General features: G+C 51.1%; 38 protein-coding genes (1 of these 38 running past the window's edge). 7 read left to right on the plus strand and 31 right to left on the minus strand.

From position 1 onward, the window contains the following. From TH30_RS18685 to mntR, 3 genes are all read right to left on the minus strand, one after another. The coding region (locus TH30_RS18685; protein ID WP_309471231.1) for a DUF411 domain-containing protein at positions 1-263 on the minus strand (263 nt) is incomplete at its 3' end. A 169-nt stretch (positions 264-432) separates the two neighbouring features. Continuing rightward, positions 433-1,374, minus strand: a complete 942-nt coding sequence (locus TH30_RS18690) for a WD40/YVTN/BNR-like repeat-containing protein (RefSeq protein ID WP_196871078.1) — start codon at positions 1,372-1,374, stop codon at positions 433-435. A 1,036-nt stretch (positions 1,375-2,410) separates the two neighbouring features. Then, positions 2,411-2,866: a manganese-binding transcriptional regulator MntR gene (mntR, locus tag TH30_RS18705; RefSeq protein WP_062956581.1), complete on the minus strand. Its 456-nt coding sequence runs from the start codon at positions 2,864-2,866 to the stop codon at positions 2,411-2,413. Between the two features lie 179 nt (positions 2,867-3,045). On the opposite strand from mntR, the gene TH30_RS18710 reads away from it, so the two are divergent. Continuing rightward, positions 3,046-4,185 (plus strand): multicopper oxidase domain-containing protein, encoded by a 1,140-nt coding sequence (locus TH30_RS18710; RefSeq protein WP_114099635.1) that lies wholly within the window; start codon positions 3,046-3,048, stop codon positions 4,183-4,185. Beyond that, positions 4,182-5,390: a ZIP family metal transporter gene (locus TH30_RS18715; protein ID WP_062956583.1), complete on the plus strand. Its 1,209-nt coding sequence runs from the start codon at positions 4,182-4,184 to the stop codon at positions 5,388-5,390. The genes TH30_RS18710 and TH30_RS18715 overlap by 4 nt, the downstream gene beginning before the upstream one ends. Positions 5,391-5,619: 229 nt before the next feature. Here the strand turns inward: TH30_RS18715 and TH30_RS22665 are convergent. The 9 genes from TH30_RS22665 to TH30_RS18760 form a co-directional block, all read right to left on the minus strand. Beyond that, a protein-coding gene (locus TH30_RS22665; RefSeq protein WP_369813471.1) for an IS5 family transposase occupies positions 5,620-6,377 on the minus strand; the annotation gives its coding sequence in 2 pieces (ribosomal slippage) (positions 5,620-6,041 and positions 6,041-6,377; 759 coding nt in all). 421 nt (positions 6,378-6,798) lie between these two features. Then, positions 6,799-7,551, minus strand: a complete 753-nt coding sequence (locus tag TH30_RS18725; protein WP_062957280.1) for a ZIP family metal transporter — start codon at positions 7,549-7,551, stop codon at positions 6,799-6,801. A gap of 352 nt (positions 7,552-7,903) precedes the next feature. Continuing rightward, positions 7,904-8,467 carry an SCO family protein gene (locus tag TH30_RS18730; protein WP_231959657.1) on the minus strand — a complete coding sequence of 188 codons (564 nt, stop codon included), beginning with the start codon at positions 8,465-8,467 and terminating at the stop codon, positions 7,904-7,906. A 97-nt stretch (positions 8,468-8,564) separates the two neighbouring features. Further along, positions 8,565-9,083 (minus strand): signal peptidase II, encoded by a 519-nt coding sequence (lspA, locus tag TH30_RS18735; protein WP_158586145.1) that lies wholly within the window; start codon positions 9,081-9,083, stop codon positions 8,565-8,567. A gap of 4 nt (positions 9,084-9,087) precedes the next feature. Then, a complete protein-coding gene (locus TH30_RS18740) occupies positions 9,088-10,437 on the minus strand; it encodes a M23 family metallopeptidase (protein ID WP_062956588.1) in 1,350 nt (449 codons plus the stop codon). Continuing rightward, positions 10,434-10,901 carry a copper chaperone PCu(A)C gene (locus TH30_RS18745; protein WP_062957281.1) on the minus strand — a complete coding sequence of 156 codons (468 nt, stop codon included), beginning with the start codon at positions 10,899-10,901 and terminating at the stop codon, positions 10,434-10,436. Before TH30_RS18745 ends, TH30_RS18740 begins: the two co-directional genes overlap by 4 nt. Before the next feature lie 8 nt (positions 10,902-10,909). Next, entirely contained in the window at positions 10,910-11,512 is a 603-nt protein-coding gene (locus tag TH30_RS18750) for an SCO family protein (RefSeq protein WP_062956589.1), read from the minus strand. Next, positions 11,509-12,156, minus strand: a complete 648-nt coding sequence (locus TH30_RS18755; protein ID WP_062956590.1) for a DsbA family protein — start codon at positions 12,154-12,156, stop codon at positions 11,509-11,511. Before TH30_RS18755 ends, TH30_RS18750 begins: the two co-directional genes overlap by 4 nt. Next, positions 12,153-12,581 (minus strand): disulfide bond formation protein B, encoded by a 429-nt coding sequence (locus TH30_RS18760; RefSeq protein ID WP_062956591.1) that lies wholly within the window; start codon positions 12,579-12,581, stop codon positions 12,153-12,155. Before TH30_RS18760 ends, TH30_RS18755 begins: the two co-directional genes overlap by 4 nt. A 344-nt stretch (positions 12,582-12,925) precedes the next feature. Between TH30_RS18760 and TH30_RS18765 the strand changes: the two genes are divergently transcribed. Continuing rightward, positions 12,926-13,363 (plus strand): MerR family transcriptional regulator, encoded by a 438-nt coding sequence (locus TH30_RS18765; protein WP_425444993.1) that lies wholly within the window; start codon positions 12,926-12,928, stop codon positions 13,361-13,363. Between the two features lie 346 nt (positions 13,364-13,709). Here TH30_RS18765 and TH30_RS18770 read toward each other — a convergent pair whose 3' ends face one another. The 6 genes from TH30_RS18770 to TH30_RS18795 all read right to left on the minus strand — a co-directional run bounded on the left by TH30_RS18770 (position 13,710) and on the right by TH30_RS18795 (position 37,058). Beyond that, a complete protein-coding gene (locus TH30_RS18770; protein ID WP_114099637.1) occupies positions 13,710-16,169 on the minus strand; it encodes a hypothetical protein in 2,460 nt (819 codons plus the stop codon). A gap of 106 nt (positions 16,170-16,275) precedes the next feature. Continuing rightward, positions 16,276-34,494, minus strand: coding sequence for a strawberry notch C-terminal domain-containing protein (locus tag TH30_RS18775; protein WP_114099638.1), 18,219 nt, complete (start codon positions 34,492-34,494; stop codon positions 16,276-16,278). A 103-nt stretch (positions 34,495-34,597) separates the two neighbouring features. Beyond that, positions 34,598-35,203 carry a hypothetical protein gene (locus tag TH30_RS18780; RefSeq protein WP_114099639.1) on the minus strand — a complete coding sequence of 202 codons (606 nt, stop codon included), beginning with the start codon at positions 35,201-35,203 and terminating at the stop codon, positions 34,598-34,600. After that, positions 35,203-35,448, minus strand: a complete 246-nt coding sequence (locus TH30_RS18785; RefSeq protein ID WP_114099640.1) for a DUF2312 domain-containing protein — start codon at positions 35,446-35,448, stop codon at positions 35,203-35,205. The genes TH30_RS18780 and TH30_RS18785 overlap by 1 nt, the downstream gene beginning before the upstream one ends. Then, positions 35,445-36,446, minus strand: coding sequence for a hypothetical protein (locus TH30_RS18790; RefSeq protein WP_114099641.1), 1,002 nt, complete (start codon positions 36,444-36,446; stop codon positions 35,445-35,447). The genes TH30_RS18785 and TH30_RS18790 overlap by 4 nt, the downstream gene beginning before the upstream one ends. A gap of 198 nt (positions 36,447-36,644) precedes the next feature. After that, entirely contained in the window at positions 36,645-37,058 is a 414-nt protein-coding gene (locus TH30_RS18795) for a single stranded DNA-binding domain-containing protein (RefSeq protein ID WP_114099642.1), read from the minus strand. Positions 37,059-37,179: 121 nt separating this feature from the next. On the opposite strand from TH30_RS18795, the gene TH30_RS18800 reads away from it, so the two are divergent. Both TH30_RS18800 and TH30_RS18805 read left to right on the plus strand, forming a co-directional pair. After that, entirely contained in the window at positions 37,180-37,932 is a 753-nt protein-coding gene (locus tag TH30_RS18800) for a hypothetical protein (protein WP_147252056.1), read from the plus strand. Continuing rightward, complete coding sequence (locus TH30_RS18805) at positions 37,913-38,659, plus strand: hypothetical protein (RefSeq protein ID WP_114099644.1); 747 nt, start codon at positions 37,913-37,915, stop codon at positions 38,657-38,659. Before TH30_RS18800 ends, TH30_RS18805 begins: the two co-directional genes overlap by 20 nt. 558 nt (positions 38,660-39,217) lie before the next feature. Here TH30_RS18805 and TH30_RS18815 read toward each other — a convergent pair. The 12 genes from TH30_RS18815 to TH30_RS18870 all read right to left on the minus strand — a co-directional run bounded on the left by TH30_RS18815 (position 39,218) and on the right by TH30_RS18870 (position 54,807). Further along, positions 39,218-39,892, minus strand: a complete 675-nt coding sequence (locus tag TH30_RS18815; protein WP_114099646.1) for a hypothetical protein — start codon at positions 39,890-39,892, stop codon at positions 39,218-39,220. A 100-nt stretch (positions 39,893-39,992) separates the two neighbouring features. Beyond that, entirely contained in the window at positions 39,993-42,323 is a 2,331-nt protein-coding gene (locus TH30_RS18820; RefSeq protein WP_181850404.1) for a type IV secretory system conjugative DNA transfer family protein, read from the minus strand. A 176-nt stretch (positions 42,324-42,499) separates the two neighbouring features. After that, positions 42,500-43,771 (minus strand): ATPase, T2SS/T4P/T4SS family, encoded by a 1,272-nt coding sequence (locus TH30_RS18825; RefSeq protein WP_114099648.1) that lies wholly within the window; start codon positions 43,769-43,771, stop codon positions 42,500-42,502. Further along, positions 43,771-46,140 carry a hypothetical protein gene (locus TH30_RS18830; protein ID WP_114099649.1) on the minus strand — a complete coding sequence of 790 codons (2,370 nt, stop codon included), beginning with the start codon at positions 46,138-46,140 and terminating at the stop codon, positions 43,771-43,773. The genes TH30_RS18825 and TH30_RS18830 overlap by 1 nt, the downstream gene beginning before the upstream one ends. A gap of 55 nt (positions 46,141-46,195) precedes the next feature. Beyond that, positions 46,196-48,016 (minus strand): TrbI/VirB10 family protein, encoded by a 1,821-nt coding sequence (locus TH30_RS18835; RefSeq protein ID WP_114099650.1) that lies wholly within the window; start codon positions 48,014-48,016, stop codon positions 46,196-46,198. Further along, positions 48,017-49,213, minus strand: coding sequence for a TrbG/VirB9 family P-type conjugative transfer protein (locus TH30_RS18840; protein ID WP_114099651.1), 1,197 nt, complete (start codon positions 49,211-49,213; stop codon positions 48,017-48,019). It lies immediately after the preceding gene. After that, complete coding sequence (locus tag TH30_RS18845; RefSeq protein ID WP_114099652.1) at positions 49,210-50,124, minus strand: hypothetical protein; 915 nt, start codon at positions 50,122-50,124, stop codon at positions 49,210-49,212. The genes TH30_RS18840 and TH30_RS18845 overlap by 4 nt, the downstream gene beginning before the upstream one ends. 5 nt (positions 50,125-50,129) lie before the next feature. Next, positions 50,130-50,348: a hypothetical protein gene (locus TH30_RS18850; protein WP_147252058.1), complete on the minus strand. Its 219-nt coding sequence runs from the start codon at positions 50,346-50,348 to the stop codon at positions 50,130-50,132. A gap of 4 nt (positions 50,349-50,352) precedes the next feature. Next, on the minus strand, positions 50,353-51,378 hold the full coding sequence (locus tag TH30_RS18855) for a hypothetical protein (protein WP_114099654.1): 1,026 nt from the start codon (positions 51,376-51,378) through the stop codon (positions 50,353-50,355). 10 nt (positions 51,379-51,388) lie between these two features. Then, positions 51,389-54,004, minus strand: coding sequence for a VirB4 family type IV secretion/conjugal transfer ATPase (locus TH30_RS18860; RefSeq protein WP_114099655.1), 2,616 nt, complete (start codon positions 54,002-54,004; stop codon positions 51,389-51,391). Then, on the minus strand, positions 54,001-54,354 hold the full coding sequence (locus TH30_RS18865) for a hypothetical protein (RefSeq protein WP_147252061.1): 354 nt from the start codon (positions 54,352-54,354) through the stop codon (positions 54,001-54,003). Before TH30_RS18865 ends, TH30_RS18860 begins: the two co-directional genes overlap by 4 nt. A gap of 12 nt (positions 54,355-54,366) precedes the next feature. Next, positions 54,367-54,807, minus strand: a complete 441-nt coding sequence (locus TH30_RS18870) for a hypothetical protein (RefSeq protein WP_147252063.1) — start codon at positions 54,805-54,807, stop codon at positions 54,367-54,369. Between the two features lie 13 nt (positions 54,808-54,820). On the opposite strand from TH30_RS18870, the gene TH30_RS18875 reads away from it, so the two are divergent. Together TH30_RS18875 and TH30_RS18880 are read left to right on the plus strand one after the other, a co-directional pair. Then, the gene (locus tag TH30_RS18875) at positions 54,821-55,579 is read left to right on the plus strand and encodes a hypothetical protein (protein ID WP_114099658.1); all 759 of its coding nucleotides are present in this window, start codon (positions 54,821-54,823) and stop codon (positions 55,577-55,579) included. Beyond that, positions 55,546-55,953: a hypothetical protein gene (locus tag TH30_RS18880; RefSeq protein WP_147252065.1), complete on the plus strand. Its 408-nt coding sequence runs from the start codon at positions 55,546-55,548 to the stop codon at positions 55,951-55,953. Before TH30_RS18875 ends, TH30_RS18880 begins: the two co-directional genes overlap by 34 nt. Here the strand turns inward: TH30_RS18880 and TH30_RS18885 are convergent, their stop codons facing one another. After that, on the minus strand, positions 55,954-57,671 hold the 3' portion of the coding sequence (locus tag TH30_RS18885; protein WP_114099660.1) for a MobA/MobL family protein. The gene runs 229 nt beyond the window's last position; only the last 1,718 of its 1,947 coding nucleotides appear in the window; its start codon lies beyond the right edge, outside the window; it ends in the stop codon at positions 55,954-55,956.

Here is a 57,671-nt window from a genome sequence, read left to right on the forward strand (position 1 = left end):
TCCGGGCGTTCATCAAGCATCCGTTCAATGATTTCAGCGGGAACCAGCCCGCTTACGACATATCCGTCAATCTCGGCCAAATGGCAGCCCAGTCCTTGCTCCGGAACACCGGCGGCAACGGATCGCTTGTCGAAATCGCGATCATCGACACGGGTAACCTGATATCCATTGGTCTCAAGATATTCGCCATAGGCATCACAGCATCCGCAGTTCGGATCCCGATAAATTGTGATTGCTTTGCTTCTCTCACCAGCTACTGTCACGTTCGGTCCCGATAGATTGTGATCGATTTGCTTCTCTCACCAGCTACTGTCACGTTCGTTTGCGCCTCTCCTTTTCCCGGAGCAAACATTGTAAATGCAGCACTTCCGGCAACAGCCAGAATCGCAACACCTGTCACAATCACTAATTTTCTCATCTGTTTCTCCATCATCATATGTTCGCAATGGCGGTCCACGTCCTGCCACCGTCTGGGCTTTGTAAAACCCCGTCGTTATTCACAATTACGAGATCATCAGCGCGTAGCGGATGAACCGCGAGTGCTGTTGCGATAACTTCTGAACGCTTTAACCAGGTGACACCCGCATCCTGCGATTGCCAAATTCCGGATGGCAATCCGGCATAAAGTGTGGCCGGTCGCGATACCGCACTGACCAGCGCACTCACAGGTTCACCCTCAGGTAAGGGTACTTTGGGAGTTGCCTGCTTTCCGGACGCAAGAGCATCCATGGCATCGCCCGGCTGAACATCCTGCCAACGGCAGAAACAATCCGGCACACGCGTTACACCGGTATCGGTTCCGGCATATAGCCAGATCCCACCCATTCCGGTTGCCAGATCGACTGAAGACAGTGCTGTCAGATCTCGCTCGGCATTCGCTAACCATGGCCGGTCCATGACAAACACCCATGACTGACCAGCATCATCGCTCTGCCATAAGCCGTCACCGCGAATGGCGGCATATATGGTATCTGGGTTTGTCGCCGCAGTTGTGATGGCAGTGACTGCCGCTTTTGGCAGTCCTTGCCCACGTACGTCCCAACTTTTCCCGCCATCTACAGACAGAACAATCCTGCCGGTATCCAGACCACCAATAACTCGGCCCGGCCGTTCCGGATGTGTTGCAAGTGTGAGAATGGAACCTGCCGACATCTCCGGCAATGTTATCCAGTTTCGATCCCTATCGCGATACAGAAGCAATGACCCGCGTGCAATAATCAGCGCATTGCTATCAAAAGCAATTGCACTGTTTGAGCTTTCACTAACCGCGGCAAGGGTTGTTGCTGGCAACAGGTAGAGGCCAGCACATGTCACGAGACCGCGAAGCAGCGCACGTCTGGAAACAGAGCCCGCGACTATGGTATTTCTTTTCATATGCAAGTTTCTCAAGGAGTTGGAGCATCAGAACGTAATCCGAATCCCGCTCACAATGATCCTATAAGGTTTGATCTTCAGAGGCCGGGCACCAGTAAAAGCGGGACGCTCAAGGCCGGGGCGGATTGCCGCCTGCTCGTTGAGTGAAGCTGAAGCTATGCTTTGGTGCATGTCGCGACTGCGCCAAGAAATACCGACCAAAGCCGACATTTTGGCACCTGTAGATCGGAAAACATGATTTCCAACCTTGTCTGAAGAAGCTCTCAAGCCCACAATAAAAATTGCGGGCACGAAGCACGTCATGAGAAATCGCGGTGATGCCCCATGACACTGATATCCTCAAACCAAAACGGATTAAGGAGATATCAGTTCAGAGTGTTGGTTCTGGGAGGGAATGGATCGGGAGAGTCTCAAACCAAAACGGGTTAAGGAGATATCAGTTCAGAATGTTGGTTCTGGGAGGGAATGGATCGGGAGAGTTTGAGCGACCAGTGAGGCTGCCTGTCGGCCCGAAATGCTCGACTGAGGCGAGTGCAGGTATTGCAACTTGTACAGGCGAAATTGCGATAGTTGATACCTGAGGGCACGCAATATCGCAGTCCGGCATGATGTCGCCGCTGCCAGAACAATTCTGGCAATTGTCCATTGCCATGTCCGCCATCGGCATCCCGACCTCCATAACAGCAGCATTGACCGTCTGGAAACTTGTCCCGACGGCAAAAGCAGCGATCAAAAGTATGGTCAGAAGCCTGATACAAGCTAGCATACTTATAGTCTTATCCCAAGAATGAATATCTGTCGATAATAAATTCCCGTGAACATTCCTCTGTCAATCAAGAACATGTCTCTGCGCATAGTCCAGATGGGAAAGTCAGTGGGCTGCCCGACCTTCAAGAGGAAATGACCGCACTACATTTATCGACAGATTGCCCGCAAACTACGCTGGCAGATAGAGGAACAACTCATTGTGTCTACTCATCATTGGCAGGTTCGTGGTTCGGAAGCAATAAGTGCCTTCCTTTGTTGTTAAGGCCGTTTATTTCCGATTGGCCAGATAATCCCTAAAAACCAGAAGGGTTTCTTCGCTAGCATAGTGTTCCATACCTTCAGCGTCAATTCGAGCCGTCTCCGCACTAATACCAAGGGCACAAAGAAAACTTTCGACAATCTGATGGCGCTCCCGGCTTTGTCGGGCGAGCTTGCGGCCTTGGGCTGTCAGGAAGATACCACGGTAGGGTCTCTGTTTGATATATCCGTCAGAAGCGAGGCGCTTGAGCATTTTGGCAACGGTAGGTTGCGCAACGCCGAGCCTGCGAACAATATCGACCTGACGAGCTTCTCCGCCATCAGTTATCAGGTCGGCAATCAGTTCGACATAGTCCTCAACCAATTCATTTCGGCGACTATTCCGCGTTTGCCGAAAACTCTCTACTTGTACGTTTTCATCAACAAGGGCACTCGAAGGCGCTTCTTCTGTCTGATCGGTAAGCATGCGATTTCCTTGGTAGTTATCAGCAATAAGGTATAGCTAAAGCTATACCTTATTGCAATACAGCAAACTGTTGTCTGATTTAACAGGAACTGACGTGGTGATCTGTTTTAACATAGCTATTGCTATATTATAGAGTAAGTGCTTTTATTGATTGAAACCCCTGTATTAAGGAAACTCTCATGCGTCGATGGCTACCAGTAGTTCTTAACCGTCGGAGGTTCCTCGGAGCTGGCATCATCGCAACTGCGGGGGCGACCTTGGCTGCTCGGGAGACGCTTGGCCAATCGGACACATCACAGGGCACGAAGAACCATGATGGCGACAGATTGGGTAGCGGAAATATGTCGGAAATGCCGGGCCATGCTACTAACCATGGAACGATGATGACCGTTGGAGATGTCGACGAGGTGCGCAATGGCTTCGACACCTCAAAACTTCTTACCGATTGGGATACAGGAACGATCTCGCAGCTACCTGATGGACGGCGTCTGCGTACTTTCGAAATTGATGCCATCGACAAGGAGATCGAAATTGCTCCCGGTGTCATGTTCCCCGCATGGACATATAATGGCCGGGTACCAGGTCCGGCATTGCGAGCAACTGAAGGCGAGCGACTCAGAGTCATCTTCCGCAACTATGGCTCTCACCCGCACTCGATCCACTTCCACGGGATTCATTCGGCTCGCATGGACGGTGTGCCCGGGGCCGGAGTGGTTGGCCCAGGAGAAGAGTTTATCTATGAATTCGATGCCGAACCGTTCGGCTGCCACCTCTATCACTGCCACGCACTCCCCCTAAAACGGCACATCCATAAGGGGCTTTACGGGCTCTTTATCATTGATCCTGACCCGGGACGACATCCCGAAAATACTGATATCGCCAGATCCAGACTGCTAGGGACAAAGGAGAACAATCAGTGGCAGGAATTCGCAATGGTAATGAATGCCTTCGACACCAACTTTGACGACGAGAACGAGGTCTACGCGGTCAATACTGTTGCACATGCCTACGTGAAGCGACCTATCCCTGTGAGACGCGACAGACCGGTCCGCATTTACCTTGCCAATCTCGTCGAATTCGATCCGATCAACTCGTTTCACCTGCATGCGAACTTCTTCAACTATTTCGATCACGGCACCACACTAACGCCGACACAACTGACGATTGATACCGTCATGCAGTGTCAGGGGCAGCGAGGCATTATCGAGTTCTCGTTCGAGAATCACGAGCCTGGGCTCTACATGTTTCATGCGCACCAGTCCGAGTTCGCCGAACTGGGCTGGATGAGCTTTTTTGATGTTCAGGAGGCCAGAGCATGAGTGACACGGACCCTTTAGCCCCAAACATCGATGCTCGGGATGCTTCACCTCGCAACAAGCTGGCTCTGATCTGGCTGGTCCTGCCACTTGCAGCACTTGCCGCCGCTATTGCATGGCTCGTTACGAGCGATCTTTTAGGCAGTTTTGACAACGGTGTACCACCAGTAGAGAATTTAACCTTCGAGCGGACAATTCTGTCCTCGGACGGCATTGCCACTCGAGTTCGCGCCAGTGGTTCTGATCCGATGATGATTGCTCAGGTACTTGTGGATGATGCGTATTGGCAATTCGAGCAGACTCCTCCGGGACCCTTGAGCCGGGGGCAGAGCGCATGGATTCATGTGCCATATCCCTGGGTTCAGGGAGAAGCGCATGTGATCAAGACAATTACGAATACAGGGGCAACATTCGAGCATGAGATCCCAGTGGCGGTGACGTCGCCAACCCAGAGTAATGGCACGTTGCTCTTCCAAACCCTTCTTGGCGTCTTCGTCGGTATCGTGCCGGTATCTATTGGCCTCCTGTTCTATCCCGCCTTGCGCGGCGTCGGCCAGCCGGGCATGAACTTCCTGCTCGCCATGACTGTTGGCCTGCTTGCTTACCTCATGATCGACGCTGCAGGAGAAGCGTTCGAACTCGCCAGTCAGTCTGCTGCCATCTTCCAAGGGCAGATCATGGTTGTCTTCGCCTCGGCGGCAAGCTTTCTCATACTTATGGCTGTTGGTCGACGACATGGTGCGCCGACGGGTTTGGCTCTCGCCACATTTATTGCTCTCGGGATCGGGTTGCATAATCTGGGAGAAGGTTTGGCTATCGGTGCCGCCTTTGCGGCTGGCTCGGCCGGGCTTGGTACGTTCCTGATCTTGGGTTTTGCCATCCATAACATCACGGAGGGCATTGGAATTGCGGCTCCCATTCTCAAAAAGCGACCGTCGTTAATCACTTTCCCGGCTCTTACCCTTCTTGCAGGAGGACCTGCAATCATTGGTTTGTGGATCGGAAGTCTGGCAGCGGCACCGCAATGGTCGGCCCTCGCCCTGTCCATCGGAGCGGGTGCCATCTTGCAGGTTATCATCGAGGTCGGTTCCTATCTGGCCAGAAGCAACGGACGCGGCAGTGCAGCGCTTTATTCGCCTTCAGTGTTGAGCGGATTGATTTTTGGCGTTGCCTTCATGTACGCAACGGCAATGCTGGTGAAAATCTAAACCTTTCACTGTCGAATACAGCGCCTTCATGCATTCAGACGTGGCTCGAACACATGATAGAGCATTTAAAGGCAGTAGATTGACGATTGCATGCCCGGCAATCACAATCATCTTTGATGACAAGTCGCCGAATGCTTCCATAACGACTGCTATTGCACAGATGACAAAAGTCCCGGCCATTGGCAGACGTAAAAAATATACATGGAAAAAAACTAGGGCTTGTTGAGTATCACCGTCCATTGATAATGGCAGCGACAGCATAGATCATGGCGCAGAAGCTATCATCTGTCTTGTCGCTCCGCATGGCGATGCGTTTGAACTCTTTGAGTTTGCAAAAGAAGTTTTCGATCGGATGCCGCCATTTGTACACTTCAAGGTCGATTTCCACGGGTTCGAGGCGCTGCGGGCGCTGTGATATGCAAATCATGGCACCGCGTTCATTGAGTTCATCTATAATCCAGTTGCAGTCGAACGCCTTGTCGGCCAGCAAGCCGCCGAAGTCGATGCCGTGGATCAGAGGTTCAACGCCAATTGTGTCGTAGCGATTGCCGGGCAGAAGCTCAAAACGAACGAGATTGCCAAGCGCATCGGTGAGCGCCAGGGTTTTCGTCGTCCAGCCCCCTTTAGATTTGCCTACAGCCTGGCTTTGAGTCCCCCTTTTGAGCCTTGACCATGACGATGAACCTTGACGATTGTGGCATCGATCATCGCGTATTCAATGTCCGGTACACCGCTTAAGGCATTGAACATACGATAGAATACATCGCGCTTGACCCATTCGCGAAATCGCTTGAACACCGTGTTCCACTTACCAAAGCATTCTGGTAAATCCCGCCATGGGCTATCCGTGCGCGCAACCCACAAAACCGCTTCCATAAAAAGTCGACAATCACCGCCGGTACGCCCGGGATCAGTCGGCTTGTCCAAGCAATGTGGTTCCATCAACACCCATATTCGATCCGTGATCACAAACCGATCTTCATTCATCAAAACCTCCTCAAAAGGAAGCTTGAATCACATTCGAACCGATTTGTGAATCCCAATACTCAACAAGCCCTACACTGACGGGTGAAGAATCTGTCAGAGCCGCCGCTATTAAAGTAGACAGAATAGGTGGGGCAGTTTCTTGTTCAGGTTACTTGCCCCAAACCGCAATCATCTGCGGAAGATCAGATTATACGTCATTGAAGATCATATCGGTAAACCTGCCTGCCGCATCGACTTGCTCCACAAGTGCCTTGGCAAGGTTTTGCGAGTTTTCGGGCAATTAGCTTTGAACACGGGCGTCATCTTTTTTGGTATATGACAACATTTGTAGTTAGGATGCCGTTTGCTGAAGCGTAAGCTGGGGAATGCTTTTCATTTGACTGTTCCGACAGTCGCTGTGTTAGAGATGAGGCCATTGGCTTCATGGCATTACGCTTCCCAACCCCTCCGATACCAGAACGAACAGGACAAAGCCGCCGATGAAGGCCAAAGGTGAGATGTGGGTATCTTCTCCGCTTCCGTGAGCCTCGGATATCATGTCCTCGATGGCAGCGATCGTGAGAAGGCCTGCCGTGAACGTCAATGCCGCTAGTTTAAGCGCTTCTGATTGGTTCCTGAGCACGAAGTAAGCGAAGACGGTCGCCGAGAGTACAGGAATTGCAAAGGAGGCAGAGATCAACAGGCGTTTGCTGCGGGAAATCCCTTTGTCTTTCATGTTGGCGATCGTCGCGAACCCTTCAGGAACGTCCGCGAGGACTTGTCCTGTCGCAAGAACTATTGCAACCGACGGCGAGACTGCCGACCCTGCTCCGATCAGAAGACCATCACTGAACAGGTCAATGGACACTGCGATATAGATCATCCAGACACTTGTCTGACTGTTGTCTTCCTGCTTGCCTCGTCGCGTGTAGAGAGACTCCACGAACTTCTCGATACCTGTGTAGGCGATACCACCCAATGCAAAAGCAACGGCTATTACCCAGCCTGAAAGGTTATCTAGTGCACGTGGCATGATTTCAACAGCCACTACAGCAATTACAAGGCCAGCGGCCCCATGAAGAGCGTAGTTGAGATGGCGTCCTGTGACTCGAGATACCTCCGCGGCAAGACCACCACTAAAGTTCCCCAAGGCGGGAAATAGCGCTAGACCGAGGACCAGCCAGATACTATCCATCATCCTTCTCCCTTTATTAATTCCTGGGAGCGCCAATTTGAAACCGCAATCTTTCGCTACTCGTTGTTGTTCCGGTCTGACTTGGATGTTAAGGATTGTAACGATAGATAGCGAAACACAACCTTATCCATTTGTCCGGCTCACATCGATTTTCATTGCCAAAGCCAAACTCATACCATCAGCAAATGAGATAAGACAGTTGCTGCCAGATCGCTATCATCTCCGCGAAATCAGACTCTAAATTGGAGTGACTGCCGGAGACATTGATAATGGTTAGGGCGTTGCTATTCTTCTGATCTGGAAACGGTTCTTTCTGGCAAACCGTTCGGGCGTCCATATCACTTCGTCACAGTCACAGTACCTGTCTGATTTTGGGAACGGCTATGTCCCTTGACTCGTGAAAATCGATAACGCCAGCGAAAATTCCATCGGCGTCATAGACGAAAACACCTGCGGTATGATTCATCGTATAGCCGTTTTCTGTTGGAACTCGTTCGTATTTGGCCCGAAAAGCCCTTGCCGCTTTATCGATTTCATCAAGAGGACCGGTATAACCTTTGATGGAGGGATGGAAATTACGAACATATTCGGCCATTGCCTGAACGGTATCTCGTTGAGGATCGACCGTGATGAAAACCGCATGCAACCGCGAGGCATCCTCTCCGAGTTGTTCGAGCCAGCGAGTTATGTCGGATAAGGTCGTCGGGCAAATATCGGGGCAATATGTGAACCCGAAAAACACGAGTGTGGGGCTACCGATCCAATCTTCCGGGCCGACTTTCCTGCCGGAATGGTCTGTCAGTTGAAAATCCATCTCAGAAAAGGGAAGAGGCAAAGCGCTGATGCGTGTTTGACGCTGAGGGGCAGCTGGTCCATCCACCCGCCACCATCCCGTCAGCAAAGTTGCTACGAGCATGCTGACCGCTCCAGCAGCAGTCCAAACCATCTTACGCCTTGAGACAGGCATCGTTTACTCCTCTAATATGGCGTTAAAATGGGTTCTGTTTTCCAGCCTAACTGGAGTTTTTACGTGCAACATCCGTTCTTTTTCCAAGGTCGGGTAAGAGCAAGCACAATGCCCCGATCGTAATGAAAACATCTGCGCTATTGAAAACGGGCCAATGGTATTGACCAACGTAAAGATTAAGAAAGTCTGTCACTGCATCGTCATAGAGACGGTCTATGAGATTCCCTATGGCGCCGCCAATGATCAAAGTGATGCCGATGATCTCGTTCATCCGTTGCGCCCGCCAGAGCCAAATAATCAGGACACCGACGATTCCAATCGCCAGGCCAGATAGAACGATGGGGCCCCAACGACCAAGGTCATCAAGAAGACCGAAACTGACACCTCGGTTGAAGACGAGGACGAGATCGAAGAAGGGCAGGAGAGGAATACGGTGCGGCGGATCCATGATGATCGTCTCTACGGCCCACTTTATCGTCAGATCCACTACCGATAAAAAGGCGGCTCCCGCCAAGGAAAAGACGAATACAGGCAACTGCAACGGATATTTGCGGTTCTTATCCATTGCCTCATCCCTCTTCCAGGATATAGGACTCATCCTGTGCTGTATTTTTCGGAGCTTTGATTTTCAGATCCTGCAACAATCGTTTAGCGGTCCGCCGGAACCGTGCAAGCTCGTCATCTGTCAGTATCTGTCGTGAGGATAGCTCAACGGTCATCGGATTTACCTGCTTACCGTCTTGCATAACCTCGTAGTGCAAGTTAGGACCGCTGACCAGGCCGGTTGCGCCGACATATCCTATGACTTCGCCTTGCCGAACACGGCGCCCCTGCTCAACGTTGTCCTTGTACTTGCTGAGATGAGCGTAAGCTGTGGAGTATCTGTTATCATGCCGGATACTGATATATTTCCCAAAACTTCCTTTGCGTTTCAGCTGGGTAACAATACCATCTCCTGCTGCGAGCACCGGCGTCCCCCGCGGGGCAGCAAAGTCTAGACCTTTGTGCATCCGTGTGTAACCGAGCACAGGATGTTCTCGCTGGCCAAACAGCGATGAAAGTTGTCCACCATCAACCGGGGTCTTTATCAGGTTCGTTTGAACGCTGTTACCTTTAGCATCGAAGAAGCCGGTAAAGCCTTCTCTGGTTTTATATCGGAAGTAGCTCAGTTTACGGTCGGCGAGGGTAACAGAGACGTAACTTAGCTTCCCGGGATGAGCTTGCTCATAATCGCCATCATCAAATCTTTCATAGCCCAGCGCGAAGCGATCACCTTCGCGAATATCGCGTTGAAAATCGACGGCCAGCCCCATAACATCATATAATTGCAACAGAATAGACTGTGGTACTTCTTGTTTGCGTACTGCTTCGTAAAGACTGGTATCCACCACGCCTGAAACAGATATCAATCTGGCGGAATGTTTGATTTGTTGGGTTTGTGCATCAAAACTATTGGAACTGGTGCGCTGGACAAAAATCAGACGATCTGTCTCGGGTAGCAGAGTCAAATTTTCGAGGCGGCGTTCTTTCGCTTTTTCGGAGACTATACTGACAATCAAATCCAGTCTTTGCCCCACCTTTAGCGTACGGAGGTCAATCAATCCCTTCAGCCTGTTTATAGCCGCATATGCTTCGCTAGTGGGAATGCCGGCTTCGGTCAGCACGCCCAGCAGCGTATCCCCGGGGGCCAGAACCAGAGGTATGGTCATTTTGGTCGCCTCTTGCCGGATGGATGTCTGTTCTGGACTTGTATCTTCCCGCTGGGCATGATCAGTATCAAGGAACGCTGCGGCGGATGCCGACACATTCTGTTCTTTGATGTCCGGGTTTCGGGAAAAAGGCCACTCCAAAAGCATTATGATTGCCGTGATCCCCATAACTCCAAAACCGGTTAGACCATATACTTGAGTAGGCATCATTCCTCAGGCCCTGAAGCACCCAGACTGTAGATTGGAACCGACACGTTTACCCGGCCTGCCTTCTCGAAAATCAAGGTCATTGGAAACCGTTCACCTTCTACCAACGCTCTTTGCAACCCAATGAGCATTATATGCAACCCTCCAGGAGCCAGTTTAACAGCATCCTTCGCGGGTATTTCCACCGGACCAGCTGGCGACATTGTGGAAACGTTATCATTGGTCTTTATCTCATGAACTTCCGGCATGCTGGAAATTTCGGTTTCAATGCCGGTCAATACGTCGGCTGATGATCCTTCGTTTCTGATCGTGATATAAGCAGCTGATGGGCGAGATGTACCAATAGAAGCGCGGGCCCAAGGTGCTTCAACAACCAGATCTCCACCCCTAACAGACTCAGCAGTCGCCGGAAATGCAAACAGAAGGAATAACAATGACGAAAGAGTGTTGAATAAAACTCGAGACATAGTGAACCTCATAATCTCTGTTGGACGTCTGCTGCAATTTTTTCCGGAGACGTTCCGTAGCTGTAAGTACGGACAAATACACCTTCTGGCGAAATCAAATATACTGCGGAAGTGTGACCCATGGTGTAGCCATCCGGAGCAGTTTCCTGTGGCAGCTTCTCGAAAAAAGCCTTGAAAGATTTAGCCGTCGCCGTGACTTCAGTCTCGGTCCCGGTTAACCCCACGATGGACGGATGAAAAGCAGAGACGTATTCTGCCATTGTTTCTACCCGGTCTCGTTCAGGATCAATTGAAATAAACAACGGTTGGGTCTTTTGGGCGTCCGGGCCAAGCAGGTCCATCAATTGTGCAAGTTCACCAAGTGTCGTCGGACAGATATCCGGGCAGTTGGTAAACCCGAAAAAAACCAGAAGCCATTTGCCACGATAAGTTTGCTCCGTGACGGCATTTCCCTGGTGATCGGTTAGCGAAAATTCCGGACGAAGTGTGTCCGTGTTTTGCGATAACTCACTCACAAAACGTTGATTGCTACCCTGCGATGTGTACAGCCAGAGAAAGGCTGCCGATGCAACGACGACAGCTCCCCAAAGGGTAAGGCGTACAGTTTTCAATTTTTTTCCACCTCTGCCTTGACCAAATCATTCAGTTGTTGAGCACCGAACTCTGTCAGCGGCTTCCCGTTCACGAAGAATGTTGGCGTCTTGTTCACGCCGACTGCGCTGACATCCATCGCATCCATGTTCATCGTTCCCACAATATCGGGCATTTTCGCATCCGATTTTGCTTTTGGGATATCAAGACCTGTGCCATCCAGAACTGTCCACGCGCTATCCGCAGGTCTTCCATGGGGCGCCCATCGAGGTTGAGTTTCCATGAGGCGTTCAAGAACCGGTTCAAATTTACCCTGCAACCGAGCGGCTTCAAGAATACGAACGGCTTCCTCCGATGTTGGGTGAAACGCCGCATATCGAAGTATCAGGCGCACCTTGTCAGGATACGTCGACATGATTTCCTTGACGACGGGATAAAATGCCCGGCACGCTTCGCAGGCAGGGTCAAAAAATTCGACAATGGTAACTGGCGCGTCATCAGGGCCCAGCATAGGAGCGTGCGGTCGCACAAGTGGCGCGCTGTTTGCGTCCGAAGGTAAAGGGGGCGACAGGTTGTCACTGACAGGTTGATAAAACATCGCGCCGACGGCAAAAGCACCAAGAGCGACGACGGCAGTACCTGCTACAAAGGTTCGGCGGTTCATGTCGAGGCCTTTCTGAATGGAATGGTGAGCAAAAGAATAATTGCGGCAAAGGCAGCGACCGAAAGAAACGGTAACGGCAAAGCTCCGAACAAGGTCTGCTCATTTCCGGTACAGGACGGTCCTCCTCGTGAACAGGGTTGCACCGTCTCAGGTATAATTCCCAAAAACAAAAGACTGTGCCACAGAGCTACAAGGCCTCCAATCACTGCTATCGGCAATGCATAACGGCGAACTGCGTTGTCAGACAGGTAGGCAGCAATACCTAGTATAATGGTGAGGGGAAACATTGCGATGCGCTGGTACCAGCACAGAACACACGGTGTCCGTCCCATGATCTCGCCAAGGAATAGCGCGACAAGAGTAGATACAAGCGCGACTAACCAAGCCATATAGAGAGCGTTTTTTTGTGTTTGCACGGTAGGCATCTGATCATTTGTCCTAGTCGGCAGAATCAGTTTCAACGGAATATCGGCTTTCGCGAACTGCCTGCGTAATAATCTGCAACGCTGACCAAAGGAAAATCCTGGTCGTTACGCCAGCGACGACCAAGTCCGGCCATGCGGTGCCTGTAACAAAGACGCCGCTGGCTGCTAACAAAACGGCAACATTTCCAATAGCGTCGCGGAAACCTTCTGACGCACCCTAGAATTTTGGTTCGTTATCATCGCAGCTGGCAGATATGATTGTCTCAAAACTCTTTGATACATTCCCAATTCTCACGAAAGGTACTATCTCTAGTAGCTATAGGTTCAAGGAGAAAATAAGAATGATGAACTTGCTCACAATCGGCCGCGCGGCTGAAGCCGTCGGTTGCAAGGTGCAAACAATTCGGTATTACGAGCAGATTGGCCTTTTGCCATCTCCATCCCGATCCGGAGGCAATCAACGACTGTATGACGAAGAAGCAATCAGACGGCTTAGTTTCATTCGTCATGCGCGAGAGCTTGGCTTCCCATTGCAAACCATTCGGGATTTGATAAGCCTTGCTGACAATCCCGAATACTCGTGCGAGGCAGCGGATGCGATAGCAAAAAAACAGTTGGAGGATGTTGATCGGCGTCTAAAACGACTTCAGGCGCTTCGACGCGAGCTTGAGCGTATGGTGGAGCAATGCAAAGGAGGGCGGATTGCAAATTGCCGAGTGATAGAGACGCTTGGCGATCATACTCTGTGCGAAGCCAAGAATCATGACATACCTAAAGTTTGACCATGACAATTCCTTGCAAAATCACTCTTTGCGATGTCGCTATTGATTGATACAGGCTGTAAGAAGTTCTGCAGCTATTCCCTTATTGATTGGTGTGATATGACATTCGTTTTCATTAGCGAGGTTAGGTGTCAGTAATAGGAGCGTTTTCCGGTCTAATCGTCAGTGGCACATAATGTGATTTCACGGCGATGATTTCGATCTGGCGGCTATTAATCTGATCTCGTTCGCAGATAAAGTGGCTTTGGCACACGTGATAAAATCACTTTATCTGAACCAGAAATGCGCGATGAGTGCGAGTTTGGCCGCCGATAAGTGCAATCCTCTACAGATAACCGGCAAAGTCTCACCGCTTCGGACCGGATCTGCGTTTCTGGGATTGGTCGACAGGCATTTCAGGCTTGTTGTCGCCACTGAAGAACTCGATACCCTTCGATCGCATGACTTCCTGCAATGCCGTTTTGCCCAAGGCCAGTTCGCGACGCTCTCGCATGTCCTTGGGTGTCGTGCTATTCGACAATGCCGCATGCGCTTCTGTCGTCTTCTTGTGACGCGCTTTGAGTTGTTCAGGTGACAGGTCAGAGAGTGCCTTGCGAGCGGCTTCCTTGATGCGCGGATCAGCGGATTCCTGAACCTTGAAAGGCTCTGTTTTGCCCACTGACGCTGCCATGGCAAGTGCTTCCTTAACGGGGGTTGCTTGCTGTCGGCCGATTGCCGTTGGCGGAGCCGATGTGACACCCGGGGCGAGATCCGGGCTCGAAGTCTTACGCGCTTCTGCTGTTGCTGGAGTTGCCGGTGACACTCCATCCCGGTTTCGATCAAAAGGAACAACATTGGGCGTTTTGGAAACGATTTCCTCTGCTGCTGCACGCATATGACGATCGCCTGCCTGGCGTGCAGCTTGGATGAATTCATTCCGTCGGCCTGCGTGCCAGGTCCCGTCGTTGAGCTGAAAAATTACATCTCCGGATTTTAAAGGATAGACGAAAGCATTCAGATCACGTTTCCCGATCGCATCATCAAGTTCCTTATCGATCATATTGCTGTTCTTCAGAAGCCTGATATCTGCATTGTCAGACTGGCCAGCACGATTGAGCTCCCCGGCAAGACGCTCGGCAGTTGGACTGGCTGGCCCGTTTGATATCCGCTCAAAGGCCTGTATCATGGCAAAAGCACCATTTTCAGTTGCCTCTCCAGCCAGTGGTACCGGGTTTTTAAGGTCCGGATGATGCAGATTGACGTCAAGTTTTCCGGAATCAGAGGATGCAACCGAAATCCTGCCTTCCCCGATTTCCATCGATGCGCGCATTTTGCTATGCATCTGCTGATTGAAATCATCACGCGGCGAAACGGGTGGAACCTGCTGGCGTGTCCCAGGATCGGGCATCTGAAGGATGTTTGAAACGTCCTGGCCCGCGCGGCGCCGTTGCTCGGCTTTCAATGCAGCAAGGCCGCGATTAAGCTCTTTGAGTTCCTTCCGATCCTTGCGAAAGGCGGCATTTCCTCGGCTCTTGCCATGTGCGGTCTCCTTGATGGCACCAGGCGAGCCGCTGCGGATCAGGTTATTGATTGGAGCGCGGTATCGGAAAAGAGAATTCGCAATCGAATATTGTTTTTTGCGTGTTTCATTCAAGACTGACTGCTGTTCGCGGATTGCCAGAGCTAATTCCTGCCCGGTCATATTTTTGATTGCACTGCGCATACGATCAGCATTACCAGGATCGTCTGAAGGCAAAGGCATTCTGAGCCCAGGTTTCGCAGTCCTGTTGGCGGCTCGCTCACCTATTTCACCTGATCTTGCGCGCTTAAGAATGTCTTCAGCAGTCTGGAAGCCTCGAAGATGAAGAAGGTTTTTGCTACGTTCGAAAAAGTCCTTGAACGGTTTCAGGGCACGTTGGGCCAGAGGGTCGGGACGACGCTTTGCGGCATACATACCTGCAAAAGCAATTGCGGCACGCTCAATGGTTTTTTCTCGCTCGAAAGGTTCAGTCCTGATCCTGACTGCGCTCTCCTGGATTTCTCCATCTTCATTTACAAGCGTACCGATTTCGGGATTTTCCCTGTCCGAGACAAGACTTTGCCCTTCAGGAGCTTCTTCCCAGGTTTTCCCTCCGTCTCTTGAAAAGCGTGTTGCCATTCCAAACGTCCGATCAAGAACTTCTCGTTCTTTTTCGGTCAACCCGGATGCAATGCTCGAAAACAGTTCTCGATGCACCGTTTTGTCCTGATCGAACTTGGACGGATTCAGAGAAAGGGAAATTGTCTGAGCCAGAGGATCGGTTTCAGGATCCTGTTCGGTCATGAAGCCTTTCTCTATCCCGGCCAGTTTCATTTTTGGATTAATCTGGCGAACAAGTTCCGCCAGATCTGACCGATAGCCCTCGATGTCACTGGTTTGCGCTTCCAGACGAGCAAACCGCTCAGGTGAGACATGCTTTTCAAGCAAAGCTGTCATTCGATGATCTTCTTGCTCTGAAACCCTGAAATTCCTCAGGGAATGTGTGAACATGCGGAATTTATCCGGTCCGACTTCATTTCGAAGTGCTTCGAGATATTCACTGTTCGGGGCGATCATGCCATCTGGGCCCATTGGGCCTCGCGACGAGAATGAATCATAGGCCGGTAACCACAATGCCTCAATCCCCCTGATCAGGTTGTCTGCGCGTCTGGGATCAAAACGACCGTTGGCCGACAATTCTCTAAGCAAGTCAGCACGATCCGCAACATAATTACGGCGTGCTTCCTGTAATAGCATACGGGATTTGATATGTCCGTTTTCCAGTCGTTGCAAATCTGCGGGCAGCATCCTGTTCCTCGCTTTCACAAACTCATGAGAGACGAACATTATATCACAAGAAAAAGACGGGTGATAATTGTTTCACCCGCCTTTTCTTGCAAATAAGATTTAATGGTTAGATGCCTCGTCCCTTACGCTTGACCGGTTTGGTCGTGCGGTCGGGACGCTGAACAGTTTTCTGTTTCTGGTCCATGCCTTCTGCCAATCGCTGGTCCGCAGTTTTGCGGGCTCTGTTGATGATCTCGGTTTGCAGAAGGTCCATTCCTTTTGACAGCTGGCCCTTCTTTGCAGGATCTGCTGTCAGGCTTTCTGCCTGAGCTGTTTTCAGACTTGCTGATGCAAGGGTATTCAGCGGCAAGCGGGCAAGCTGTTCGCTTAAGCCTTTAGTGTCAGTTCCGGCTACAACAGACGGAACTTTCTCGACATAGGACTTGCGCATCTCATCGCCGACGCCAGAGCCGAGATACCCCGTTTCGATGTTGGCATAACCCTGTCCTGTCGAACGAGCCCTTGCTTCAACCACGCTGAGTTTCACCTGATCGGGAACGGGCAGTTTCTGTTCTATCGCTTTATCGACCATTGCCCCATGTGCTGCCTGAACCAGTTCACGGGCAGAGACTTTCGCACCAAGCGGTGCCGCTGTTTTGAAAATGGTTTCCTCCGAACCCTTGCGTTTCAGGGATAGGGTTTCAACTCCATTTTCTTCATGGCGCTCGACGGCATAATGCTTCTTGAAGACCTGCCCAAACTGACGTGAAGTGAGTTTCCAGGGCATTTCACGAGAATCATCAGCCCATATTTTGCGCCGTTCGCCACGGCGAGCCATGTATGTTGCAGCCGCAACACCGGCACCAATCGTACCAGCGGTCACAGCTCCACTTGCAACCGCTGACAGACCAGCAGTGCCACCGATTGTTGCAACTGCTGCTGTAACTTTCGGACCAAGAGTGTTTTGCATTACGTCAATTGCCGGCTGGGCAATTGATTTTACACCCTGCATCCAGCTGTCCATCGTGCCGGCAACCTGAGCCTTCAGCCCAGGCAGCGTCTGATCGACTACACTTGTTTTCAGTTCAGATAAACCGGGAGCAAAACTGACATCTGGCGGGGTGATATTCCGAACAGCTTCGCCTGCAGATGCCGCAAAATCGCTTATCGTGTGCATGTCTGTGTAGAATTGCGATTTGACATGACTAAAGAATTCATCCGCGGAGGAAGAATTTGCCAGTTTTTCCGGAAATGCAGTGAGCGCAGAATAAAACTGGTCAAATTTTTCCGAAATCAGTTCTTTTGCCAGTGCCGCGGTCGGGCCTGCATTCACAATCATGCTTTCAAAGAATTGTTGCGTGTCAGCAGACAGACTTTGCCACAATTCCTGAGCAGATTCGGTGAAGCTGTTATTCTGAACAATCTCGCGCCACTGACCATCATCCATTCGTTCGAACATGGCTTCGATTTCACCTGCATTATCTGGTGAAATCGGAGCATTCGGAACGGTTTGAACAGCTGCTTCGGCTGCCTGGATCTGGGTGGAAGCAGCGGCAGCACCACCGATGCCGGCAGAAAACAGGGCAGATCGACCAACTTTTCGAACGACATTTGGCCCAAGCTCGGCCTCAGACTCTGCTGTATCGATATATGCAACATTCTGACGCCGAATTTTCTCGTTGAACTGCCGTTCACGCCAATCCGCGTAACGATGCATGCGTTCTTCAGTTACTCCGAAACGCTTTGAAAGTGTCTCGGCCTGGGGAGAATGCTTGTCTACATAATAAAGTCGGTAGTCGGACCGTTCATCGAACCGCGCGCCTTGAAGGCGCGCCATTTGAACTTCGCTTTCACCGATCGGATAAATATAGAGGCGATCTTCTTCCGGAATTTGACGGGCTATGACCTGGAATTCCGAGAGTGTCTGGGCAATTCCGGCTTCCTGATGGCTCCGGTGTTCAAGCCACTTTTCCCGTGCTTCAATCGTCCCGTAATTTTCGAGCAGATACCCGGCTTCAGGATGATCAAGAGTGACATAATATGCGCCGCTCACTGCGTCGAAATGCAATCCGCGTTCGTCAGAACCGACGATTTGTCGTTCGACGAGCTTATCCATATCGCCCGGAACTACAAACAAGGGCCGGGCATTTGCATCAATGATATTGGCAGAACCACGTGTCGCCATCGGGATTGTCGTTTCCTGTCCTGCTAGCTCGATCATGTCAAGAGTGCCACCGTTATTACCAATAAACGCATTATGTTGCAAATATTGTGGAGACTTTGACAGAATAAGTCCAACGTCATCTTGCAACATAATGTCTTTTATATTGGATGCCAGTGGAGACTTTGTAGATGTACGCTCTAACAAGTTGTTTTGCAAGATTTCAGCCTTCTCCGTCTTATAGCGGATGACCCGTGGTTGTTCCATGCGGCGACGGATAGAGGGCTGTGGTCGAACGCCTGCCGGAGATCGCCGCGCAAGGGCCGGACTACCTTGCTCGGATCGCCGCGCGATATAGGGATCGCTCGATCCGATATCTATCGGAGTCAGTTTCTGATGGCGCGCCAAATCCAGAGCAATTGTATTCATGCGCGTCGCAGGAATGGACGAAATGTTCTGCTCATCACTGATTCTGTGATATCCGGCCCGTGTCGCTGCTCTTGTGATTTCCATATCATCAAGGTGCTGAGCCATCATCTGATAGACTGTTTCCATTGGAATCATGTCGGATTTAAGACGACGACCATACATCATGATCGCGTCACCAAGGGCTGGCAGATTTGCCGCCTCTGCGAGTTCTTTGGCCATCTCGACAGTCAGATCAGACGACATTTCCAGGACTTTTGCGCGCCGGGCAACTTCACCAGTGCGCGTCTGTCGGAACACATCCTGCCAGGAACGGAAACCATTGCCCTGAAGAATATTATTCATCCGTTCAAAAAGATTCCGCAAGGGACCGAGACGTTGGCCATCACCTGTTCCAAGTGCCCATTGCGCAAATGCTTCAGCCGCTCTTTCTTCGCCACCGAAGCCACTCATGATCACCCGTTGCTCTTCGGGGGTCAGAAGCGGCACAAGCGAATGATAAAGCTCATGCAATCCGGTTAAGCGTGGATCACCTTTGCTGATATCGGTTGATATCGGCATGGCATCAGTATGACGGAAATAAAGCCCTAGCACCGGTTGCCGATCCGGATTTCCTTCAATGGTACCATCGGCAAAAAGGCGATCCACAAAGCGAAGATCCACATCCGGATTGATTTCTCCTACCAGTTCCGTCAGCTCCTCCTTGATCCTTGCAAGTTGGGGTTCGAATGCTGCATCAAGCTGGTTGAGATAGAATGCCGCATAGTCGGAAATCTGATCAGACATTTCGGGCGCCCAACGCCCGTATAATGACCCGCGCGGCCCTGTTGCGGAGACAAAATCGCGAATGGTGGCATAAACCCATTTCCCGTTGTCGCCTGGATAAAGAACATAACCCGGGGAAATGGGGTGAACTTCATCGGTATAGCGATTAATACGGCCTGCCAGCGTACCATTCAGCAGGCCGATTTCCCGAAGATATGAGGATCGTTTGTCCCCTGTACTTTCCTCGCTATCAAAAGCTCGGGTAATTTCATCAAGAACATGTTTGAGCTCTTCCCGACTTTGCGGTGTAGCCTGATAAGCAAGTTTTAAACCGTCAAAACCGAACCGATTGGGAACGAACTTGCTCTCCGGGGTCGTGGTCATTGAATGGTCAAACCGGTTCATCCCGGTGTTTTGCAAGGAGGATGTTGCAGTTTCAGCCAAATTCGAACTTTTCTGATGTGTAAGCGCTATCGTATTGACGGGAATGACGGATTCCGGATCAAACGCGTGTCCGACTTCATACCCATACTCATCAAGCATGAGTGCACCATCAAATCCAAGTTTGCGCAGCTCACTGAATATGCTTCGGCGCAGGTCGAGAGGATCTCCGCCGATGCCTTGTTCAGCAAGTCGGTTTTCCCACCAGCTGACCACTCGGCCATCGGCAAGGATGTCGCGCAATTGCTCAGGTGTTTCAATTCCATAACTCTCTTTAAGGTTTTCCACCATTTTCAAGAGGTTCGCGCGCCAACCATAACCGTTTAGTTCTGTGCTCGTAAGTTTTGCCATGTTCTTGACACGGACATGAACCTCGATCTGACTGTGACCAGCAGCAACAGGATCGTTGTAATAGGCAATGCCATCAATCATTGGCCGCCCGACAAAAGCTCCCGATGGACTGACTGGGGCATACATTTTCCTGGTGAGATCAAAGCCGCGTCTTGCCGCGGCATCTTTCTCAACAGCAGGGTAGTCCGGTTGCTGACGGGTCGCTGCATGACTTTCTGCCAAATATTCTCCGTCCTGTTGCTTGAGAACAACAAGATCGATGGAGCGATTGCGCAATTGCTCAATCGCACGCTCCAGCATTTTGTTGTTCATTGTGCCAGAGACGCGAACCCGCGACATATCATCAAGGAACTTTCCGAGCTGATTACGAACAGGCTCAAAGTGCCGCGCGACCAGACGGGCATCCCCATCAAACAGTACATATTTGTCACCATTCTGAACGAGGAAGACAGGAGCAGGGTTATTTGTCTTCTGTTCGTCAAAGACCCGCACAAGTGCGGCCAAACCGCCCTCCTTATCATGGGGCGTTTGATCTTCGAGATCCTGTTCCGTTTGTGTTATCTTGCGTGCAGAGACGACGGCGTCTTTGTTCTCCCCACTAATGGCTGTCGAAATGTCGCTGTCGCGCACCACTTCTGTTTGGGGATCAAAGTTCTTCAGGCTGATATTGCCGTCAAGCCCGGCCGCCACAGAGACTTTCAGCCCGCGCAAGGTCATTTGCCTGGCTTGATAATCTATTTCTTCGCGATCAATGGCGATTGATCCGACGTTATGAACTTTCTCGAATTTGCTTGTCAGTTGCGGGTCTGCCTTTGCGATGGTCTCAACATTGGCGCCAAATGTCCGGAAGCCCTCACCATCTTCAACAAAGACAACACGATCCGGGTGACGCTTTGCCAACTCCGCATGCCGATCGATAACTGATTGTGCAGAAATTTCTTCCTGCGCTTCGGTTTCTGCGGCACTGCCGACACGTGCCTGACGCCAGGTGGCTCTGCTAAGGCCCTCGGCAAGCATCAGGCGCTTGTTCAAGGATGCGAGTTTGGCAGTGACCTCCGGAATATCTGCTTCTTTGAAGGAAGTAATGTCCTGATCAGGCTCAAAATTGGTTTTGAGCAATGGCACGTCGTCTGAAAGTTGACGGGCCAGCAATCCGGCAATCACATAGCGATCGCCATCGATCAGGGCAGGAACTTCGCGGTTACGCGCTGCCAAATGGAGATCAGCGTAGCGATCTGCAATCGGCTTCTCCGTCCAGGTACTTGCGCGTTGGCGCGCGCGTTTGGTTTCGCGTTCTTGTCTGAGCTGGGGATCATCGATGTCCTCGATCGAAAGGGTTTCGATCTCGCGCTGGTTGCCAGAGAAGCTCTCAAGTGCAATCTTGCGATTATCATCAAGACGGGCAATGACAACGCGATGTTGCCCAGCCAGCGTCGCGGCGATCTGCTCAACGTCCTGCGCGCTCACTTCGATCTCTGCAATATCGCCGATCTCGACAAGCGGGAGCGTTTCAATCATATCGAAGGCTCGCTTCGCATCCCGGTCAAATATCTGTGCTTTGTCATTCTCGATGAAAATGAGAAGCGCATCGTTACCGGCAAGACGGCGAACTTCTTCTGCTTGCATAAAAATGCTGGCCAGCCGTGCATCGGCCTCTGCGGCTGCTCGTCCTTCTGGACCTGTAAGAAGCAAACGCGGAGCCTCTAGAGCCGCAGCCTGTTGAGCGGCAGCCAAAGCTGGGCCGACCATCGTATCGGTCGCTCGACGGTAGATGCTTTTGCGCTCAATCGCATCCCACGCAACTGAGACGTCCGACGTGTCGGCAAGAAGTGTCCTTTTTGTGCCGTTCGAATTGAACTGCACGAAATCGAGACCTTTGGCCCAGGCCAGTTCAGTTACGGCCGAGATGACGGATTCATCGATATCCCCCCCGGGTAGGTTTGCAAGAGATACAGCAGCCAGTCCCGGTGTTTGTGCCAATTGTGCAAGAAAATCATGCGCTGTTGGGTTGTCGCTGGTGAGGTCGACCCCATTTCCCCGGCGCAAATAGACCGGTACTGCTTCGTCAAACAATCCGTCACTTTGAGCATCAGTACGACGCGTGAAGAGCTCGGGTTTGCTGTTCGCGTAAGCCTTTTCGAGTTCGGGATACTCCTTGTTTGGCACCGACAGCCAATGCACGTCGTTGACGTTATATCCGCGCTCCTGAAGGACGGCGAGATCGAAAGAATCTTTCTGCTCTGCTTTCCAGTCTTTCAGACGCTCGATCTCGGCTTCGCCGCGCTCCTGTTCCCAACGTGCCGTACGTTCGGCATGTTCAGCTTTTTCGCGACGGGCCATTTCGATTGAAGTCTCGAGTTGATCCCAAGCAAGTTCCACGTCACGGGAGTTGAAAATGACCAGTTCTTTCTGGTCATAATCGTAGGGTTCCCAGAGCTTTACACCATCGAATTTGTCAGATAGCCATGCCATCAATGCGTCTTTGAGATCACCGTTATAGTTCCCAGCTGCAACATAGTCTTGACGTCGGATGGCATCCTCAAATGCCGTATAATCCAACTCATTGACCTTCTCTGAGACAAATTCTGCGATGACCTTATCTTCATCTTCACCAGAATCGACCCTATCTCTGACCACCTCAAATTCATGTGCGATGTCGTAATAGGTTGTCGACAAGCCTAGCTTAAGCATGTCTTCATGCGTTTTGAAGAATTCTTCAGTGATCGCCCGAACGTCCGCTGCCCAGGGCTCGACTGTCAGGTCAGCAATCCGGCCAAGATGCGCACGTACAGGTGCTGCGTCTTCCATGCCGATATCGAGAGCAAGATCGCGATCCGGATAGAGATAAAAACAGCCGGACGTCTGCGACATCTCTGCTGCCAAATCGATATCCGGATCTGCGGCGTCGTCGACAACCAACCAATAGATATCGGATTTGGAAAATTCAGGCGAAACACCCTGCTTCAGGTTGTGTTCAATATAGGCATCGCGGTCGATGCTGCGCGCATCACTGTAGCCATCTTCAAGAACCTTGTTGGCATGAGCCCGTTCAGTGCGGCTCATTTGGTCTGGTGATATCAGGTTTTTGAAGTCATAACCTTTGGCCATCTTCAGGGCTGCGGCAGCAGCACCTTGAGCGGTATACATGAAGCGATTGCCTGGCAACAAAGCCTGACCGCTTTCCTTATGCAGGACGACAAAGCGCAATGAATCGCTATCAAACGAGCCTGGACGCAAACCCGGGCGCGGGAAGGGCACAACAGCCAGTCCTGGTGCATCCGGGTGGATGAAGCCGGGATATCGTACGGGACCGCTGGGCGAAAGCAATGGAACGTCGGCCGTTGTCCAACCTGCCGGTGCTGCGCCTCGGCGCATTGCCCAAGTGTCATATTGGTGATGTGCCGGGAAGCTTTTGACTTGATCATCATTGTAAATGGTCAAACCATTATCGCCAGTGCCGGTCGAGTAATAGACATTGTTAAACCGGTGCACAAAGCGACCTGCATCCGCTTCCAGATGAAGTGCGGATAGCAACTGATCCTCGCTGACATAATCGGGCACATCGAGAATACGATGAATGCGACTGCCATCGGGCTGCGGTCCCGGCGCACCGGCATGACGGACAGGGACCAGTCCGCCTTCTTCTTCCTCGCGCAATGCCACAGGCCGCCCGGATGAGAACTGCAAGGAACGGGCGAAGGGGGCTTGTGCCTCACCGCGGAGTTCCCACGGCATGACGAAGCGCCCTTCGCTTGCAAGAGCGCGTGCCTTTTCCTTGCTGACCCGCTTCTCGGTCATTTCCGGAACCGCAGCACCGGTAATTATCCGTGCTTCTGCCAGTTTGTCTGATGCCCGAAGATTGATCTTCTTGTCTTCCATCATGGCGAACAGGTTGGACAGTTGATCGGAAGAAATATTGGCGACCATTGAAGTGCCGCTTGAGACAAAGTCACCGGTCAGTTGGCGAATGTCGCGATCAAGCCAGTATTTTCCGCCACTTGAGCGTGCTCTGTTGGCGCGCAGCTCAATCTGATCCTTACGTTTGATAAGGGCTAGTGCGTTGTCTGTCGTAACCGTCACGCCACCTTCGTCAAGATATCTGCGGACGTGATCCAGTGTTGTCAGAGGGACCTGTGCGTGCGAGAGAACCTGTTTGAGCTCAGTGCCTCTTGGCAAAAGCAGCCCAGGCTGAACACTGCCATCAGCAGTCGTGAAGTAGAGCACCTGAGCATCACGGAATTGATCCGCTGCGGCCAACACGTTACCGGTGGCGATCAGGCGTTCCTCTCGATCAGCTCTGGCCGGGGCGTCGAATGCCTCCGGGATTGCAATGCTTCGAAGCTTGCCATCAACCATGTGGCTGGCTTGAGAGGCTTTCGTCAGCGTGTAGTCTCCCGCCAAGGCCTTTTCACCAGGCAGACACAGCTCATTTAAACGAAGTTCAATTTCCTTGGCCCCGTTCGCAACATAAAGCTGCACGGTCCATGCCGAGGGAGCCACCGGGTTGACAGATTGGCCGCGCTTCTTCAAGCCACCGACAACCCCATACATATCCTTCCCATCGGGCGTGTTGATCAGAACCGTGCTGCCGATATGAAAGTTGTCAATCAGCTTTTCAAAACGCTGGCGATCGCCATTCAGACGTTTCTCCACATTCTGCCTCCGGCGTGGAGATGCTCGATCTACAGAACGCGCAGCGTAACGCGAAAACTGTTCGCCAATGCGTTCTTTAAGGGCCGCGGCATGGGCGCGACCACTCTTCGCGGTTTCTGACAAGGCCGTGTCATCCGGCAACCCCAAAGAACGGTTCGTTTCGGCCAGGACACGGGCGAATGGATATGGTTTGTCATTGTTGCGCACATCCATTTTCTTGATGTGTACAGGGCCCCCAAATGGCGATTCCGCCCGGGTCGATTTGGTCAGTTGCACCTGACCGAGCTCGCGTGCATCGAGATCAAGAACGCGGGCTTCATCACGCAACAGTCCGAGCCGTTCTGCGCGTTCATGTTCAGCCTTGAATTCCGTCTCGAATTCATCAAACAGCTTTTCCTGAAGCTTGATTGGCAACATGATCATCCGACCGGTGACTTTTCGCGCAGCGCCGTCGATCTCCAGACCACGTGCACCTGAGGCAAGTTTCAGGGGGAATCCGAAACGACGATGGATTGCCGGATTGTTCTCCATCACTGTTGCCGCAGCTCGATCACCAATTTCGTTCAGGAAGTCGACACCGCCTGACTGGAGCAGACTTGATTGATTGGCGGTCGTGTTTGCGTTCAATGACCGAAGTTTTTGCTCAAGTCGGGCAGCCTGGCGCTTGGCAGCCGGGATGTTCGTCAACAAATGCAGGTAACGTGGCAGGGTTACCTGACCTGTTCTGTTGACCCGACCTTTCATTTGGACATGTTTGGTGACATCAGGATGCGCCTGGGCAGTGATGTCCAGGCGGGGTCTTTGATCGGCAAATGTCGCGCTTGCATGCAGACTTGTGCCACTTGCAACGCTCTCGTTGCCCAGGACCGCGTCCAGCGATCCATTATTAAAGGCAGTTTCGGTCCGAACGTCTGCAGCTTTTGAGCGTTCGGCCGCAGATCGGCGATAGTAAACAGGGACATCGCCCGAATAATCGATACCTTCAGCGCGCCCGGTGAACTCACCGAACGTATAACCCGCTTTTTCGATGCGCGACTTGATGTGATCGATCGGACTGACTGGCATACCAGTCCAGTCGGCCTTGGCGATCAAATCAACGACAGCGTCATAAAGGGCAATTCCCTTACTGCCAAGCTGTGCGTCTGAAAGATGGATGCGCTCTTTTTCAGAGAAAGGCGTCCCGATCGTGACATCCCGCGAGCGATCAAGATATCGCTTGAGCACATCTCCAAAATTCGCATCTATGGCGTCACCGGGTTGCATCTCATAGGAGGCAGCGAATTCAGAGAGAAATGCCCCCATGGTGTTTGCAAGGGTAATGAATGGCTTCTCGCCGTTCTTAAGACCTTCGATAGCCTTATCCGCAACTGTATCGGCCATCAGCGACAGCTCGGCTTGTTGGGCGATATTATGTAGCAGAGAAGTGAAATTGACCGAATTAATCCCGATTTCACCGGTTGCACCATCTGGCAGAGCACTTTCGCCGGCCGCTTTTATCTGATTGCCGAGATCCCCTGCCAGCAGGTCTTGTTTGTAATTATCAAAGGCAGCAATTGCCTCAAGAATCTCAGCAAAGCGATCGAAACGGGCGTCATCGATATCAACCACTTCAAAATCGTATTTGATGCCGGTCATGGCGCGCTCAAGTCGCATATATTGCCCGGATTCAGACAGCATTGATGAAACCATTTGCTGCATGGGCAACCCATGCTGAGAGATGATGTTGCCAATTTCCTTGGGATCTCGCACCGCATGGCGAAGATCTGTCCGCCCATAGAGATCCATCGTATGGGGGGCCTTGGCCCAGGTGGCCGAACTATCGTAAACACCCTTGGCATCCCACATAAGTTCACGCGCAAACTCTGCCCGATTGGGCGGCCCAGGCTTCTTGAACAATTGATCTTGCCCGCCGCCATTATGACTTTCATCGCGCACCAGAAGGGCATTGCGGCTAAGGCGCTGTAACAGCATTCGACGCAGCGTTTCCTGACCTTGCACTGTCTGGGTCTGAGCCCAGGTCGTCATCACAAAATCATAGTCTTTCCCGAGATGACCCTGGTTCCGAATACGGATGAGTTCAGCGTCATGAACTGCTTTGTTTGGCGTTGAAAGCCTGCGTCCGTCCGGTAGGTCAAGTGCTTTCGCACCGGACAGCCCGTCATTTGTGATAAGCGGGCGCAAGTGTCCATAGCCAATGTCTGTAAGGTCGCGCATGATGGCGGGATAGAGGTTCGGGCGTTCAGTAATAAAAACAGGCGTCAGTCCATTCAAATGGGCATAGACAAGCATTGCAGCTGCAACACGCCCCTTCCCAATCCCCATAAGGTGACCGTTGATGAAGGACGCACCTGTTTCATGCTGGTGAATCGCAAAGGCCGTGGCATCAATCTGTTCTGCCGACAGGGCGTTGTAGAGCTCCTCATGGTTCGCATAACCCAACTTTTCCTGCACAAAATCATCGATATCACCAACGGCGCGGAGCAGTCGCTGCTTCGCCTTGTCAAAGCTGTCCACGAGGTTCGCTGGCATGAGCGTGTCGAGCGGTTTGCCTGCTGATAGGGGATTATATTGAACAAGAGTATCGCTCATGCCGACAGCTCCATCAGAACCTCGTCCAGATCCAGCATTGTTTGGGCGTTGGGTATCTTCGTCTGCGGTGTTGTCGGCAGGTTCCACGTCAGGGGAGCCAGCCAGGCTTGAAATTCCAGAGAGTCCATCAGCTCTTCCGGCTCCGTTTCCGTCAGTTCCGGACGGATTGCTTTTGCGATCATCTCTGTCGCTCCGGGAAGAACCGTTTCGATCGCGACCAGCTTCGCCAGAAGAGCTTTCAGATAAATCGCCCGGGTGACGCTTTTGGTCTCGATCGGCAGAATTACTGTCCCGAACAGAGGAAACTCTGTCGGAGAGAAGCTTTGCCATGCCTGAAAAGGAAGTGCGTCGATCCAGCTTGTTGCTGTCATTTTCGAATGCATTACAAATTTCCTTCAGCTGATCGATGGAGTGGATCACAGGTGGTGTCGTCAAAGTGGGAAGGGGCAAGTTGGACTTGCCTTTGCCATTGACCACAATAATGTCAACAGGCCAGGACGCCCCTTGCTGGCGATAAAGATCACCAGACAGGGTCACATGGTCGACGACATTGAACGTGTCATAGAGCTTCCAGTGGAAGCGTCGCAGGCCTGCCTCATCGTAGGCTTTTGCCCGTTCTTCCGAGTTAAATGCTCGAACAGAGGGCAGGATGAGGACAGCACGGCCATCCGCGGGCAAGCTGGTTAAACCCTGCCATACAATTGCGTGATGGAGCCGGGACGTTGAAACGACCGGATCTCCGGAATAGCGAATGGGCGAAAGCCCGTTATGCGACATGTAGAGGACTTTACCCTGACCCTCAGAAAGCGCCCCAAATGGCGGGTTGGCAACCAGATGATCAATCTCTCTTGGCGGTTTGCCATTGGCCGCATCGAAGTTCCATTTATGCCGAGCCTGCAGGCCCCGAAGGCGGGTTGGATCGATTTCGTTCGCCACCCGATCTTCCGGGCGCTGCCCAATCAGTAAAGCGCCGTTACCTGCTGTCGGGTCATAGACTGTTTCACCGGGTTTTGCGCCGAGCAGGCGATTGACAAGGGCTGCGATCGTCAGCGGCGTTGAATAGGCCTGCAGCTCGACGGAACGTGATGTACGTTTGGCAAAGTTTGGTAATTGGCTCTGCAGGTCTGACATCTTGTCGATCAAATCTGCTGTCGATCCCGCGTGGTTTTCATAAATTTGACGGGCCGTGGCCACCATCGCTTGTTCCGCGATTTCTTCTACGGTTCGGGAAAGCGGGTCGGAAACCCTGATCTCGATACCGAGACACTGGGCTGCCAGATCACGCAATTCACGCGCCGACTTGAAACGATATCCTTCGGCAATTTTTTCTTCGAACGCGTTTTTCAACAGATCAGCATTTTCAGGTGATATCGTGTCCTGGAAAACTGACTTGAAGGCAACAGGCCCGGCAATACGGGCATCTCTGTTCGAACCATTTGAACGCGCCTGGTCCAATCGTTCCTGCCGTCCGGCATCAATTGAGCTGAGAATGTGATTTTCAATTAACTCAAAGCAGGATCGCCGCGTGTCGTGGTTCTCAGGGGCATTTATCCAGCTCTGCGCATCTGCGCGTGTAACATTGAGTTCGGAGACCTTTTCCAGTTCCAGCACACAGCTTTTTGCCGCTTGTTCTGATGCAAATCGGTGACGCAGAGCGTTGCAGGAAAAACCGGTTGGCAGATGTGTAATGTGCCAGCCGGGCTTTGATGACAGGCTCCGCGAGATTGCGAATTTGCCATGAACCAATGCATCATCAAGTTTATTAATGACAAACACGCCAGGGCGGACTTCCGGCCCGGACACAAAAATGTAATCACGTCTGGCAAAGTCCTCTTGAGGTCCGTCCGGGTTCAAGGGCCGCGAACTATCGCGCAATGCAACGACATCTTTCCCTTGCGCATGCGCAATCGCCAGGACCTGAGCTTCAGCAAAAGTCGCAGCCTGAGTGACCTCTATGCCGTGAAGTTTGAGTTTGAAAGCTGAATCTGATGGACTGGTCCAAATCTGATATCCCAAACCAGAGTCATCAGCGATAGATCTCGGGGCCGCCTGGTGCAGTTCTTCAAAGGCCGCATCGCGCGCACGGCTTTCTGCCTCGATGAAGATACTGTTTTCGTAATGGTTCAGAAGTCGCGTTGTATCAATATCGCCGCTATAGAACCCTTTGGCTTCCAGTTCTTCTCTGACAATCGCACGTGCAGTCCCTTCTACATCCTCAGGGTCCGTAGCATGACCAAGAACTTCAAGACGTGCGATTGCTTGATCTTTGTATTCATGGGCAAGTGCTGCGATATAATTCTCATCAATAGAGAAATCCTGTTCATAGCGCGACAGGTACTCGGCTTTAACCTGGCGTGAATAGAACGGATAGAGTTCTTCGGAGCGCGCTGTGATGACGCCATCGTCGGGAAGATCTTCAGGCGCAACCGTCATTTCCGCATCCGGGTCAAAGAACGGTACAGTGTCACCAGTTTTCCAACGTGGTGTTGTCAGAGCCTCATAGGTAATATCGGGTTCCCCGTAATGCTCGCAATAGGCATCGAAGCGGTTTTCATAGTCTGCAACACGATCGAGCAAAGGTTGTGCCTGGCGCAGTGTTGTTGGATGTGACAGCTCAAGATTATCAAGGAAAGCACCGACTTTTGAGCCGAGTTCCTTATGGTAATCGTCATAGAGTTTGTGTGGCGGCAAAGCCTCTCGCTCCGGGTGAGGTTCCGAAAAGCCAAATTTTTCGGCAGCATCAAATACAAGATTGGCATGCCACAGCAGGTCCTTGACATCCTGCAAGCGTGTATATTCCCCCGGTACACCGGGTGCAGGATCATTTGATGGGACAAATGTATGCTCCATCAAGTCCGGCCCTGCGCCCAATTTTTGCAGGGAACGCGACAGATCGTGATAGTTTTGGCCAGTTGAAAACTGGACTTCTGCTTCGTCGTCCAGCAGTCCGCCAAATTGATGCGACGCATCCTGGATCGCGGAACGTTTGTTCAGAATGTCCTCATAGCGCGCCTTAACATAGGCCGGGGTCATCATTGGTTTGCTGAATTGCTCAAGCGACAGTGTATTTCCGTGTGAAACAACAGCAGGTATGCCTCGAAGGGACATGTTCAGATAGGCCATATCGCAGGCTGTGCGATCGATATCCGTCAAGTGGGCGCGGAGATGTTTTTTGGGGTCAATATGCCGATTATTCAGGGCTTCTGCCTTGGCAATTGCCATCACGCCCGCGCCGCAGGCAGGATCGGTCATCGAGACGTAGCTTTTACCGTCAAGCAGATCTGCGCGCTGTTTGTTGGTCAGATCGCCCGTGGTGATCTCACTCATCAGTCTTGCGATGCTGTAGGGCGTGAATTCTTGACCGAGGGCGGAATTTGGCGCGATCTGCATATGGAGATTGCCAAGCACATCGTCGTCAATCTTGTTCGCGGCGTTTGTTACCTCGGCAAGGATCGCTGGATAGGCCTCTCGTATGTCCGCCAGACGGCGTTTCTGGCGGTAACGATCGACGACATCGAGATACTGGTTCTCGTTTTCACGCCAGGCATCTGAATTCTTGGGCATTGAGGCCCCGAGAAATGCGCAGCGCGAGAGAGTGAGGAAATCATCCCATTTCTGAGACATCTGCAATGAAGGATCGGCACTTTCCAGGTGGCCGAGGATGTTTTTTTCATAATGGCGGTGATCAAGCGCTTTGAAGGCCACAGCACCTGCAAATCCGCCCGTGCGCTCATCGCGGATTACGGGCTCTGCCTTTTCCTTGATGCGGTTTGCCAAACGGATTGTATTGCTTGTTTGTCGCGCGATATTGCGCAAGTTTGCGCTTTCTCGTGCGAAATCTTCATGATCAATAAGATCGTGCCAATCTGCTTTCTTCTCGATAAGTTCGGCAAAAGCCATGGCATCCTGGTCTCGACGGAAGAATGGCTTGATCGGAAGGCCGGTTGCCAGATGAATAACCGCCGTTCCCGGCTGCTTCTCGCCCAGATGCCAGTCAGTCCGAACGAGCCCAAAGCTTCCGCGCGCAAACCCTTGCGCAAGGCGCGACGGGCAGGGCGTTTTTTCGGAGAGGATCAGAAGGCGCGGCGTCCACCGATCATCAGGCATTTGAGGATTGAGTTCTTTGAAAAGATCCTCGCCATCAATCGCGCGTACACCGCGCAAGGCATATTGACCCCCAATGTCATGCGCGTCTTCGAGCGCATCCATGGCCGTTTCACCGCGGGCATATCCAAGGAACGTCTCATCACTGATAGGCCCGGGCGCAAAGACTTCCATATCCGAGGGATCATCCTCGCGGAAAATCGCGCGATATCCTTGACCAGACAGGTCTGTCAGCACAATCGCATGGGCAAAATGGGCCAGTTCTGCATCGGCGAGTTGACCCAGATGTTGCTCAAATTCGTCGGCAAGTTCAGTGAAGATCAACTGGTCCTTGACATCATCGTCATTGGCCATGTGCTCCAAAAGCGTTTCGCGTTCACTTTCGTCAAGCTGATGCCATTTCCAATAAGTCGCACTTGCCCAGCTGCGAAGAGCTTCGCGCGAGGGAGTGTAGCTATCTATATTCTCCTCATGCCAGTTCTCCGCAATGTGGCTCTCAAAGGCGTTTTCGCGGATCCGTGACACAAACCAGTTCTTGTCCTGCTCGGTCGGCTCAAACCGGGCATGTTTATCAAGGTCAAACCGCGGGGGTTCTGTGTCGAGCAGATTTGCTGAAAATGCGACAGGACCGGCAAAGCCCGCAAGCTTTTTGACAGGCTGTTGGTGAAGGCGATTACGCTGTTGGCTGCGCATGACGCGCATGTTCTCAGCGGCTTGTCTACCTGCCTGTTGTTGAGTCGTTTGAACAATATCTTCGTAATCTGGAAGATTGTCGTGGGTCAGTTTTGCCCAATCAGCCTGTGGGCGGAGTAAATCGACAAATCGCTTCGCAGCATCCTCTGTTCCCCATACTTGCCCGACTTCAACCCCGGTCGGCAAATGATAAGCCTGATGTCCCGGTTGGCCCGAAAAAGGAGACACAAGCGCGAAGTCTCCACGTAACCAGCTCGGACGACGAGCGGCATTGGTACCCGACGGTGTGATGATCCGGATTGATGACAGTGAATTTGCAGTTCGCCGCCAGCCTGTATCATCATGACTTTCGTTGAGGGGCCACGACACTGAGCGCATACCATAGCGCGCATGGCCGACAGCTGCACGAACTGCATCGTTATAGTTTTTCGTTTCACACAGACGTTCTGCTTGATGGCTTGCAACATCGCAATAGACGTAATATTCGCCTGTTGCTGTGCGCATAATGGCGTAATCCGCTATTTCCTGTTCGTCAAACCCGGCAATGACATGTGCACCGTCAAATCCGTCTTCCAGGCGCTCTCTGATCAGTTCATATTCATTGTCATAGAAGGTCTCCCAATAAAGATCGTGGTTGGCATCATTGACTTCCCACGTCCAGGCATCGTGTTCGACATCTTCTCGAGCGACTTCCTTGAGCTCGTCAACCAGTGCGTCGGCAATCAGGTCATACAGGTCTGCAGATTGTTCGTTATCGAGCCTGACATTATCAGCAATGTCGTTATCGATCCGAAATTCCTGTTCGATACGACGACGTGTTTCATCTGCGAAGGAAGCGCTCTCTGCAAGCTCTAGCAACTCATGGGTGGGTTTGTAAAAATCCTCGGCATGAGTTTCGATCAGACTTTCTTGCGTAAGCTGTGTGCAACGAATTTGATCGGTCCAATCGCAATAAAAGTCCTCCTGCTCTGCCTCTCTTTCAGCGTTCCAGATCGCTTCGCCCATTTCATGCGTTTCAATGGGCTCAAAGTCGTTCTCGGACCCGAATTCCGGGAGGGGACGGAAATCGCCAGCCATATTGGCGGGCAGATATTTGCGCATATGCGGATAGTCATCGAAGACCTCGGCTGGAACCGGGAGTTTCTTTTCGATGGCTGCGCGTATTCGGGCAGCGTGTTCCTGAGAAAGTTTTTCTTTGCAGTTCTGGCTGTAGCGGCGGATCTCGGCGCGTTTCGAAAGTGACGAAACAATTTCTTTAAAAGTGTGTTCCTCCCCATCGAAGACATGCAGCAAGCCGTCTTTAAGGACTGCTGATGCCTGCGGCTTTTTGTTCTCGAAATAAGTAGGTTTGCGGAAAACGACGTAATCATTCGGGTTTTCGACATCGGCGAATACTGAAACCGCACCCTTGATTGAACTCGCCACAGCTTGCTCATAGTTTCGACCAGCCATTTCCTGCAAAGCGATCTGATCATCGATACTCAGATTGATGATCTCATATTGTTGCAGATATTCGTCTTTTGAGAGAGACCAATCCTGTCTTCCTGAGGAAAAGACTGCACCTTGAGCCTTGAGCAAGGCAGCCGCTTCCTGAGTTTTGGGGGCGACCATATTCAAAGCATCCGGGGCAGACAGATCAAGTTTGATCGACCAGTCGGTCAGCGAGCCGGGCTTGCCGTCAATCAGTTCGTTAATCGCGAGACGTGCTTCATCCTGATGGGAAAATGCAGATGCATCGCTCAATCGCGTCAAGTTCAGAAGAGCGATCTGATCAAGGTTGCTGGAGGGCCATTCTTCTTCATGAATGCGCCATCCATGACCGCTCGGAAGCCCGGCCTCAAAGATGGCTACATCGACAAAATTTCCGGTATGCCAAGCGCGTACCGAAGTATTCTCTTCGGCGACATAGCGTTGACTTGATGCATGGGATTCGCCTGATGAAAAGACGGCCTTGCCGTCAATAGTTAGCCAGACTGGTGGCTGCACAAATCGGCTGTGACCGATTTGGTCTCGCAGGTCGAGATATTGCTCGACCTGATCTTGCCCTGTCGTCCCATTGCCGATAACCCGTCTTTCCAGGCGCTTGAATTTGCCAACCTGCGTGCTCGACGCCGAGACTGGTCGTGAAAGCAACAATTGGGATTTATCAAGCGAGATAGGCATTCGACCACCTTGGATATTACTTTGCAAGATTAATGCAGTATATCTGCGTTTGGCGTGGCCGAAAAGGAATTATATTGCAAGAAATTAGATTGTCTAAGCAGTCTCAGGCAAATTTGCGGCTTGCCCAGGGAGGGAAATATTCGAGATATTTCTCCGCAACAAGATCAGGTGCCATGATCTGAATGGGTCTATCGAGTAATCCAAGCTCACGTAAGGTGTCCAGCGATGGCTTTGCTGAAGGGGGCAGGGCGGCTTCCGGATATCGTGCAAATCGATAAAGGTTCAGGTAATGGCCTGCCGTAATAGCCTTTTCCGCATGATCTCTATCAGTGGTGAAATCGTCAGGAAGGCTGTCAAATCGTCGTAGAACCTTGTCGTTTAGTAACTCACGAACACGCTTTAGCTGATCGAGATACCCGGGTTCAAGAACCTGAGTAATTGGTACGGTAACCCCTTTGAAGACATATTGCCAGGCGGCTTGCAAGAGCAGATAGCGGATGACACGGGGATCATTTGAGTTTGAAAAATGATTAAAGATGCTCACGGCATGAAGTGCGGATTGACCCACAGATATTTCAAGCGTCAAGGGTCCGACATAGACCGGCATTTCGGCCAAATTCTTGGCAATATCGGTAATGTCGATATGGGTTTGTAAAGGACGCAGTGGATCGAACTCTATGCCGCAGGGCAGGGTGATAACACCAAACATCAGACCATCCCCAACGCACGTTTATAAACATCGAGAATTTCTTCCTGTTCAATGCGTTCATGCTCTTCCATTTTGCGAAGCCGGATGATCTGTCGCAGGATTTTGACATCGAAGCCCAAAGCCTTGGCTTCGCCATAGACTTCTTTGATATCAGCCATCAGGTTGGCTTTTTCTTCCTCAAGCTTTTCTATCCGTTCAACGTAGCTTGCCAGCTGATCAGCTGCGATTCCACCAACATCTGTCATCGACGATTTCTCCTGGTGCGCCTGGCTGATTTAACAGGCGCACGGATTGCTTCAGAATTTGTATCAAGTGATTTGGTCGCGCTGGGCCTTTGAGATTGACTTTTGGCAAGAAAAGCTGGATTTGCGTTTGCCATCATTACGGACATGCGCCTGCCCAGCGACCCGTCATAGGCTTTCTCGAAAATCTCTCCGACAGGTTTTTGTTCCGCAGTCAGCAGAGCTTCACGAAGTTTAACATAAGCCGCGCGCTCTTTTCGGTTTTCACCTTGAGGCAAACGATCGCGCAATTTGGCCCATCTTGCGAAAGCAACCGCAACGCGCTCTGTGCTTGTCATATGGCTGTTTGTTGGAAATGCTCTTTGTAATGTTGCTTTCTCCTTTTCAGAAAGCACCGGCTCGATCGAATGCCAACTTTCATGCCAGGCAGTATCTTCCCGATCAAATCTGGGCGATATTGAAACCGTAACCAGATGTTTCATTGGCTCGTACATCCCGGCCACTTCGGTTCGGTCGGAACTTTTTAACCCGGACGCGATCAGACCAGGACCTTCTGCAAAGAGTTCCTTTGGCAAATGAATATCAACAGTCGGATTAACGCGGGCAGCAATGGCAATCAACCGCTGCCGCAAGCTTCCCTGATCGCGTAATGCTTCCAGCCGTCCCCTCACGTCAATGCCAGCGTGATCTGCCAATTCTATCCCGGCACGATGTACCCGCCCTGCTGCTTCTCCAAAAGACCTGTAAGCATTTACCCAGTTTGCCGTAGCATCAGGACCGGCCCAGCGACCAATCTTTTCAAGAATGCTTGCATTTTCAGGATCAGAAAGGGGTTTGTTGCCGCTTTCAATGATCGACATCCATTTTCTGGCTGTAACTTCCGGAACAGATGCTCTTTGAACGATGAATGCTCTGGCACGGGTCAGGTTCTCCCAACAGGCATCTTCCTGCCGTCCAGCATCAGCAAAGCTGTTTTCAAGAATGGAGGTGACTGGGCTCATTGTTTTTCTTGCAACATAATAACTTTAGTTACTATACTCGCCTTCGAGCCGATTTCAACCTTCAACAAAGGGTGTTTTGGCTTACCCCGACCGAGACCGGCCGTCTGACCCCAGGCGGTCGGTCTCTTTGTTTTCAGGCACAAAAAAAAGCCCGGCAGAACCGGGCTGGCAAGTTTACAGGGAGGATTCGCTGTCGAATCAGTACGGGATTTCATCTTCGAGATCCGGGGCGGGAGGCAAATCATCGGCTGGATTTTCGTCACTGCCTCCTTCAGGTCCTTTCATCCATTCTGCCGGGATAGGCAAAAGGAAGTCTGTCGCACGGATATAACTGTAATAGTTGCCGTTCGTGCCCTGATAAGTACGTCGCTCACCTACAACGACCATATTCTTTGCCTTCGGCTTGACATGTTTAAGAATTACGTCCGCAGCTCCGCCGTAAAATACAACTCTTTCCCATTGTGGCGGATACTCGCGGAGTTCACCGGTATCCTTGTCGGTAAATTTCCGGCCGGCTGAGCCGATAACCACATGAGCAGATACGTTGCCGGAATGCTGATTGTGGCGTTTATCAACAGAATGCACAAAGCCGGCGACAATTCCGATATCCATGATGATCTCCCAGGTTCAACTATAGCGATAAGTTTTACCGAGAATACAGCGGATAAATTATTTTGCAAGATTTCTTGCAAAGATGCATTATCTTCAAAACCCATGCATTGAGGATCTGCTGATGATGGAAGACAATTTGGTTCGGACAAATCCAGGAAATGCTGATCAAGCAATCGAAAATGGACTGTCACTTGGCATCCTGGTTCCGACGGCCGTGCCGATGCTCGCTGCCACACCGATTGATCGTTGCCGCTATCTTCGCTCTGATAGTCGTTTCGATCTCTTCGAGATCATCGATACTGGGAAGATCATATCAATCCCATTTCACCAGCAAGACCGTCATCGATATCTCATCCACGAATTTGATCGCACCGCTGCGGCGCTGGCCCGAAAGCCACGCTGGAATGGACTGTGCTCTGTCAACATCGCCCAGCACGCTGTTCAGCACTCTCAGCACGCGAGTACGCCGGCAAAGCCTTATGCTCTTCTGCATGACAATGAAGAGCGCGATATCGGTGATCTGATCACACCTCTCAAGCATGAACTGCGGCGCCTCAAGGTTTGGGACACGATCGATACCCGGATCGTTCTTCCGATGCGTCAGCGTTTTGCCAGAATGGCCGGGCTGGAATGGCCATGGCCCGAAGCCATCGAGACTGAAATCAAAATCATCGACGAGCGCCTCAAATCAACCGAGGCAAGAGATCAGGTTGATCACTCGTTGCTCGATCAGATGCCTGATCAGAAACATGAACCCTATCCCGAGTTTATGGAAGCCTGGTCCCAGATAGAGGCAAGGTCAGCCTATCTGCAGGCCTGCATCGAACTTTTCCCCTCACTGAAAGGTTTTTCAAATGTACAGTTGGCCGTTTGAAGGCAAAGAGGAAATAGCCCGCCAACTGGAGGCATCTGAAACGGCCCGCGAGGCGGCCAGGGCTATTCTAAGGTCAGAATTGTTAACTTCGCTTGTCTGGGACCCGGCATGCGGACGCGGCATCTGCGCTGAAGCAGCGAAAGAGGCCGGATATCAGGTATATGCAAGTGATGTTTACAATTGGGGATATGGCGATAATCGTGGCCTTGATTTCCTCAAACGAAAACATCCTCCAAAGATATTCGCCGGCCGTGAATTTTCGGTGTTTTCGAATGTGCCATTTTCCATGGCTTGCGAGTTTGTGCGCCAGAGCTTTGCCTTAGGCGCCCGCAAGCTTGTTCTGTTTCAACGACAGGCCTGGCTGGAAGGTGGGGACAGGAAGGATTTCTGGCGGGAATTTCCTTATCAAAGACAATATTTATGTCGAAAGCGGGTAAGTTGTTACTGGTTCCATTTCTCTCCTCAGGAAAGGGAAGATAAAAATAGCGGAACGACAGCTTACAGCTGGTATGTATTCGAGCGCGGGCAAAACAGCACGTTCCAGTCTGACTGGATCGATTTCATCGAGAGTGATTATCGCCCCATGCAAGGCATCGCCCATGCCAGCTTTGATATCAGGGTCTCTGAGGAAAAAGCGTTCAGGAAATCGATCCGGAAATATCTGCCCGAGCTTGCTTCGGGAAAAGAACCCGCATTAACTGGATTGCAGAATGTAGCTGCAGAGTAACATGCAAAATGATGCTATCCTGAAATCTATTGCAGGCAGGTCTGAATGATACATGAATCAGTCGACAACGTGGAACTTATAAAGGATGCCTGTTATGCTATCAGCAAGCTTGAAGAGGAGAGAGTATCCTTAAGAGTTAGGATAGGAAAACTGGAAACCGATATTTACAATATGCCGGTCCCGCCAATCCCGAGAGAACAGGAGTTACGGGAAATGTCGCCGGCAGAAAAAGATAATCTGTTTCAAGCACGTGCAGATCGCGAAGAGCAGTTAAATAATCTTCAAGGCAGTCGGAAGCGCTTGCAATTTGTTGAGCAAGAGCTCTTGTCCTGGCGAGATCGAATAAGACAAAATCGATAGTCGGCCATCTGCTTAATCATGTCACTTTTGTCATAAGATATATTATGACTCGGCGCCTCAGATGTGCATAACCTACGGAAGTGTAAGAAGAAATCACTTCAATATAAAACAAAACGCGCCTGATATCCGCGTTCTGTCTCATTTCAAAGTATCTTTCGCAACCAAAGATACTCGCCCTATATGTGCGATCCTCTATGATTAAACATCCTTTTCATTACTCTCGCTTTCCAGCCGTTTAAGTTGGTCCTTCAGCCCAGTCTGTCGATGAAGCAACTCATTTTCCTTTTGTTGGCTCTTTTCGTACGAAACCTGACTGTCAGCCAAATACCTTTCGGCTTTCTTCTTTAAGAAGAACGTTTCTCCCCCGATCTGATAGCGAGTTTTAAGACCTGGCAATTCTTCAATCCGGGCAGATTGAGACCATGCCAACCGTTTTTTCGTTGAAACGACTGATGAAAGATTATTGTTCAGTTCTTCGAGTTCGGATTTAAGACTCGATATTCTATCAGCAAGACGGCGTTCCTCGGATCGCCGGTCGAACTCATCCTGGCTGAGTTGCTCGACCTTTTGAAGGAACACGATGGCACCGGAAATATTGCTAAGTCCCCAGCCATAACCATATCCCGCCCCACCATAACTTCCTTCAGAATTACTTTGGAACTTCCATTCCGCGTGATGGTGGGCGACACCTGTGGTCAGGGGCACACATCCAACAATTTGGAAGTGTTTGTCGTAATTGTTGCGAAGGATACGATCGAGTTCGGTATTCAATTCTTCAAGATTGGTGTTCCAAAAAAAATTCCCGTTTCCGGAATTATTTTGATTCATCGAAAAATGAATAATTTCTGTCTTGGTTTCAACCCAGCTTGGCATCGGTTCTTCCCGTTAAAGGCTTCATATTGAATGCATAAGGAATCTTATCCGGGAAAAATGAAAAGAGGAACCATATTGGTATAAATATGGTTCCTCTTCTTCATGCGGCCGCTTTGAATGGATTTCGAGTTTTTGTTTTTTCTCGAGGTTTCAATTTGTCTTTGGCGGCCGGGACATGATGCAAATGCGCCAGCTTGCCGCAGAAGCCCATACCATTGGTCGTTTCCCCGTCCGGGTCGGGCTCGGGCGCCGGTATAGCCGTGAGTTTCGAAATATGCTTGTCATTATAGGCAAATGGCGTGTCACAGACGATCGGGCGGTTATATTTCCGAAGAGCCAGAATGATCTGCTGGCCATTCTCCATTTTCCCGCCATTGTCCGTCGACATCAGATCGGATGCCGAGAAGAGCGGATGTCCTTTCAGACTTCTCGATTTATTGGTCGAGGTTGTGATCTGTTTGCCCGCCATTCCATCGAACATCGCTGAGATTGCCCCGCCGAAACCGTGATAGCTGCCGCTCTCGGAACTGTCTTCAATCGTCTCGTTACCGATCGATTTGCTGATATCTTCTGCCGTCGCACTGTCGGTCAACGGGAAAATAAGCTTCCATTCCGTCGTGTCCTTGAGCTCTTTCAGACCAGTTGCCCCATATTTTCCCTCTATCTGACCATAGGATTGGGCAATCAGCAGGTTGGCAACCCGCTGTGAACGCCCGACGGCAGGTCCGGACAGCAGGGTCTGCATCTTTGGAATCTGTGCAAATTCATCGAGCAGGAACAGCACTTTTCTTGCCTTTGACGCAATATGTGCCGGCTGCGAGATCAATCGGGATTGCATCGCTTCGGTCAGCATGATCATGATCTGTGCCATCGATTGGATGTTTTCCAGACTGACAACCAGATACAGTGTGACCGGATAAGACTTTCCATCCTTGCCGGTCATCCCGCGCATATCTTCCAGCGCAAAGTCAGAAGTCGATGTCCGCTCGCGAACAGTCGACAGCTTGAAAATATTCAATCCGTTGGCAAGACTTGAGAAAATGCCGCCCTTTTCCTCTTCGCCAGCTGTCTTGAGATCGATCAGCTCTTGTCTGATTTGTTCAGGATAGCCATAGGCTTTACACTCATCTATCAGCGTATTTAGGGCCTCTGTTACAGCATCAAGCTGTTCTTGTGGGTCTTCGTCGATATCCCCGCCTGCTCCGGAAAGGGCATTTGACCACAAATCGATCATGCGGCCGAAATTTGGTTCGACACCGTCACGCTCCGCCCGGCAAATGGTCAGGCCCATCAGGGCAAAACCGGCTGCACGTGCACGATCGAGGAAGTGTTTCCCATTGCCTTGCGACCCCCCATCGGGTTCGGCAACAAGCCCCATTGAAAGCTTGCGAAGATAGGTCTCTCTTTGAGACTGAAACAGCCCCATTTTGCGCGCATGAGGTATGACCTTGTCACGAATGATCCTGATTATCTCCTTTTGATTTACGGAAGCTGGGGCCGTGCCGGCAGGATAAATTGCTTCGGGATCATCCAGCACGGTTTTGCGCCAGTCGGAATCATTGCGCATCAGGGATTGCAAGCTGATCCGGGCATCCTGAGCATGGTCCTCCCCATAGAGTTCACCCAGTGCCTTTTGCAAGGCCATCATTTCTAGATGACATTGTCCTTCATCCGGCAAAGAACGCATGGGGGAAAGCGGGTTCCAGCGAGCGCCCCGATCTCCACTGGGTTCAAAACGGATAACCGGCCCGATCGAGCTTCGATATCCCCCTGTTTTTTCGTAAAGCTCACCCTTGATGTCAAAGATGAACATACTCCATTTATCCATCCCTTTCGACAGGATGGTCGGAATGGCGATGCCCTGGGTTTTACCAATGCCAGGTGCTGCAAGAGCAAGAGCGGTCAGGGTTTCGTCACGTCTCAAATATGTTGAAGATTTAAGGCCTTGCTTGAACCGACCCAGCACGATCCCGCTTTCATCAAGAAAGCTCAAAGCCTGGCGTTTGCGACAAAACCAGCCATCGCGCCATTGCCTCCAGCGTTTAAGATCGGCATAGGTGGCCAGACGCGAAAAGCCGTGCAACGTCCTTCGATCGTCATGCGGATTCTGGATTATCCCCATTACGATGAACAACGCAGAAACAATCAAAGCAGCAATCCATGTCACTGGTGGATTTAAACTGATCGCGGCATTGTAGGCCCAATCAAAATAGACCTCGCCAATCCGTCCCGGATTGACAACGAACATACGAAAATAGGCACCAAAGGTGTTATCCAGATCTACCTGCCCTCTTGCCTTGATAAACAGAGCTGTTGTCAGGCCTGCCAATCCTGTCGCATAGGCTAGTATGGCCAACAGCCAGGCCCACCATCTGATCCGCATATGTTTTGTCGATGACGACAACAATAGAGCTGATCCGGCCAGGAACATCCCAAGGGACAAAGCAATGGCAAGAACAAAAACCTTGCCATAGACGTTCTGAATGAAAGTTGCCTCTGTTGGCCAGGACAGCAGAAACAAGACCAGAAAGCTGAACGCAGCAACGATGGACCAGGCCAGATGATAACGATTGTGCCGATGATAATCTTCAACAAGCTTGTTTGTTTTCATGTCAGGCTCTCCCGAAAAACGGGCTCGTCGGCCGGTTCCGCCTCAAGCGGATCACTACCCGTGATCATGCGTTCTTCAGGTGACAGAAGAACGCTGTCATTGACCGTGCCGAAATGATCATCATTTGCGCGGTCGGTACGCATCATCGAGATCATCATTGCCCACATCTTCAGGCTTTCTTCCTGAATTTCGGACAGTTTCCGGCCACCATTCATGGCCTTTACCATTCGGCGCATATCCTCGGGTTCTGGCATGTTTGGGAAGACCGGTTCGGCGCGAAGCTCATCTCGGATTGACTTCTTGTCGAGCACCTCTTTTGCGGATCGAACGTCGGTAATGAGACGTTTGTCTGCAACACCTTTGGCATTTGCAGGCATTCGTTCGACCTGGATCATCAGAGCCACACGATCGGCAAACAAATCCATGATGGCCGAGATCTCTGCCTCAGCACCTCCGGCCATTGCAATGCGGCGGCGCCAACCACGCAACGCGTCGAGCAAAGTCGGTGCATGCGTTGTTGCCGAGAAGGAATGTCCGAGATCCATAACCTGAACTGCGGCCAGCGCATTTCGGATCGAAAGCTCGGACATCCAATTGTGCTTGGGTTCCATGCGAACGATCGCATCGATCAGGTCGGCCGGAGTGATCCGGATCTTACTGTCGTAGCGTGAATAGACCAGATGCACACGATCGCGCACATGATCAAAGACAAGCTCCCGCGTATCTTCCATGGTCATGACCCGGTCATCTGGCGGTATATCCTTTGCGGCCAGATTAAGAACTGTTGTCTTGCCGGCATTCGTCCCGCCCGGGATCAAGACGGTCTCCCCATCGACAAAGGTTTGGCGAATACGGTCGATATCAGCGGTCTTCAGACCATAGTCTTCCCAACTGACCGTGATTGGCCGCTTGATACGGATCGAGCTTGCCATGCCCGTTCCATCCACTGTCGGGCCTGTAATACCCATCAAGCGATCACCATCAGGGGTTTTGCAGGCAAGCAACGGCATATTGTCGTTAAAGACGACCCCATAATGGGCTGCCAGGCCGCGATAGAGGTCAAAGATATAATCCCGGGTAAGAAAACTGGCGTCCTTCTCTGGCAGCCAAAGAACACCCTTTCCTGCCACATAGACATTGAGCATATGTGGCCCATTGATATTCACACTGGTGACGTCACCCTTCCATCGAGGTGATTTGATCACTTTGCGCAGTGGTTCATAACGCTTGAGAAGAACCTGGGTATAGTTTTCCGTGGTTTGTGCCATTACCACCACCCCCAACTACCCATGCAGCCGCTCTTTACAGAATCTGTATGGGCAGGCGCTCCACCTGAATTGCCGCGGTAATTGATCCAATATTGATATCCAGATTGCTTTTGCTCGTAAGCTCCGTAAGACGAGCTTGTTGTGCAAGTATTGCTTACAGGTTGACCGATAACTGTACCGTCCTCACGAACAGTCGTCTTCGTCCCGACGCTCGAGCTATAGTTGCAATGGTTTGATAGGGAGACTGTTTGATTGACCCATGTCGAACCGTCTCCCCCCCCTTGGTTCACGAAGCCGCCGCTGGTATAGGTGCTGTTTCCGCATGGTCCACCACTGTGGCCCTGCGGGGCGTTCCAGCTGCTGGTAGTGACAGCAGCCCAGCTGTAGGAAGTCTGACATCCATCACCCTGGCTGAGGGCCTGTCCTTCACCTTTCACATCATCATAAACAGAAACCAGATCGCCTTTGAGGTATCGATCGACATCATTGCGACGCATGAATTTTTCACATGAGCTGTCGCTCTCGTAAAACAGTTCACCTGTCGCAACCAGGATGGATTGCTGAAATACATAATCAAGCTGAGGCGCGCCTTCGCGCACTTGCGGGCCCGACACCAATTCTTCCCGTCCGAACGCTTCAATATAGATTTCTGTTTTTGGATAGGAGAACAGCTGGGTGTCATGATGTTCGTAACCGTTAATCCTGGTCTGATGAGCATATTTGACATCATTGTCCTGAATGCAGGATGTCAAAGTAATCTCAGGCTTTCCGGTGATCTGGTATTTCCATTTCGTACTGCCATAAGACTCGCCAGAGGACAGGTAATGGAAAAAGGTGGTGTCACAGCCATTCGGGTCCTTAACCAGTTCAGCTGACTGATTGTCGATTGGCTGGCACTCTGTAATGTACGTTTCCTTACCATCAATATTGATGGCAATACGTTCCTGGGCAACCGCAACCAATGCCGCGTCGCCATCTTCATAATTTGCCAGATCTGCCTGACTTGGTGTCAGATCCGAGCAAACATTGGTTTTATGGAGATGGGTGAAGACGTTGCCGCTATCGACACATTCACTGACGATTCTTTGGACATCTTCCCAGACATAATATTTTCGAACCAGCTCATAGCTCTGGTCCTCATCAAATTCATGCCGCGGGACGCAGCCATCGGTCGTGCTCTGGATTTCGGCGGTTTCCCCTTCAATCCGCTCGCACCCACTGACTTCAACACGATTGTTATTCTTGTTCTGATAGTACCATTTGCCACGATTGAAGGCAGTACCAGGTTCCGGGGCAAGTTCGAGATCGAAGCTGCAAACACTTGAATCCTGATACATTTCGAATTCGAGATCGTCATCTTGAAGGCATTCGTCATCGATATATTGGGTCGTTCCACCCTGATCGACATAATAGCGACGGAAGGAAGCCCAAGCGCTTCTTGCATCGAGATCGACAATATCCTCACAAGCTGAATAGCTCTTCTGGATCGGCATGTTCAAGCCGCTGGGAGAGCAATCCCCTTGCGGGGTTCCGTTTTTGGTCGACTGACTCTGGACCTGAGCAACAGTCTTGTCTTCGGAAATCTTGATTGGACATCCAGCTTCAGTCAGCCCGATGTCATCAATTTTTTCTTCCTCTTCAGCAGTCCCTTCGGGCAATTCGAAACCTTCAAGCGCGGAATTTGAGGCTTCGCCGCCTGCTGCAGCATATTGTGAAGCCCCTGTGCCGCTTCCTGAACCTCCTGTGCTCTCACTTTCAACTTTCTCTTGGGGAAGGGTCCCGCCTTCTTCAAGTAATGCCCTGGCCGCTGCCAATGCGGCAGGAACATCCCCCTGAGCAGAAAGGGTTTGGCCGGTCGGAACCTCCGAATCACTCGTCGTGAAACGGCTTTCCAGTGACCCGCCAATATCGCGTTCTTCGTTGTTTTCCTGGTTGCGAACACCATACCAGTTCATGGTGCCCTTAATTTTTCCGTCGGTATCGGTCTCATATTCCATGAGGCCCTTCACCCGAATTTTTTCCCGGATTTCGGCTCCGGCAACTGAAGGATCAGAGAACTGGGCTTCGACGGGCCGCTTGCCGGCAGAAGCTGTGTCACCATCAAACTGGATCTGATCGGAAAGCGCAAATGTGGTTCGCTCCAGATCAGCTGGAAGCTGGATTTTGGTTGCTTCTTCATTATTTTTGATGACGGTACCGGTCGTAATCGGAGCCTCGTCACTTTCTGGTTGAGACGTTGATTTGGTCTCTGGCGCAGTGACTGAAGTACCTGTTGCCGGTGTTAAAAGTTCAGGCATATCCTGAGCAAACAGGACGGATGGGGCAAGCATTGCAAACCCCATGATTACAGCAATAAACTTACCCTGCATGACATTTCTCCATGTCCGGATGCAGGACGTTTCGACTTACCCCGACGATAAGTGTTCAATGCGTAGTTGGTTGTGCGGCCAGAGATGGCGGACCTGATGACGACCCCTGATCGTCCGCTTTCTGGCTGTTGTTTGCCTCTTTGTCTTTCAGATTTGCCTGTTCACTTCCCGTTGATCTCCCCAGAACTCGGATGCGAGTGGGTTCAAATATAAGATCTATGGTTGGTTTCACCGTGAGACGTGAACCGGTCGGAATTGTCATTATCGGTTTGAGATCGAGATTGTTGCTCAGCATCTGGGTAACAATCCGGCTTTCGCCTTCAACCAGAATCTGCTCTGCCCCCGAGAGACCTTCTGTACCTTGAGGTACAAGCTCGGAGGCTATTGCTGTTAGGCCGGTCAGGAAAATGGGGGTCCCAAATTGCTCCCACATGCGATTATCGATTTCACCAGGCATGCTTGTCCGACCCATGGCATCCTGTGTCGGCAGTCCGTCAGGTAACATCAGCATGCTACCGTCGGGCTTCAACAGCCTCTGCCACAGGATTGAAAGTCTTGTATCTCCCTGTTTTGCCAGGGGCGTATATGATCCCTGAAATTTCGATCCGCCCGGGATCAGGACATAGCGATGCTTGAAACCATGATAGGAATAAACATTCTGTTCAACGATGCAAACGGCCTGTCCCGGGTGTTGGGAATTGATCGAGTTCTCCAAAACGCACGGGATCGACTGAAAGGAGGTAATCATCCGCTCCAGATCGATTGGCAGTGTCACGTGGGCGTTTCCCGGAGCGGCATTCGGATCGTAATCCTGCTGGGTGATATATTCTCGCGGCGAGGGTTTTACCGGCTGGACAACAGATGAAACAACAGCACCTTTAGACAGACGACGGTTTAATTGAAGATTTGCCCGAAGTTGCCTGTAAGGATCTGGATCAGGTCGCTTTAAATGACCTTCACCACGCAACGGTATGCGAAGGTCAGCAATCCTCTGATCTCCGTTTGCTTCGGTCTTTCCTTGTATGAGCAAGGTCCCTTCGAAAAGGCCGTCACTGTCGGGTTCAAATCTCAAACGTATTGTGCAATTGGCTCCTGCGGACAATTCCACACTGTTACAAGTTCCCGATACAATCCGGACCCGGTCCGCCGTTTCCTCAACTGCGCCTATCTGGATTGCAGTATCACCGGTCTGCCTGACTGTTACGTCAACATCATATGCTGAACCGGCATCGACCTTGCCAAAGTCGATCATGCTCGGTACCGCCGTCAATCTCCCGACTTTTTGTCGGGGGGCAGGTTTTGGATCATTATCCGCTATTCGGACTTCAACGCGATTTCGCGTGCCAAAACTACCGCCTTTGACACTGATAATTTCGATATAATAATTTTCCGGAACATCCCCTTCATAATCGGTATCGTCCGGTATGGATTGAAGGATTGTGGGATTTGCTTCTCCAGGGCGAATGGTAAGCACGCCATTGCCGCTATCGACAAAGTCTTCCGGACTGGAAGCTGTTCCGCGCTCTATACGGTATGAAATCTCGATTTCTCTTTCTGGCGCAGCAGAAAGATGAAGAGGCACTTCGAGCTTACCGGAGCCTTCAATTACATCAATCACCCCATTGTCAAAACTGATTTCAATGGGTTGGACAAAAAGCACGGGCGATGATTTTGACTTGCTTTCTGTTGTAACGGGCATTTCCTGCTCAGTGGGTATCTCATCTGGTGAACTGCCCCACAATTCACCAAGAACCTGCCACAGAGAGGCGAACAGGCCTGTCTCTTCATCATTGGCAGCCTTTGCTCCTGAAGATGACAGCATCGCAAGAATCGACACCGTCACTGCCAGAGACCGGTAAAACGAACGGCAAGCCATTTACTCTTCTCCTCTCGGTACCTCTGAAGAAGAGTCTTGAGGGAAAGGAGTTTCCTTCACATTCTCGAACGGCTTTCCAGGTGACATTTCGGATGAAGAGGCAGGAGCCGTTGCCGGATGCACAACTGAAGATCTACGGACTTCCTTCTTGGCTTCACTATCTAGCCAAATCAGGCAAAGAACCCGATCTTCTCCGTTTCTCAGATAGAGGTTCTGACCAACCGAATGCACGACAATCACATTATGTTTTTTCGGGTGACGGTGAAAATCAACAGGTGAATTAACCCCGTCCACCACCTTGCGTATTGCAAACCAGAGCATAGTGTCAGCCTCTATCTCGTCATATTCGAGATAGGTCCAGTAACCGTCATTCCATATTTGACGGGGCATCATTTTTGCGACTGCGGCTTCAGGGGCGTTTTCAGGCCGCATTGGTAAATAATCATCAACGCTGATCATCATTGGATCGAAAGGAATTTCTCTCAGATATTCCGGTGTTTTTTCGACATTGTTTCCATTTTTGGAAGATCGGCGGAAATCCGTCGATTTATTCAACCCAGATGACGCCGTCCCATCATCTCGAACCTTGTCACGGATAAATACAAAAAAATCTGAAATGGTCTCTGAGTTGTAGGACCATCCTGAGAGAATGAAGAGATAGGTCCGACGGGTCCCGTCCTCGCGAAGTCTGCCAATGGCCGTCATGTTCGTATCCCCGCCGACCTGACCTTCTTTCAGGCTTGCGACCAGCACATTTTTGCGGGTCGGTTCAGACGAACCGTCCACGCGCGGGAAATCAACATGAAAGATACTGCCATCGCCCAGCAGAACATCGTCTATCACTTCGTCTTCGGGGAAATAAATAAAGGTCTGTGCCAGATTCCTTATTTTGATTTCGACCGGACTGTAAGGTTCATGGTCAACGACCAGAACGCCTTTGGCCATCTGGTCATCCGGTTTCCTGATGTCGGGATCATAAAGGGCATCCTGAAGCTGACGAAGATCGATCTCGATTGGCTGTTCTTCGTTTGGGCTAAACAGGCTTCTGTTGCTAACCTGACCGCCGCTACTTGTCCCACCACTGCCCAGCTGATCGATAAATTCAGCCGATGCAGGGGACATCATCAGACACAACAGCAGCAGAAGTCGCACACCGAAATTGATTGCCAGGGGGCATAAATTCCTTACACCGGTCATTCAACAGCCCCCTTGTCGGTCAGTTTGGCTATCTCGATGTCAATCATATGGAAATTGAGTGCATTTTGGTATTTCTGCGCCCACTCTGGCCGATATATCTCATTGAAGGTTGTCCAGATCCTCACGCCCAGTTTCTGGGTATAGTAGGATTCAGGCTGATTTATCTGGCTTCCTCCTTTCTTCATAACCTGACCGACAGGTTGAGCTCCTGCAAAACCTCTATTGTCATAGTCATCGAGCCGGATCTGGTATTCCCAAAGAAAGACCGTCTGTCCATTCTCGACATATGTGTCCATCAGGAAGGGTTCTCGAAGCAGCGTAACCTCACGTGTTTGCCCCGCCTGGACCATTTTTGTAACTTCATCAAGGTTCGCAGCTACATATTGCGCATGAGCATTTTCTTCCATGCGGACAGGAAGATAAGCGCACAACTCATCTGCAAAATTGTCACCGGAAACAAGATCATCGACGCAGCCGGTTTGCCAAATTCTTGCCATCTGGCGGTAATCACTGGTGATCTGAAAATAATAGCGAACAAACTGCGTGGTCTGGATCTCGTTAACAGGCAATTCTTTGCTGTTGCCATGACGCCAAACAGCCTGTTCGATCGAAATGTCACCATTCTCGCGAACGATCATCACAGATGGAACATCCCGACGTAACGGAATGAGAGCTGCCACAGCGCTCGAGAGCACCAGAATAATCCCGATTGATCCGACAAGCAGAAAACACAGGTTTCTGACAACTTTTTCATAGCCTTTGTCGGTATCCCCGGTCCGAAATTCATTAACGCCCGAAGGTAAGCGGTCTCCGGATTTCCGATGAGCATCTTCCGATGGAGTGGCAGACAGGCCTTTGCCGAAATCAACGGATCCCTGCTTTTCTGCTGAAACAGATTTGCGACCAAACATTCCAATCACCCGTAAATTTCATGCATTGTCTCGATCGATCTTCGATCAAGGGGCGCAAGTTGCATTTCAATGCAGGAACAGGGTGAAAGCTTGTAATCATCTGTGGCCCTGCCCGGCCCGATCATGTCATCACTTTCAACAGGCGTCAGCGGATTGGCACAAGCTGATAACAGCAGCAATTGTGCGACAACCAGCATGATACAGGTGCGGGGAGCAAGACGCATGACCTTATCCTCCCAACGCATTTCGCACCTCATCAGGATTGACCCATTCCTTAGAGTTTTGATTGTTATTTGCATTTTCGCCTCCAGCACCGGTTTCAGTGCCAGAACCCGTCGATTTCAGCCAGGGAAGTCCGTCAACAGTCCCGCTACCCTCGGCAGAACCGCCAGCACCGGTCTCTGTTTTGGTCTCGCTTTTCTCCGGCGCGTTCGGATTACTCCAGGAGCCATCCTGACTGCGTGCCTCCTGCTCGCGACTCAGGCGTTGGTTTTCGTTGACTGTGATTGTCTGCATGAGCTTCGTGAGCAGTCTGCTGTTTTGCAATACCGCCAGCGTATCAATGGCCTGAGCGCCTCGAAGGTTGCCATCAGATGTTGCCATCTGTCTGGCTGATTCTGCCAGGTCGGCAATGTCTTTTGCATAGTCGGGAAGATCTTTCATTGTTTCCCAATTGTATTCCATGGCCTGCTTTGTGCTGGCTTCACTGTACCCCTTGGCAGCTCGCTGCTTTTCAGGAACAGAAACATATTGACCAAACATCGTGTCATAAAGACCGATCCCGTCTGCAAGGGTGACATTTTCAAGCCCTCCCCGCTCGATGATCGAGGCCCCGACTTTCGTAAGTTTGAGAAAATCATCGAAATTCATCTGGGTAGCACCGCTGTCCGCAATCATATCGGATAGGGGTCCATCCGATGCATCTCCGGCCGCACTGAAGGCCAGAGACATAGCGGGTGGCACAGCATCACCATAACCTGTCGCCTGCAGGACATCCTCCGTGCGCGCCAGAACTTCGGAAGTTACTTCCCAGGTTTTTTCTGCTGTTGCCAAAACTTCCTTGGAAACGCCCATATCCTTGATGGCCTGCGCCAAATTGGCGCCGTCAAAGACGGCCATGCCGGCATTCGCCTCCTCGATGATGGGGATCAGCCGCATCATCACGCCAGTTTGAAGGACAACGACGGCACCGAGAATTACAGCCAGAGGCTGGCGGTTCGCCTGAACCTTCAGTCGACGAAAAAATACCTTCATTGCACGTCTCCTATGCTGCATCGGCGTCGCGCATGCGCGGAGCCGTTTTGGAATTGACGAATGCTTCGACACACCCCGGATATCCATACCGTTCTTCCATAACTCGGTACTCGTTTGCGGGTTTGTGACCTCCAATGAAGAGCGACAGCAAGTCGCCTTCCGGAGCATTTTTGAGGTTATCCAGATCGGTTTTGAGGATAACCGAGCCCAACGCGCCACTTTCCATTTGACGCTTGACCAGGACGAATCTCTCAAGATCCTGTGTGCTCGTATGACGTCTGGAAATCATGTCGAATTCCCGATGTGTAACATCGAGGGCTTCGCCGTAATGGGCCCATACTGCACGGGTATTGGGCAAAAACATCAGGTTCGCATTTGATTCACGTATCCGGTTGATTGACCCGGTTTCAATCATTTGCTCGATGAATTGTAAGGCTCCGACGATGACACCCCGCTTGCGACGTGCTTCGTCAAGCCATGTGTTGAAAACCTCAACCATCATTTCCGAACCTTCAAGTAACGCCTTGAGCTCATCAAGGATCATCAGCCATGGGCAGCCAGTGCGCGCCACTTCCTTGGAAATCCGGTAATGGATGTAGGGCAGGATCGCTTCTGTCAGTCTTGGGTCAGAAAGAACCTCTTCAAACTCGAAACCGAATATCTGACAGTCATCGTCAAAAATCAGGGTATCCCTGACAGTTTCAGGGCGATCAGGATCAACACGGAAAACGTTACTGTATGTCCCGGTTCCGACGAAATCCCGGAACCTGTCCCGGGCCTCCTGCGTATGAAGGTTCTTATAGAACTCATCCATATGGCGGTGCTTCTTTTCAAGGCCCGCCAAGCCCCTTATGGATTGTTCAATATCCTCAATAACGGCGGTGTCCATCGCATCAACCCGCGCGATGTGATCTCGGAGATAGCGTACAAGCCAGGGCGTTTCCCCTCCCATATCTTCGCGGATATCAAGCTGGAACGGATTCAGGCGACAGACGTCACCGGAAACAGCACCCGAGGTGTGCTGAAGCTGGAAATACCGACCGCCGAGAGCTTTGATGGTGATGTAACTGGCATCCCCACGATCAAATACGAAGCATTTAGTGTCAGGATAATGAGTACTCGATGCCATCAGGAAATTCATCAGGACCGTTTTCCCCCCGCCCGTCTGACCTATGACAAACGTATGTCCGCGGGCAAGATCGCCAGCACTTTCATGCCAGACAAAGCCGTATACCGACTTGTCTACCGTATGAAACAATTGAACCGGCCCCTGCCCCCAGTCACAACGTTCGAGCCCTTGTGAAGGGGACGAAAAGGGCATGAGATCAGCCACGTTCTGGCTTGTCGGATTAACCTTGAAAATATCAATCCAGTGCGGGGGAAGCATGGAGAGCCATCGATAAGGCAATTGTTCATCATTCAGCCGGATCGGCGAAAAATTATCCCGGATAAAAATGGACTCAATGCGCTCTATCCGCTTCCAGACATCTACAGGCGAAACACCCAGAACAAATATGGCCAATTCAAAAGCAACCAGACGCTGGTCTTCAGCCACATTATCCCCTGAAAGACTTTCTTCGAGCATTTCAAACTGGGCTGCCTTTTGACGTCCCGTTTCCCCCGAGAGGAAAGACTTGTTGCGGATGGTTTTAAGAAGTTCTTCGCTGGTTTGACGATCCATCGGATCAATCCATTCGCAAAGCATCAGTTCGCTATCTTCTGCAAGAATTCGACTAATGGTCGCGGTATTGGCAACGGATGCCCAGGTCAGAATGGATACACCGCCAACATAGGTGTCGCTTCCGTTACACGTGAATCTGGCAAGTCCGCGATTATGCTTTCCCGGTCCAGCTGAAGGTTCATCTTCACCCGCAAGGAAATCGGCTTCTGAACGCACAAGAGTATGGGCGAGACGATGGCCGGGAATACCGGATTCTGCCATGGCATTTGTCGCAGTAACCAGAACGCCAGGATTCAGGATTGAAGCCAGCATTTCGAGAAGCTCGGATCGCTCTTCTGGTCGACCTATTGTCAGGATTTCCGGCGAAAAGGGCGACAATACCTGCATAGACATTCTGGTCGCATTTTCCAGTTCTTCGCTTGCTCCGGAACTGCTGCCATCAATTGACAGGATAATATAATGGCTGTTCCGATAGCTCGCTGTGAACAGCGATGCGTAACAGCGTAAAATGGCCTGGAGCCACCGACTGCGCTCCGACTTTTGCCCAGAGGTCATAATGTTCGCATATCGGGTCAGATCGACCCGCTGGCGTCGGGAAATCTTACGCATCTGAACGTTTGTATCCGCAAGACGGAACAAAAGTCCCTTGCGGGCATTTGTCAGATTATAGAGTGCCTCCTCGTCAATCGCGTTGAGATCAACCCCGCCGATTGCAATAATTCTGAAAAGGCTGCCATTCGTGCAACGTACAGTCTGTTTGTCCCGCAATATGCGGTCAAACAGGACATGATCAACCAGACGCTCTCGCTCCTGGACTGGATCGAGCCATTTTCGCAAGGGGGTTCCCAATAAAAGGCCACAAGCAATGGCAGGTATCAGGACCCCTGCAAAATAGGCCAGAAACGTCCAAGCGGCGGGCACACGTGAAATTTCTTCAACAATCATGCGCCAACCTTCCAGCGCGACGCTTTTCTGCGAAGTTTTCGGCCGGCGATCTGGTTGTCTTTGTTTTGATAATGGATTGCCGGAGGCATAAAACGAAGCCTCCAGCAATTTTCAAGGAAAGGATTGCGATAGGTCAGACCACGAAGAATGCCAAGCCAGATTGCCAATCCGCCCCATGGCAGCAGATAGGCCAGATCTCCCACGAACGGGACGATGTTCTGCCAACCAAGTGGCAATGACAGAATGAAACACATCCCGCCCGTCACACCGATGCTCCAGATCATGATGCCCACAGGCCAGCCATATTGTGTGACCGGATATAAAATACTATTCGGAACTGGACTTGACATATTTCGAGATCCTCAGGCCGAAATTGCAATCGACCAGATGACGGTAATGATCGAAGCGCCCATGACAGCGAGGATCAAACCTGCGATCAACCAGCCAAAATGGGCGATGATCTGTTTTCCGCGAACAGTCATAAGAAGAGCCAGTCCGACGAAGACAACGGTGCCAATCGGCTTGCCAAGGTCCCGAATAAGGATCGTCAGGTTATCACTGGTCGTCGTCCCTTTCGTCACCAGCGCTTCTTTCGTTGTCGCTGTTGAACCGGTCAGAGCGAAAGTCGGTTCAATTACAGAAAGCAGAAAAATTGCTGCAATCAGGAATACCGGGAGATAAGGCAGAAGGGCACTGACGCCACGACGCGTCTTGTGATAAAAATCTTGTAACATTGAATGGACCCCAAAAAATTGTTTTGCAAGAACTCTTGCAAATGGCATTCTATTAAAAATCGACTGCAAGGAAAAGTTTATAATGCAAGAAATTTTCAAATCTCTGGCCAAGCCACGATTGCCAGAGGTTCCAAAAGACAAAATCATCAAAAACTCCATCAATCTCTCTGAGCAAAACCATCGTGCCATGACCGAAATCTGCGGTGCGATCCATGGTGTCATTTTGCGAAAAAGAGCAATTGCAGATATTTGCCAAATGCTTGTTGGCAAAGGCGGCCCTGCTGATGAGGCTACCGAAGCTGTTTTGACCTATCTGATGGACCACCCTGACGGGTCAGATGAAGAGCTGGAAAACCAGATCACAAATCATCCCGCCCGTTTTCGTCTTGAAAATGTCGGCGGAATTTATGGTAAGCGGGCCAAGGCCGGGTTCTTTGATGAAAAGCGGTCTGATCTTCTCCGTTCTGCCGCCTTGTATCGTAAAGACCTGTTCCGTGGACGCACTCCGGAACAATGCCGGGCAATCAATGCTTTAATCGTCGGGAGAAAACCGTCTGCAGGCATTGTTTTTGGCATGCTCGTCGAACTCGGACTTGCAACCAGCAAGCGCGAGAACATCAAGCTGGGCAAAGTTCATGAGGAAGAAACGACCAAAACGGCAGCACTCGAAATTCGCTCTTCGGTGTGGCAGGAAGTGAAGCAAATCCATGCGGAAAGCAGCATTGCCAATTATGTCATCGTCGCTGGGTTGCTACGATTTTCCCTTGCTCGCTACGAAACGCGCGATCTTATTCTGGAGGCTTTCATATGTCCGGTAAGAGAGTTGTCACTCAAAAAATGATGGTTCGCCTTCCCGAAGCCTATAATCAGGCATGGAAGCGAGAATTTACCGACAAGCAAAGATTTGCTGGCTTATATCGGGCATGGCAACTGGCCAAGCGCAAACCATACTTCTGGACGCATTTCGCACAGAGAATCACAGAGGGCGAGCCGGGCAAAACCACAAGGCTCACCATGCCAATCGATATCGTCGAATATATAGCTGAAAACAAGTCGACGCTACGCGTGCCTGTCTCCCACAGTGTGTCCGCCTTGCTCTTTCTGGCATTTACCGATCTCAGCAACATATTATATTGCAAGGACATCGATCAGGGTGACGGATTGCATCTGGAAGATGCCGCACCTTCAAATGCAGAGGCAACAGAAGCGGCCTGATTATCTCGGTCGCTTAATTTCCAATTTGCGTCGGACTATTCCTCCAATTCTCCGGGATATATCTTCTGTCAGACCAGATTCACGAATGGCGCGCAACACCTGAACCTTTTCTCGACGCGCCTGAATGACAGGGTTCTCATCTACTGCCCCCTCATCTTTTGTCATATTTCTGACAAGGCGTTCGAGTTTGCGTCCAATATTTCTCAGACCCAGAACAACTTCACTTGCTTCTTCCCAGGACACGTCCATACGCTCCCAGGATTTGGGGCCGCGGTTCACCTCACGTTCAACTTCATCCCAAGCCGTTCCATCAGGCAATCGGTTTCGCAATATCACACGCTTTTTAAGGAACGACCTCTGGCGCTCCAACAGCGTGTCATATTCCTTGCCGGTCCTGGTTTCTCGGCTTTTCTTCCAGGCCATCTCGGAAACAGCGCGCTCAATGGCCCCGTTAGCTCGGATCAGCTTTTCGAGATGAACCTCGACAAGCCAGTTGTGTTGCGCTGTCTCGACCTGTTTACGATCCTTGTCCAGACGTCTTTGGGCGTACTGGGTTGCCACGCCAATATTTCCGAACAACCTGCCATAAAATCTGTCCAGCTTGCGCGTATATCGCCTCGCAGAGGTTCCACACTCGGAATCTTCAAGAAGAAGCTCGAGCCGCGACCTCAGAACTCTGTGGCGTTCATGCAACCACTTCTGCTGATGTTGCCAATCGAGAACCGTTACATATTGTTTGGTTGCTCTGGTTACAGTTTCCAGATACCGGGCCTGTGCAATGCGAATTGCCGTCGTCGACGCTTTATTTTCATTGTCACGAACCGTAACTATTCGCCGATCAAGCCTTTCAGCAACAGCCAGTCTTTTGCGGATCCTTTCAATCTCGAACTCTCGATATCGCCAGGCCATTTCAGCTTCCGCAGCCTGTTTGCCCCGGGCTGTAACAATTCCACGACGTTCCAGTCCAACGACTGCACTTCCCAGATGTTGCTGAGGGGGTTTATCTATGCCCATTTCCAGATAGGTTCTGGGGTCCCACAAGCGCTTTACCCCAGATCTTTCAAAAGCTTTGTTTACGATCTTGGCATAGGACGTCCGCAAATCCTTTATAAAGCTCTGTCCTCGCACCTTTTGGTTTTTCATACGGGCAAAAATAGGCTGATCCCAGGAATCCCAACCCAGAAGTGGACGATCATGGAAAAGAAGATGGAGATGATAATTTCTCGGATCAGATTGTTTTTCGGGAAGATGAACAACCCCATGCCATGGCAACCCCATATCGTCCAGAATTGCACCAAGCTGTGACAGTATGTCGCGTCGGCCTTCCGGCCCAATAGCTTCCTCATATGGAAGTTCAGCAATCACTCTGTGCTGAATCCTCTTTCCGCCGCCTTCACGCCGTTCAACGGCATCCCAAAACATTTTCCGGAACTCGGTCTCACCGTGAATATTGCCCACCGAGCTTTCTATACCGGCGGAAAATTCAACCGCATCATCCCTTTCGATATAGGCCTGAAATGCCGCGGCTCCTCCCACACGCAAGCGAGCCCCGTTAAAGGTTGAGACTTCGCGCATTCCGGCAGGAAGAGATTCGTCAAAGCGGAAGGCACCAATCCCGCCAGGGTGGCGAATATTTGGATGATATGTCAAACCGGCTTTTTGGGCCGCGGCAGGCTGACCGACACAGTAACGTTGCGACGCACCGACGGATTGCCAGC

The sequence above is a fragment of the Thalassospira profundimaris genome (genome assembly GCF_003326795.1).
GTDB classification, from domain to species: Bacteria; Pseudomonadota; Alphaproteobacteria; order Rhodospirillales; family Thalassospiraceae; genus Thalassospira; species Thalassospira profundimaris_C.

What these genes read in the sequence shown, in the direction of transcription:
- TH30_RS18690 (WP_196871078.1), bottom strand. Translation starts at nt 1,374, where the DNA reads ATGAAAAGAAATACCATAGTCGCGGGCTCTGTTTCCAGACGTGCGCTG.
- mntR (WP_062956581.1), bottom strand. Translation starts at nt 2,866, where the DNA reads ATGCTTACCGATCAGACAGAAGAAGCGCCTTCGAGTGCCCTTGTTGAT.
- TH30_RS18710 (WP_114099635.1), top strand. Translation starts at nt 3,046, where the DNA reads ATGCGTCGATGGCTACCAGTAGTTCTTAACCGTCGGAGGTTCCTCGGA.
- TH30_RS18715 (WP_062956583.1), top strand. Translation starts at nt 4,182, where the DNA reads ATGAGTGACACGGACCCTTTAGCCCCAAACATCGATGCTCGGGATGCT.
- TH30_RS18725 (WP_062957280.1), bottom strand. Translation starts at nt 7,551, where the DNA reads ATGGATAGTATCTGGCTGGTCCTCGGTCTAGCGCTATTTCCCGCCTTG.
- TH30_RS18730 (WP_231959657.1), bottom strand. Translation starts at nt 8,467, where the DNA reads ATGCTCGTAGCAACTTTGCTGACGGGATGGTGGCGGGTGGATGGACCA.
- lspA (WP_158586145.1), bottom strand. Translation starts at nt 9,083, where the DNA reads ATGGATAAGAACCGCAAATATCCGTTGCAGTTGCCTGTATTCGTCTTT.
- TH30_RS18740 (WP_062956588.1), bottom strand. Translation starts at nt 10,437, where the DNA reads ATGATGCCTACTCAAGTATATGGTCTAACCGGTTTTGGAGTTATGGGG.
- TH30_RS18745 (WP_062957281.1), bottom strand. Translation starts at nt 10,901, where the DNA reads ATGTCTCGAGTTTTATTCAACACTCTTTCGTCATTGTTATTCCTTCTG.
- TH30_RS18755 (WP_062956590.1), bottom strand. Translation starts at nt 12,156, where the DNA reads ATGAACCGCCGAACCTTTGTAGCAGGTACTGCCGTCGTCGCTCTTGGT.
- TH30_RS18760 (WP_062956591.1), bottom strand. Translation starts at nt 12,581, where the DNA reads ATGCCTACCGTGCAAACACAAAAAAACGCTCTCTATATGGCTTGGTTA.
- TH30_RS18765 (WP_425444993.1), top strand. Translation starts at nt 12,926, where the DNA reads ATGAACTTGCTCACAATCGGCCGCGCGGCTGAAGCCGTCGGTTGCAAG.
- TH30_RS18770 (WP_114099637.1), bottom strand. Translation starts at nt 16,169, where the DNA reads ATGCTGCCCGCAGATTTGCAACGACTGGAAAACGGACATATCAAATCC.
- TH30_RS18775 (WP_114099638.1), bottom strand. Translation starts at nt 34,494, where the DNA reads ATGCCTATCTCGCTTGATAAATCCCAATTGTTGCTTTCACGACCAGTC.
- TH30_RS18780 (WP_114099639.1), bottom strand. Translation starts at nt 35,203, where the DNA reads ATGTTTGGTGTTATCACCCTGCCCTGCGGCATAGAGTTCGATCCACTG.
- TH30_RS18785 (WP_114099640.1), bottom strand. Translation starts at nt 35,448, where the DNA reads ATGACAGATGTTGGTGGAATCGCAGCTGATCAGCTGGCAAGCTACGTT.
- TH30_RS18790 (WP_114099641.1), bottom strand. Translation starts at nt 36,446, where the DNA reads ATGAGCCCAGTCACCTCCATTCTTGAAAACAGCTTTGCTGATGCTGGA.
- TH30_RS18795 (WP_114099642.1), bottom strand. Translation starts at nt 37,058, where the DNA reads ATGGATATCGGAATTGTCGCCGGCTTTGTGCATTCTGTTGATAAACGC.
- TH30_RS18800 (WP_147252056.1), top strand. Translation starts at nt 37,180, where the DNA reads ATGATGGAAGACAATTTGGTTCGGACAAATCCAGGAAATGCTGATCAA.
- TH30_RS18805 (WP_114099644.1), top strand. Translation starts at nt 37,913, where the DNA reads ATGTACAGTTGGCCGTTTGAAGGCAAAGAGGAAATAGCCCGCCAACTG.
- TH30_RS18815 (WP_114099646.1), bottom strand. Translation starts at nt 39,892, where the DNA reads ATGCCAAGCTGGGTTGAAACCAAGACAGAAATTATTCATTTTTCGATG.
- TH30_RS18820 (WP_181850404.1), bottom strand. Translation starts at nt 42,323, where the DNA reads ATGTTCCTGGCCGGATCAGCTCTATTGTTGTCGTCATCGACAAAACAT.
- TH30_RS18825 (WP_114099648.1), bottom strand. Translation starts at nt 43,771, where the DNA reads ATGGCACAAACCACGGAAAACTATACCCAGGTTCTTCTCAAGCGTTAT.
- TH30_RS18830 (WP_114099649.1), bottom strand. Translation starts at nt 46,140, where the DNA reads ATGCAGGGTAAGTTTATTGCTGTAATCATGGGGTTTGCAATGCTTGCC.
- TH30_RS18835 (WP_114099650.1), bottom strand. Translation starts at nt 48,016, where the DNA reads ATGGCTTGCCGTTCGTTTTACCGGTCTCTGGCAGTGACGGTGTCGATT.
- TH30_RS18840 (WP_114099651.1), bottom strand. Translation starts at nt 49,213, where the DNA reads ATGACCGGTGTAAGGAATTTATGCCCCCTGGCAATCAATTTCGGTGTG.
- TH30_RS18845 (WP_114099652.1), bottom strand. Translation starts at nt 50,124, where the DNA reads ATGTTTGGTCGCAAATCTGTTTCAGCAGAAAAGCAGGGATCCGTTGAT.
- TH30_RS18850 (WP_147252058.1), bottom strand. Translation starts at nt 50,348, where the DNA reads ATGCGTCTTGCTCCCCGCACCTGTATCATGCTGGTTGTCGCACAATTG.
- TH30_RS18855 (WP_114099654.1), bottom strand. Translation starts at nt 51,378, where the DNA reads ATGAAGGTATTTTTTCGTCGACTGAAGGTTCAGGCGAACCGCCAGCCT.
- TH30_RS18860 (WP_114099655.1), bottom strand. Translation starts at nt 54,004, where the DNA reads ATGATTGTTGAAGAAATTTCACGTGTGCCCGCCGCTTGGACGTTTCTG.
- TH30_RS18865 (WP_147252061.1), bottom strand. Translation starts at nt 54,354, where the DNA reads ATGTCAAGTCCAGTTCCGAATAGTATTTTATATCCGGTCACACAATAT.
- TH30_RS18875 (WP_114099658.1), top strand. Translation starts at nt 54,821, where the DNA reads ATGCAAGAAATTTTCAAATCTCTGGCCAAGCCACGATTGCCAGAGGTT.
- TH30_RS18880 (WP_147252065.1), top strand. Translation starts at nt 55,546, where the DNA reads ATGTCCGGTAAGAGAGTTGTCACTCAAAAAATGATGGTTCGCCTTCCC.